Genomic DNA, 57,671 nt, shown 5'->3' on the forward strand with positions numbered 1-57,671 from the left:
TATGTTTGCGCGATACCATGGGACTGAGGTACTTTCAGCCCCAAAGATACGTTTGCCACACAGAAGAAGCCGGCTTGATGGTTTCCGCTATGCTGACAACAATGAGGTGAAACATTGCAGGGATTATAAACAAATATTTTTTTCATAAAATCACATTACAGAAGAAACATTTCATTATGCGATGAGGATCAAATAATCAGGTAAACACTGAAACTGTCATACCCACATTGACCCACTTAAAAAAGGATCATTTTAATACCTTGAAATAGACATGTAATTTATTGATATCTTTGGTTTATATTGATTTCCAATATCGACTAGTCCCCCCTAAGAAAACCATTAATAATTTGTACTATCTTTTGGCTTGGACTCTATTTCCGAGCGTTATACAAGGCTTTTAGCCCCGTCACATATTCGGGGTATAAATTTCATTTAACCTTGAGTTTGAAATATTTATTCCTCATACTAATTTCAGAAACGTCATTACAGTTCATTTCATTGGACATTGTCGGGGTTTTAAAAGAAGGAAATGGGGATGGGTACACAACACAAAGTGCTGGATGTCATATGTATCGGGCGAATTGCCGTCGATTTTTATGGACAACAGATTGGTTCCCGACTGGAAGATACCAGTACATTTGCCAAATATTTAGGCGGTTCATCAGGTAATGTTGCCTACGGCACGGCAATCCAAGGTTTGAATTCAGGGATGCTGGCACGTGTAGGTGATGAACATATGGGCCGCTTCCTGCGCGAGGAATTACAACGTGTTGGTGCTGATACCCGTTTTCTTATTACTGACAAACAGCGTCTAACCGCATTGGTTATTCTAGGGATTAAAGATCAAGAGACTTTCCCACTGATCTTTTACCGTGAAAACTGTGCGGATATGGCCCTCACGCAAGATGATATAGACGAGTCTTATATTGCATCATCCCGAGCATTGGCTATCACTGGCACACATCTTTCGCACCCCAATACACGCGATGCCGTACTGAAAGCATTGGAATATGCACATAAACATGGGCTACGAACCGCTTTGGATATTGATTATCGCCCAGTATTATGGGGTCTGACCTCACTTGGCGATGGTGAAACACGTTTCATTGAGTCGGAAAAAGTGACTCAGCAATTACAGGAAGTCCTACACCATTTCAATTTAATTGTCGGCACGGAAGAAGAGTTCCATATTGCCGGTGGCAGTACAGATACTCTGATAGCGCTACAAAATGTGCGTAAAGCAACCCAAGCGACGCTGGTCTGTAAACGCGGAGCACAAGGTTGTTCAGTGTTCGAAGGGGGAATTCCCACCCGTTGGGAATGGGTCAAACTCCATTCGGGTGTTCGCGTTGAAGTTCTCAATGTATTGGGAGCTGGTGATGCCTTTATGTCTGGCTTACTGCGCGGTTATCTTAATGACGAGAGCTGGGAACAAGCTTGCCGTTACGCCAATGCCTGCGGTGCACTGGTTGTTTCCCGTCATGGCTGTGCGCCTGCTATGCCAACCAAAATAGAATTAGATAATTACCTCAGCCGTGAACGCTCTATTCTACGCCCAGATCGTGATGCCCATCTTAACCACTTGCACCGGGTGACTAGCCGTAAACAGCAATGGCCGGAACTTTGTGTCTTCGCTTTTGATCACCGCAAACAACTGGTTGATATGGCTCGCGAGGCGGGGGTTAGTGAAGAACGTATCCCCCAGCTCAAGACATTATTGCTCCAAGCTGCGCAGCAAGCTGCTCAAGAATCTGAGCTAACACAGAAGAGCGGCATTTTGGCAGATACAACTTATGGCCAGGAAGCACTTAACACTATTACTGGCCAAGGGTGGTGGATAGGTCGCCCGATTGAGCAACCCAGCTCAAGGCCATTACGTCTGGAACACGGCAACATTGGCTCCCAACTTATTGATTGGCCGCTGGAACATGTTGTGAAGTGCCTGATTTTTTATCATCCTAAAGACAGCATAGAGCTACGCCAGCAACAGGATGAGTTGATTCTGGATGTTTACCGTGGATGCTGTAAATCAGGGCATGAATTGCTGTTGGAAGTCATTTTACCTGAAGATAATAAAGACAAAGATGAACGTTATTACATTGAAACTATGGCACATTTCTATGCGCTAGGTATTCAACCAGATTGGTGGAAACTACCACCACTAAGCGCAGAAAATTGGCAACACGTAGGTAATTTGATTGAAACTCAAGACCCCTATTGCCGAGGTGTATTGATTCTTGGGTTAGACTCTTCAGAAGCTATATTAAAAGCGGGTTTTGCCGCAGCGGCTCAAGCTCCTTGGGTTAAAGGTTTTGCTGTTGGCCGCACCATCTTCGGTCAAGCATCTCGCCATTGGCTACAAGGTGAGTTAAATGATGCAGAGTTGATCGCGCAAGTGAAACAAAATTATCAAACGCTGATAGGTTATTGGCGAGACTATCGGCCTGTCATCTGAATTTAATACAGCTTTACTGGCGCTGATGTGAAAAACGTCAGCGCCATTGTGCTGCCATCTGCACGATTTATTCCTTATTAGCCTGAAAAAATCCTGATTTTTGTCAAACTTGATAAAGTAATACCTTTTGCTTATAGCCGTTTCCTTTATTATGGCTTCGTGAACAGTTTGAATTCGCGATGAAATAAAAGTAAATGCGGATATCAGCAAATGAAATTTTCCAACCATCTGTTAGAATGCCTGACAGATAACCCCTGAATTTTCCTCTGCCGTGGGCCGAATGGATGAATAACCCTACTCAACTATCATTGTTACAAGACCAGATTCGTCATCGTTATGAGACGTTAAGCAAACGTTTAAAACAAGTTGCCCGTTATATCTTGGATAACAGTAACAGCATTGCATTTGATACAGTTGCTTCCATTGCGGCCCAAGCTAGTGTGCCTCCATCAACATTAATTCGGTTTGCAAATGCCTTTGGTTTCAGTGGGTTTAATGAAATGAAACAGGTATTCCGTCAACATCTGATGGAAGAAACCGTTAACTATACCGAGCGCGCACGGTTATTCCGTCAAACCTCAACTGATGGCAATACAGCACCAGAAAAACCTGCTGAAATACTGAATGTATTTACGATGGTCAATGCACAAGCCCTACAACAACTTGCAGTGCAAACCAGCGCAGAACAGTTGGATAAAGCAGTTGAGCTATTGAACAACGCTGAAAATATCTATGTGATTGGTTTGCGGCGCTCTTTCAGCGTTGCCTCATACCTGACCTATGCATTACGTCATTTGGAACGCCGAGCTTTTCTAATTGATGGGCTAGGGGGGATGTTCGCTGAACAATTGAGTATGGTGAAACCCAAAGACGTAGTTATTGCCATTAGCTATTCACCCTATGCACAAGAAGCATTAGAACTGGTCGAATTGGGTGCGAAAAGTGGTGCTCAACAGATTGCAATTACTGACAGCCAAGTCAGCCCATTAGCGGCTTTCAGTGATGTGTGTTTTGTGGTGCGAGAAGCACAAGTCGATGGATTCCGCTCACAAGTTGCTTCTATGTGTCTGGCGCAAACTTTAGCGGTTTCATTAGCACTGAACAACGCAAAAGAATAATCTATAAATCAGTATTATCAATAAACTACAAACCAAGTGTAAACTTTGGCAGATCAATAGAATGGGTAGAATCCCACCTACCCATCAATTCGTTTTTAACAAAAGCACTTTAGCTTTTTCCTGTCGGATATTGATCACTATTGATCCACGCATGATCTTTTTCCCAGGTAAACTTCCATAGCCGTACCGGCCCTGCCATGACATTCAAATAATAGCTGTTATAACCTGCCAATGTTGCCACGGGGTGGTAGCCCTTTGGTACTTTCACGACATCCCGGTTATAGACTGGCATACATTCATCCAGTGAACGATCGTCGGTATACACTCGCTGCAGGCAAAAACCTTGTTCTGGACTCAGCCGGTGATAATAGGTTTCCTCCAAATAGGTTTCATCTGTAACATTTTCCTGGTCATGTTTATGGCTTGGGTATGAACTGGTATTCCCTTCATCAGTATAAACCTCAACCACCAGCAAGCTATCGGCGGGTTGGTTGTCAGGTAAAATATTATGTACTAACCGCTGGTTACGCCCCTTACCTCGCCGTTCCACACCCACATCCGCCGGTGTAATCAGCCGGGAAGGTAAATAACCATTACCGGGGGCGCGGCAAACAGCCAATTCCAAGTCGGTCTCTGCCACAACTTTCACATGCTCATGATGTGGAACATAAACAGAATAAGGCGGTGTTCGTTCGAATGGACTCATGCGTTTGCCAATGTGCGGATATTCAGCCCGGCGTGTTGATACCGAGGCAATTCCAGCAACCAATACCAGGCAAAGTTCATTATCAGCACTGTCTAGAACCAACGTCTTTCCAGCCGTCAAGTGATAGACATCAAACCCGACAAAACGCCAGCCCGCGTTCTCTGGAGAAATATGCTGAATACGCCCATCCACATCCGGTAGCTGACATTTGGCAAGTAGTGTCGACATGATGACTCCCCTGTTGGCAACATGAAATTACTCTAACGAACACTCTCAAGCAGCATTAACCCAGTGTTGGCATACTGTATTCGGAAACAGTTTGCTGGCCGGTTGGCCAACGGGCCGTGGTTGTTTTCATACGGGTGTAAAAACGCACACCATCAGTGCCATGAACATTTAATGCACCGAATACAGAGCGCTTCCAACCACCAAAACTGTGAAATGCCATCGGCACAGGAACCGGGACATTAACGCCAACCATCCCTGCCTGGACTTCATGTACGAACTGTCGTGCATAATGACCACTACTGGTAAATATCGCACTCCCATTACCAAATTCATGGCTATTTACAGTATTAATTGCGGTTTGGTAATCAGGAACTCTGACAATCCCCAACACTGGGCCAAAGATTTCTTCCCGATAAATTTTCATATCCGGAGTGACATAATCAAACAGCGTGCCGCCAACATAATATCCTTGCTCATAGCCAGTGACATTATAGTTGCGACCATCTGTGACTAATGTCGCGCCTTCTTTAACACCTTGCTCAATATAACCAAGAACTTTTTTCTGATGGGCTGCTGAAATCAACGGCCCCATTTCATTTTCTTCCCCACCTTGCTGTAAACCTGGGCCGACACGCAAACGAGCAATAAGTGGTTTTAACTTTTCAATGAGCTTATCCGCCGTGCTATCACCGACGACAACGGCAATAGGCAACGCCATACAACGCTCACCGGCAGACCCAAATGCACCACCCATCAATGCATTAACTGTCGCATCCAAATCAGCATCTGGCATGATAATCGCTTGATTTTTTGCAGCACCAAAAGCCTGTACGCGCTTACCCTGTGCACTGGCAGTGGTGTAAATATGTTCAGCAACAGTAGAGGAACCCACAAAACTTACAGCTTGAATTCGTGAGTCGGTGCAGAGTTGCGCAGCATTTTCATTTGAACAGTGAATAACATTGAATACGCCATCAGGTAAGCCCGCCTCTGTCAGCAATTCAGCTAAACGAACCGATGCTGAAGGATCGAGCGCAGGGGGTTTCAGAATAAAGGTATTACCACACGTCAATGCAATGGGGAACATCCACATTGGAACCATCGCAGGAAAATTAAATGGGGTTATCCCGGCCACAACGCCCAAAGGTTGCATCATCGAGAAACTATCAACCCCGGTGCCCACATCTGCGGAATATTCGCCTTTCAATAAATGAGGGATACCACAGGCGAATTCGACCACCTCCAGACCGCGAGTGATTTCGCCCAACGCATCTGAATAGACCTTGCCGTGCTCACGAACAATCAACTCAGCCAATTCATCACGGTGTTGTTCAATTAATGTTTTAAAATTGAACATGATGCGAGCGCGGCGCAAAGGGGGAGTTCGTGACCAATCGACAAAAGCCTGATGAGCAACGCCAATAGCCTGATGAACTTCTTCAGCAGTGCTTTGTGTAACCTGACTTTCAACCTTGCCGGTGGCTGGGTTATGAATATCGACAGTCTGATTACTGGAACTCAAAGAATTCTTCCCGCCGATAAAGTTACTCACGATTTTCATGTCTCACCCTCTTCTTAAATAGCGGCTATCGCAAGGGTCATTGAAAATGGCTATATGCCAGACACCTAACGAACCATGCGCTTAATCAGTAAGAGTTATCTTGGATAAAGCCAATATAACCCACAAGGCGACCAACCGCCGGAAAGACGAAAAGCCAGCCGATATGCAGACTCTATGCTATTGAAAAAAAAGTTTCAAATAACTTTCTTTGAAAATTTTATTTTGTGCGATGCATCGCAAGTTCCTGCAAAGAGTTCGTGTCACTATCAAAATCCTCAGAGCATCAACGCAATACCCCATCCATCTGCAATATCTCACTTTTTATACTAATAAAAACTGCCAATGTAGAAAAAATATGTATGTTAACTTGGCAACACCTCACATTAAATGATTTCTATTCGACATTTTTCAGCTTAATATTTGAGCTAGATCGAAAAATTAATTTTTCGTTATTTAAGTTAAATGAAATAAATGTTTTCATGCTGAACAGTATGCAAGTGACTTTAATCTTCGTCCGCTGGAGACAGGTTGGCAGTCTCCAATGTCGTTATCGGCTGTATTTATCGGCAGTTTGGCCGTCGGGCTATCATTGCAGGAGCAAAGCTATGCCTATTGCACAAGATCGTTTCTGTATTAATCGCAAAATTGCCCCAAACTTAAGTATCGAAAGCTTTTTTTGTTTAGTTAAAAAATGTGGGTTAAATAAAGTTGAATTACGCAATGATATGCTGGGCGGGAAAGTGACGGATGAGTTGAGTTCAGCGCAACTCAATACTCTGGCTGATGAATATGGAATCGACATTATTACTATCAATGCGTTGCAATATTTTAATCTGCCAGAACACCGTCCAGCACTGCTGAAAGAAGCAGAAAACATGCTAAAACAAGCAAAAGCGATTAACTGCCGTGGGGTTATTTTATGCCCAAACTGTAGCACCAATGACCGCCGTTCAGCCGAGCAAAAAGAACAAGACACACTAGATGCTTTAGTGCTGTTAGCCCCGCTATTTAAAAAATATCAAGTAACCGGGCTGGTAGAACCTTTAGGCTTTGAAATCAGTTCATTACGTTCCCACCTGCTAACACAATCTATTATTCGCAAGTCAGCCGCGCCCTATAAAATGGTGTTGGATACTTTTCACTACTATCTGAGCGATGTTGCACAGGCCGAGTTCGATGCACATATCGATATCAATACTATCGGGCTAGTGCATCTTTCCGGCGTCGAAGAAATGCGGTTAAAGTCCGCACTGACTGATGAAAACAGAATTATGCTGAGTGAACAGGATAAACTGAACAGTAAGCAGCAAGTGGCTAACTTGGAACGACTGGGTTATCAGGGAATATATGCTTTTGAACCATTCTCATCACAATTGAATACTTGGTCAGAGGCTGATATTGAAAGAGAAATTCATCAAAGTATTGCCTGCCTACAAAACTAATATGCGGAACCGGTATCGTTCCGCCAAGTTGAAAGCATGAAAAGCCCCATCAAGAAATAATGAGGCTGATTGTCATACATCCGCAGGATGGCTCAAGTGAACATTTTGGCTTAACCAACCGCGGTTAGCTTTTCGGCGGTTTTTCCCGGCCACGAGAGCTGAAAACGCGGGGATCCATTTTTAGCCCGATTGGCCCTCACCCCAAATCTAGCAAACTATTAAGCTGGTCGATTTGTTGCCGCCACTCACGTTGTAATGTAATTTTTTGGTGTTTAGGTTTACGCGCCAAATCCTCGGCCAATTTAGCTTCCAGTTCCAGTAAGGTTGCCAGCAGGCATTCCTCCTCACTCTCCATTGGTGCGGTAATGGCCTCAGTTATAATGGCTGAAATCGGACTCGGTGCCATAAACGATTTATCGGCCAGAATGTCGTAAACCGGAGCCAGGTCGTGCCACTCCTCAAGCCGTTGTTGGTGAATTAACCAGAAGCGATTACAACTTTGCTCAATTAATGTGCGGTCATGGGACACTAATAATACCGCGCCACTGAACGTTTTTAGCGTTTCCGCAAGTTCCTCCTTACCCTCCATATCAAGGTGGTTGGTCGGCTCATCCAGTAGCAGCAACGAATAGTTTGCTAGTGTCAGGCCGATAAACAGCAGCCGCGAACGTTCACCACCGCTGAGGGTGCTGACCTTTTGCTGATGTCGCAGATAAGGGAAACCTGCGCCGATCAGCGCCATTTTTCGCTGATCTTCTGTCAATGGTGCGAAAGGTGCTAGCGCGTCACTGAGCGAATCATCATCATGTAATTGATGTAGGCTTTGATCGTAATAACCTATATGTACTTTGGGATGGAAAACCATGCCCACATCGGCGGTATCTGGTTGGTTGAATGCTTGCCATAAACTGTGTAATAACGAAGACTTACCGCAACCATTGCGCCCAATCAGCGCGATACGGTCACCGCTTTTTACCCTGACTTCACCCAGTTCGAATAAGACAAGCGCATCCGGCGCAGGGCGCACCTGCAAATCAGACAGCGCCAGCACGCGGTCAGCGGGCAATGCTTCGCCATTAAGCCGCAATTGCCACTGATTACCAGCCGTCAGCAAGGTTTGATCTTCCTTCATCCGGTCGACCTGTTTCTCCATCTGTTTGGCTTTACGTGCCAACTTTTCGTTGTCATACACGCTGCCCCAGATAGCCAGCCGTTTGGCGCTTTTCGCTACGCGGTCGATCTCCTTTTGTTCAGCTTGATGGCGATGGGCATCGGCGATATCTTTCTCCTCCAGCGCTTGTCGAGCTTGTATGCAGGGCAGACGAATAAATTGTAGAGTTTTATCGCGCAGGATCCAGGTGCTGTTGGTTACGCAATCCAGCAGGCTGCGGTCATGTGACACCAACACAAAGCTGCCGCCCCAGTTTTGCAGAAACTGTTCAAGCCAGAGCAGAGTCGGTAAATCCAGATGGTTACTGGGTTCATCCAACAGCAGTAAATCCGGTTGGCGGATCAGCGCCCGCGCCAATAACAGACGCGTATGCTGCCCGCCACTCAGGGTTCCAGCAGTCAATGACCATGCGTTTTCATCAAAACCCAGTGTGCCGAGCAGCACTTCAGCTTGCCAGCGCTCAGGTTGGTGCAGGCTGTCCGGCAGATGATTGAGTACCGCGTCTATCAGAGTGGCATCGTTCAATGCAGAGGGCAGATGTTGTTCCACCATTGCCATCAGACATTGGTTGGCGGTGGTGATGGTGCCGGAGGTCTCAGAAAGTGCGCCGCTGAGGATTTTCAGCAGGGTGCTTTTGCCACAGCCGTTATGGCCAATTAGACCAATGCGATCGCCTTTTTTCAGGCTAAAGGAGATCTCAACCAGCAATGGGCCGAAGGTGTTGTCGTAGCAGACAGATTGTGCGGAAAGTAATGTGCTCATGATGCTTATCCAGATTTTCAGGCATAAATATGCCTATCGTCGAAAATTGCTGACGATAACCGGTAAGCCGGAGGGAAGTTCTCAGATTGTTAGTTAGCTTCGCTCAAGCAGGTTATCGCAGCACGATACCGGTAATGCTTGAGCTATGACGATCGCTAAGGACAAGCGAAATTAAAAACATTTCACGGGTCAACATGGCAATCCTCCTTATATAACATTGGCGTATGAATAATATGATTATATTGAGTAGCTTGTCATTTAGTCTACTTTTTTTATAGCTCATTATTATTCCCGAGAACTTCAAGTTTTCTAGCTCTCCCCATAAGGCTTCCACTGCATTTAATATGGTTTAAATTTAGCCAAAAAATCTAACCGAATGATTTTATTAACCATGAGCCGCCGTGTGAGGCGAAAAAAGTCTGAACACTCGTTAAGATAAAGTTTGCACGCTAATATTTAGAAGCCTCAACCACTCGGTTCAGGCTCCTTTTGGACTACTGTTTAATACTTATCTATTGATAAGAGAATGTTATGCTGGCAAGCGCATTTGCAGTGCCCGGTTGTAAATTCCCCGTGCGGATATAACGCGCCTGGAAAGGCAGTGTCAGTGTTTGTGCCTGACCCGTGCTTTGAACAAAAAATTGATTGAGCGTTCCAGAAGCCGAACTGTCCGGGCCTAACATCAGCGGGCCATTACCGTTATAGAAAAACTCCACACCGACACCAGCGGCAGTTGAGTTACTGGTTAATGACACCACAGAGGAGCTGTTTGCCGGTTTAGCTTGATCTGTCATCACTGCGTTAACGGCAATATTTTCATCACAACTCAGGGCAATATCGAAATGACCAAAAGCAGATGTGCTACCAACCGAAGGTAGTGTGCGGACATCAATCACCCCAAGATCCACATTTGCAGCCTTGGTGTTAACAGTACACCCTGATGCTTGCACAGTGATACTGACAGGGTTGATGATCACTCGCGCAGTTTTCACCTCATTGTTGTAAGCCGTCAGCACTGCGGCATCAATAGAACTTGTCTGGTACACACCGGATGAGAGTGTATGACCCGTTTTGATAAACGTCACTTTCGCCGACCAGCCCAAATCCGGACTGGAGCCGCTATATGTCTGAGTCTCTCCATCCAGTAGCGGTATATAGACGGAGCTATTGAAATCTTTCAGCCCAATAATAAAACCCACGCCAGCCACCCCGGTTTCAAAAATAGCGTAATTAACGCCATCGACATTTACCGACATACCTGTTGGGATTGCACCGCTGCCCGGCATCATCGTGCTTTTATTGCAATGGAAGATATAGCCGCACCAAAATACTTGCTGCACTGATACAGTAGCACTCCAAGTGGAACCGATAATATTACCGGGCCTCACTGAATCAGCAGGGCCGACATAATTCATCGGCTGGGGCGATAACGTAATATTTGATTTCCAGTCCAAAGCATAAGCCTTACTTGCGCAGCAAAGCACAAAAATAATAGTGACAAATAATCGTATCATTGATACTCCAATACCCAAGTGGCTATGGCCGATACAGGGCCGGGGCTGACCGGAGAGCCGGTTGCAGTAAGGCGGGCGTAAAATTTCATCTGAACATTCTCCGCGCCAGGTGTTCCCAAAACTTCTGTTTGCATATTTAGCGCCAGAGGCTTTTCAGCTTTATTCAATAACTCAACAGCAACGCCCGTAGCACCACCGTCATCAATTTTAATCAGATCGGCCCCAGAGCCATCCGGCGTACCGACAAAGCGAACTTTGACTCCGGTAAATGTCGGCCCACACTCTTCCAGATTGATGAAAAAGGGGGTTTTAATATTGCTGATCCCGTGCCCAGCACCGAATTGTTGTGTGCCGATATTTCCTAAAGGAACAGTCTGCATTGTCGAATCAGTCGAAACTGTACAGGTGTTGCCAATCAGTTTTCCCGTCACTGAGACCAGCACATCGTAGGCCAGCACCGGCGCGGGTAAAAATGAAAGTGCCAGTATTGTCAGTAATGACTGCCTTAAAATTATTGACATACCAACTCCTGCGAATAGAGACCCGTATTAGGGTTATGATATTTCTTATCCAATTTGAAACGTGCAGTGCAGGTTTTATCATTGCCTGTTCCCCATACCGCCCGTAGCAGTCCTTGCTGAGGTAGCCCGGATAAATAAAGGCTCCCTTCATCACCAACGATACCGCTGTTAGTGCTTTTGTCATTCAGCGAGACAATCGTCCCAAATGGAAGAACGCCGTTTTTATGGCGAATAAAGAACATCGCTTTCATGCCAACCTTGGTCGAGATTGTTGCTCTTACCAGGGCACCTTCGGTCGGTGTTTTACTCACCATTGTATTGTCCAGCTCAACACTATCCCCTGCCGTCGTAACGTCCATTTCTACCCGGTTCATACGGTAAGGGGTCGCATAGGGGATAACTGCATAGCCGCGACTGTCGGTTCTAACACCTCGGTGGCTACGGATGGCAACATCACTTGCTCCCTCAGCTTTAATCAGAATGTTGGTGTTGCCCAATGGCTGGCTGAATGTCAGGCCATCTTCATGCAACACTACACCGCCACTCATACCGTAACTTAGGCTACGAGCGTTCTTCGAATAGCCGTAGCCAAGGTTGTAGTCACCCCTTGCCCCTTGGTAACGAAGGGCAAGATCACCACCAGACTGTTGCTGGTCACTGTAACGCTGGCTGGCGCTATAAAATAAATTTTCCTGCCCTGGCACGTAGCCATTAAGACCTATATTGTTAATAGAACCTGATGAATCAGAGTTCGTCAGCGCATAATTGGCACGAGTGGACAGCGCAGGATCGCCTAATGGCAATGAGAACGAAAAAGCGAAAATATTATCTTTTTTCCTGTCATACAGGCTGGTGCTACGCTGGTAGCTAACCCCGTAGGAAACTCGACCAAATGTGTTATTCCATGCAAATTGAGCGCTTTCAGCCGATTTATCTGATTTCCAGTAAGTTTGTTTATCCCACGACAGTGATAGCGCGCCAGCATCACCCATACTTTGTGACAAAACGACCTGGTTTCTGGATTTACGGGATAAAGCCAAATTGTAGACATTCTCATAATTAGTGCTGATAGAGCCATCAGCCTCCTTTATGAAATCCACATTTCCACCTTGCATCCGTTTGTAGGTGGTATCACTTAATTCATAGAAACCATCAGAGGAGAAGAACCATGAATTTAGATTAAACCTGGTTCCATAATTATTAACTAACTTGTTGTAACGCAGACGTAAAGCGTCACCACTGTAACGATTGCTATCGGCCAGCAGGCTTTGGGCATGAGTCACATCAATTGAATATGCACCCAAACGCCCAACGTTTTGTCCAATTCCCATCGCCAGGCCGGTGTAATTTTCTGAAAACTGAGCGCCACCGTAGAGCGTCAAACCATATTGCCAGCCCCAAAATGCTTCAGTTTGCATAATAAAAGGAGAGTCCTGGTTTTCATTCGAGCGGAAATACCCGACCCCAGCAGCATATTTAAATTGCCCCGGACGTACCAAATTCGGCACGCTGGCAAATGGAACTGTGTAATGCGATTCCGTACCATTGGCCTCTTGGATCGTCACGGATAAATCACCGCCGGAGGCCGTCGGATATAAGTCATTTAATATAAACTCACCAGGGGAGACGGAAGTCTGATAAATAATATTGCCATTCTGGCGTACAGTTACAGTGGCATTACTGCGAGCAATGCCACGGACTTCAGGAGCATAGCCCCTCAGGCTAGCTGGCAGCATATTATCGTCGGTATTCATTGCCACACCTCTGAGCCCCACAGAGTTAAAAATTTGTGCGGAGGTGTTGGTTTCACCCAAATAGAGCTGAGACTGTAATGGGGGTAAATCACGCTGCACCCACGTTTGAACATGCGTTAAGCCATCATCCGTATTTTTTGTCCATGTTGAATAATCGCGAAATCGCCACGGGCCAAAATTCATTCCGCTGTTCAAGCCAATAAACATCTGATTGTCTATTCCCCGACTTTCGTGACGATATTCATTACGAGCCCCATTGACGACGTAATTCAGCCAACCAGAATTAATACCATGCTCCCAACTTTTGGGATTAATATAGTCACGAGGCACATTTAACATATACCGCTGAGGCAGATTAAAATAAAGAGATAACTTATTTTGCTCAAAAGAGACTTTTGTGTCGGGGAAATAGTCCTCCAGAGAATAACACTGATCATCGGATAGAGAAAAATCACCCTTAGCCTGAATCACATCAATAAGCATTAATTTAATCTGCTCCAATGTCAGACATGGCTCAAGTGCGGAATTATTACTTTTCTGATTAACGTTAAATTTCACATCTGTAGTAAATGCGTAACTTTCGTTTACATAGATATTGACGTTATACACGCCTGAAGGTAATTCACCACCATCATTAACCCAAGATAGATCTGCAACGCTATCATTTTCGCCATTAAGAAATGCGGGATTAAAATGAATATCATTCTGTGCGTGAACTACGCCCGCCAATAAAAAATGGGATAGCAGAACGCAATTTATTTTAATTTTCACTCTGCACACTCTTATATATTCTGAATTATTTCATAATAAAAACAACTCAACGCATTGTTAACATTATAGAAATTTTCGGCGTCCAAGCACCATAATCATTGATTGCCTGATAACTAAGCTGACGAGCGTTGCTGAATGATTCTTCAAGCGTCACTGTATCTCTCGGCGGGATCATGACCGACGATACTGCTTTCCCATCCACTTTCATATTTATAGTCGTAATATAAAAAGGAGTCGGATTAGTAATATTTATTTTACCATTATGAAATTCGCCACTAAGACTTCCCCACACTTCATTATTGATTTTTTTTGTCAGCGCGTCTGGTCGATAAAACAACTTAATACGACTCGCCGAGGCAAACTGTAAAGTATTAGCATGACTTTCCTGCCCAGACTGAGGGATTGCTTTTACGGTTATCCAATAAAGCGTTTCACGGTCTTGAGGTAACTGTTGGCCATTAAACATGACCTTAACTGAATTTTCTATTTCTGGTTTAAGAACGAATAGAGGTGGTGTGATAACAAAATCACTAGAGCGTTGCCCTTCAGCATTTTCAACCCACGACTGAATAAGAAAAGATGATTCTTTATTTGTATTTCTGACGTCTAATAAAGATTGTGAGGTTGAACCTGAATAAACCATTCGGGTTACACCTAACCCAACACCTCCGGCATATACCGTAGATGTGCACAACGAAGTGACCAATAAAATAAATATCGTCAGAATACGCATGATAAATACCTGAATGTTGAAATAAAGTTTAAGGTCCGGCGATCCTTACCAGACCTATCAATTAAGAGTAAGTCAGGGTGTAAGTAGCAACAGTGCTTGCATCACCTGCAGTAGCTCCACCTTTAGGTGAATAGTATTTCGCACCAAAGATTAGCGTATTTAAACCATCGCGTAAGGCCACAGCGCTGGATGCCTCACCCAATTTAATGACCGTGCCCAGTTCGCTATAAAGACGAACAGCTACATTCTGCGCAGTACCCGTTCCACCATTTGAACCTACCGCCAAGCTAGTAGGATCATCATTGTTTGGTGTACCACTAAAGGTCACTGCAACATCTTTAGATACTGTGGAGTCACAATCTTCCAAAATAATAGAGAATTTCTTCATCGTTGATGCTTCACTGGCTGCTGCACTCAATGCAGCAGTTCTTACCTGCCCCATTTCCACGTTGATGTTAGCGCTATTGCTGCTCACAGCGCAGGCTGCGGTTACAACAGAACCATTGAAATTAATGGTGCCACCTGCAACTTCCGCAGCATATGATGAAGTCGCCAGCGGAATCAGTGCTAACAAACTGAACGGTAACATCCTCAGTGTTGAAAATTTATTATGTACTTTCATGTTAATGCCTTCTATATATTGACGTTGTGAAAATAAGATAAAGTTAGTCTTAAACAATACAGAGACCTGTTTTGCTTTTTGATCTATTTATATCATTGGTATGTATTTAAAATACACTGGGTTAAAAATCATGCACACAACTCTCGCGTATAGATGTGTGTAAACTTCAAAAGTTATCATCGCGCTAATAGATATATACTTAACCAGCTATGATAATTAACTCTCAATTTTATAACATCATTGTTATCTGGCTTAAAGTTACAACTAAATAGCATGATGAAAAACACTATTATGTATAATTTTTTGATAAAACGAGAATCTTGTAAGGAAAGTATCTCAGCCAACTGGAAATTTCATAACTTCTACAAAATTAGGCGGTAAAATAATGGTGTAATAGCATGGGATTTTAATGCATAACCCACCTTTCCAACATTAAAAATAAAATCCTGGTTCAATCCAATTGAGATTAATTTAAATCTTAATTCTCTTATCGTTTTCCATAATTGTTGGCTAGATGCAACGAGGTTGTGGTCTTCCCAGACTTCCTTGAGGAAAATTTCTTTCGAAACCGTCTGTTCCCCTTTAGCGACTCGAGTGAACAAGCACTTCAAAAATCTAACCATCACATCATTGAGAGCAACGGCACCCATAATCATTGAGCGCTCAGGATAAACTGCTGAGATTCTCGTTAATCTTTTATTAGCAATATCAAATTGAATATCATTATCAATGATGAAGCCAAAAAGTCCGTTTTCCATAAATCATAAAGCCTTATTCAAATGCATATATTTTATTTTTACTGCCGATTGATTGTTGATGATATAGGTTATCCTAATCTCAAAGCAATCATCTACACATAGCAAAGTATTTTATTACCAGATTGTAAATTTTAGTATTTTTTTACATCCCGCATTCATATGGCAGTTAATATGTTCATCTATGTATGCTTTATTAGTTTTTTCATCTTAAAAACTCACTATTTTTTTTGCTAGCATTAAAAGTTATTTTAATGCATATTTACAGATTTAAATTCCAGTGAATTTATTGTCATTATAATGTAAATACTATTCTGCGAACCCTAGAATTAGCCGATATAGCAAACAGTACCTTTGATACAATATATTTTATTCGACTGTGTTACCTATCCTATATCCTTCTGTCATAAACAATGTTCGTACTTGTTCTGTTGGGTGAGATAAATACTATTGAACAATCTCGAATTATCATAATTAACTTTGTTTATTTAATTTTATTTATGTTTATTTACTTAAGAAGTGCCCTACCGACAACGTATTGAAAAGATTGTTAAAACAATAGTGTAAGCCAGTCAGGCAAACCCACTTAAGCCATTGTTTTTATTGTATTAATTTACATTATTAAGAAAAAATATTTATTGTCATAAAATATTGAATTACACTTAAACGAATAAAGTAGCATTGACACACAAAAGAATGATCTATTTTTAATCAGGGTATTAAAAATGCACACTAAATTTATTATTAATGGACAGGTTTGCTTCTTTTCTGAAGAGCATCGATTGGAACCAATGGGACAGCAAGGGTCTGGCGTTTCCTTGAATGTGCCTGTTAGTCGATGTTTATTATTGCTACTGCAACGTAAGGGAAACGTTATCAGTCAGAGTGATTTTGTTTATGAAGTGTGGGAAAACAAAGGGCAGTTTGCTAATGCCAACACTTATTTTCAAAATATACATCTATTGCGTAAGGCGTTGGCAACTTCAGGTATTAAAGACAACATTATTAAAACCATTCCGAAGGAAGGGGTTCGATTTACAGGTACAGTGACATACCCCTGTGAAGAAAACGCTGAATCTAGTGCGGAGGCAACTCAGGATGCAACAAGTCACATCACCAACGAAGCATTGACTGATACACTTACCCCCGAAAAGATTAATGGAGAAATACAGCCACCACCCGAACCTTTTTTTTCCAATCGGATTACTTTATATATCAAGATTTTTCTTATATTCTGCCTATTAAGTTTGTTTATTTTTCTTTGGTTAAACTTCCATGAAGATACCAGTCAAAATGTAGATTTCTTTTCAAACTATCAGCAAATTGGGGAAACGAATCATTGTAAAGTATATGCCAGCAGTTCATCTATTTTGTGGCCACGTGACGAGTATCTAAATTTTATCCAAAAAAGAGACATTCATTGTCAACCCGGACAGGTAATCTACATCGCAATGAATATATTCCGAACACGCTCACTCATCCATATTTGTGATAAAAATGTGAACAATACTTCATCATGTTTAACGAAATTGTATATTGTAGAGCGTAAAAATGAACGGTAAAAAAACGCTTATCCTGTTCGTCTTTTTAACCATGCTCGCCTTTTCTCCCCTTATTGCAAAAGTAGTTCATCGCTATAATTCAGACCATTTTTCTTGTTTGGGGCGAATCAACATCATATCTAGCGAAACAAACTTCAATGCACAGGCTAAATACTCTTTTGACGGCGATCATGGTGAAGTCGCCGTAGTGGGAGAACTCAGTAAATTAGGAGAAAGAACCCAGAGAATATCGCAACAGTTATTATTTAATTATACTCGTAATGGTAATGAGATTATCATGTTATCGAAAAATTCAGCGTTGAGCGATAACCAGGCTAGAATGTTGGTTTCGTTAGTTCCTGATTTTTATCTTTTTAAAGATAGAGGATTACGGATCCGAATTTATCAGCAAGGTGATGGATATGTCTTTACTACTTTCAATATCCCTGTATTTATCTGCACTAAAATATAATGGAACATCATCATTCTATAACACGAATACTGTTGATAACTCATGGTGATTTCTATCAGCTAACTGAAAATCAGCCCGCTTTCTGGCTACCTTTTTGCTCTAGCAGCATTAGCTGCTGAGCACAGCATTGATGTTTTACTGTTTCACAGCCGCTGTGTTGGAAAAATAAAGTTTGTACATAAGTCCGACTCGGGATATTAAAGTTTGTACACTAATCGAGTGATTGGGAATTTTTGAGTTATTATTTTCTCGGATTTTCAAAAAAAGCAGGCTTGAAGAACACTGCTACCGCTTTCGCTACCTGTAACAGCCTGCATTTATAAATGGAAAAATCTGCAGTTATCGCGTTTTCCGGCTCACATTAACTGCAACTATCGGTAGATACAAACCCACAATATCTGCAAATGAACCTGCATTTTATGGGGCTGACCTGCATTCCATCTTCACGGGCCCACAATTACTGCAACTCTAAAATTTTAGACACCAGAGAAGCTCAAAGATAAGTTCTCGATATGGGATAGACAACTTCTGACATCAGATAAGCCTCATACGTCTACTTCCTGGTGCTGATTCGCCAAGGAAAACCTTTTAAATGGGTATCAGAAAAACAGCTATATCCCGTGCAACTTACTAAGGCTAAAAAAGGGCGTACAGAAAAATGAAACTAAAGGTTAGATAAAACAAACTCAATGCGCTTTTCAACTGTTGAAAGAAATAACTCAATCAAATTATAACCTTGGCGCCTGTAAGTAGTGACCATTGCTTAGCCTATAAATTCAACTCCACTAACTAACTGTTTCCATTTAGAATCCTGTAAAAAAAAAGCGCTCTCTAAGGCTGAGCGATAAATACTGTATCGGTATAGCTTTTACAAGATGGGCAGGCACAGATAAATCACACTAGTAAAGATAACCAGCGACGTCGGGATGTAGTGGCATAGTTAATTTGGCCACCTGAATAGAGGTGATATCATCGCCTCATAGTCAAAAAAGGTGACATTATGACCGGACGTAACAAACGCAATTTTAGCCCCGAGTTTCGCCTCGAAGCTGCCCAGCTTGTACTCGCTCAGCACTACACCGTTGCCGCCGCTGCCACGGCAATGAATGTCGGTAAATCCACGATGGATAAGTGGGTTCGGCAGTTGAAAGAAGAACGATGAGGGAAATCACCCGTAGCGTCACCCATGACACCTGAGCAGATTGAAATACGTGAACTGAAGAAGAGAATTCAACGTATTGAAATGGAAAGGGATATATTAAAAAAGGCTACCGGGCTCTTGATGTCAGACTCCCTGAACAGTTCTCATTAGTTGAGAAGCTCAGGGCGCGGTTTCCTGTTGCGGTTGTGTGCAACGTGTTTGGGGTTCATCGCAGCAGTTATAAATATTGGCGACAGCCAAAGAAGCCTGATGCCACACGCGTGGCATTACTCAGTCTTGTTCGTGAAAGCTATCGCGAAAGTAATGGCTCCGCAGGTGCACGTAATATTGCCGCAATGGTCACTACCAAAGGCGTAAAACTGAGCCGCTGGCGGGCAACAAGGCTAATGAAAGAACTTAATCTCATCAGCTGTCAGCAGCCTGGTCATCGATATAAAAAGGTGCCTAAGGAACACGTAGATATTCCCAATTATCTGGAACGCCAGTTTGCAGTAACAGAGCCTAATCAGGTCTGGTGCGGTGATGTGACTTATATCTGGGCGGGTAAACGCTGGGCTTATTTAGCCGTTGTGCTTGATCTGTTTTCCCGTAAACCAGTTGGCTGGGCGATGTCATTTTTCCCGGACTCTGCACTGACAGGTAAAGCGCTGTCCATGGCCAGGCTTCCGTTCGTCCAGCGCAGCCAATATTATCAAGATATTCTTTTGCAACTCTGATAAAAGTGCTTTCATCTGTTGACTGCCTAAAACAGGCAGCCAACTTTTGCTAACTCACCGACGTCAATACATGCGACAAAACTATTTTACCACAATGACCCTAATTCTGGATACATGGTACATACTCCAAATAAGCGCCATTACTTACTTTGTATGCAGTACCGTCTCCGGTCACTATATTTACCATATATCGATAACCCGGCATTGCCGAAGGCTGAGTATTACTCCAATACGCAGTATTGACGTCACCAGAAGACCAACTGGTTGGCTTCTGCCATTCAGACCATAACGAACCAATTCCACGTATATTAGCACCTTGAGTCAATTGATCCCGTGAAGGTATTACCATTCCGTTGGCCGAACAGTAATCTTCAGCATCAGAGAATTTTCGATAACTTCCCGAAATAAACCAGCTAGTAACCTTAAACTCATAACGATAAGCATTTATGTTATCTCTCGCTGTTATTTTGACCAGATTATTACGAACATTACTATCTATTAAAGTAACATTGCCTTCATTATCAACACTCGTAGAGGTGGTTTCGTTTGATGTCCAATCATAGTTTGTATTAGATGTTATATTCCCACTGGCGTTTATTTGGAATCTAGCATTTGGATATCCGGTCGTTGGGAACCCTTTATTAGATGTAAAAACATAACTACCTGGCGCGACGACACTATTCACTTCGCGTAATGTTAAGAAATTAACGAGTAATGAGTCATTTTCTGCGAGTCCTGAAATAGTGGCTGTTATCGTAGTTTTGCCGCCAGTAGAACCGCTTTTAGTTACTGAAGAAAATATCTCTCCGCTTGAATTAGTCATACCGCTGGCCGGTGTTAGTGTAATGTCAGATGAAGCGGTAAAGTCAACCATGACATTGGCAACTCCGTTGCCGTCTGGGCCTAAAACAGTGGCTTTGACAGTATTGTTCTCTTCTCCTGAAATTGCATTATCTTTTGTCGTTTCGATCCTAATATTTAGAGCTTGGGTAAAATTGATGTCTTTTGTTTGACTCATGCCGTTCACCGTGGCCTTCACTGTGGTAGTACCCGCAGTCATGTTGGTCACTGTCGCCGTAGCTACCCCATCGGCCCCGGTGGTGCCAATCACGGTGGTCACCACCGCCCCATTGTCAGCCTCGAAACTTACCGCGTGACCTGAGAGCGGATTATTACCTGCATCGGTCACCATGGCTTTAACCTCATTGGTCTCTGTGCCATTAGCGCTAGCGTTATCTCTCACGACCGTCAGGTTGGCTGCCGTAATTTGAGCGGTGCTGTCGTCCGGTTCAAACGTGGTCGGCACACTTTGGCTTACGCCGTTCACCGTGGCCTTCACTGTGGTAGTACCCGCAGTCATGTTGGTCACTGTCGCCGTAGCTACCCCATCGGCCCCGGTGGTGCCAATCACGGTGGTCACCACCGCCCCATTGTCAGCCTCGAAACTTACCGCGTGACCTGAGAGCGGATTATTACCTGCATCGGTCACCATGGCTTTAACCTCATTGGTCTCTGTGCCATTAGCGCTAGCGTTATCTCTCACGACCGTCAGGTTGGCTGCCGTAATTTGAGCGGTGCTGTCGTCCGGTTCAAACGTGGTCGGCACACTTTGGCTTACGCCGTTCACCGTGGCCTTCACTGTGGTAGTACCCGCAGTCATGTTGGTCACTGTCGCCGTAGCTACCCCATCGGCCCCGGTGGTGCCAATCACGGTGGTCACCACCGCCCCATTGTCAGCCTCGAAACTTACCGCGTGACCTGAGAGCGGATTATTACCTGCATCGGTCACCATGGCTTTAACCTCATTGGTCTCTGTGCCATTAGCGCTAGCGTTATCTCTCACGACCGTCAGGTTGGCTGCCGTAATTTGAGCGGTGCTGTCGTCCGGTTCAAACGTGGTCGGCACACTTTGGCTTACGCCGTTCACCGTGGCCTTCACTGTGGTAGTACCCGCAGTCATGTTGGTCACTGTCGCCGTAGCTACCCCATCGGCCCCGGTGGTGCCAATCACGGTGGTCACCACCGCCCCATTGTCAGCCTCGAAACTTACCGCGTGACCTGAGAGCGGATTATTACCTGCATCGGTCACCATGGCTTTAACCTCATTGGTCTCTGTGCCATTAGCGCTAGCGTTATCTCTCACGACCGTCAGGTTGGCTGCCGTAATTTGAGCGGTGCTGTCGTCCGGTTCAAACGTGGTCGGCACACTTTGGCTTACGCCGTTCACCGTGGCCTTCACTGTGGTAGTACCCGCAGTCATGTTGGTCACTGTCGCCGTAGCTACCCCATCGGCCCCGGTGGTGCCAATCACGGTGGTCACCACCGCCCCATTGTCAGCCTCGAAACTTACCGCGTGACCTGAGAGCGGATTATTACCTGCATCGGTCACCATGGCTTTAACCTCATTGGTCTCTGTGCCATTAGCGCTAGCGTTATCTCTCACGACCGTCAGGTTGGCTGCCGTAATTTGAGCGGTGCTGTCGTCCGGTTCAAACGTGGTCGGCACACTTTGGCTTACGCCGTTCACCGTGGCCTTCACTGTGGTAGTACCCGCAGTCATGTTGGTCACTGTCGCCGTAGCTACCCCATCGGCCCCGGTGGTGCCAATCACGGTGGTCACCACCGCCCCATTGTCAGCCTCGAAACTTACCGCGTGACCTGAGAGCGGATTATTACCTGCATCGGTCACCATGGCTTTAACCTCATTGGTCTCTGTGCCATTAGCGCTAGCGTTATCTCTCACGACCGTCAGGTTGGCTGCCGTAATTTGAGCGGTGCTGTCGTCCGGTTCAAACGTGGTCGGCACACTTTGGCTTACGCCGTTCACCGTGGCCTTCACTGTGGTAGTACCCGCAGTCATGTTGGTCACTGTCGCCGTAGCTACCCCATCGGCCCCGGTGGTGCCAATCACGGTGGTCACCACCGCCCCATTGTCAGCCTCGAAACTTACCGCGTGACCTGAGAGCGGATTATTACCTGCATCGGTCACCATGGCTTTAACCTCATTGGTCTCTGTGCCATTAGCGCTAGCGTTATCTCTCACGACCGTCAGGTTGGCTGCCGTAATTTGAGCGGTGCTGTCGTCCGGTTCAAACGTGGTCGGCACACTTTGGCTTACGCCGTTCACCGTGGCCTTCACTGTGGTAGTACCCGCAGTCATGTTGGTCACTGTCGCCGTAGCTACCCCATCGGCCCCGGTGGTGCCAATCACGGTGGTCACCACCGCCCCATTGTCAGCCTCGAAACTTACCGCGTGACCTGAGAGCGGATTATTACCTGCATCGGTCACCATGGCTTTAACCTCATTGGTCTCTGTGCCATTAGCGCTAGCGTTATCTCTCACGACCGTCAGGTTGGCTGCCGTAATTTGAGCGGTGCTGTCGTCCGGTTCAAACGTGGTCGGCACACTTTGGCTTACGCCGTTCACCGTGGCCTTCACTGTGGTAGTACCCGCAGTCATGTTGGTCACTGTCGCCGTAGCTACCCCATCGGCCCCGGTGGTGCCAATCACGGTGGTCACCACCGCCCCATTGTCAGCCTCGAAACTTACCGCGTGACCTGAGAGCGGATTATTACCTGCATCGGTCACCATGGCTTTAACCTCATTGGTCTCTGTGCCATTAGCGCTAGCGTTATCTCTCACGACCGTCAGGTTGGCTGCCGTAATTTGAGCGGTGCTGTCGTCCGGTTCAAACGTGGTCGGCACACTTTGGCTTACGCCGTTCACCGTGGCCTTCACTGTGGTAGTACCCGCAGTCATGTTGGTCACTGTCGCCGTAGCTACCCCATCGGCCCCGGTGGTGCCAATCACGGTGGTCACCACCGCCCCATTGTCAGCCTCGAAACTTACCGCGTGACCTGAGAGCGGATTATTACCTGCATCGGTCACCATGGCTTTAACCTCATTGGTCTCTGTGCCATTAGCGCTAGCGTTATCTCTCACGACCGTCAGGTTGGCTGCCGTAATTTGAGCGGTGCTGTCGTCCGGTTCAAACGTGGTCGGCACACTTTGGCTTACGCCGTTCACCGTGGCCTTCACTGTGGTAGTACCCGCAGTCATGTTGGTCACTGTCGCCGTAGCTACCCCATCGGCCCCGGTGGTGCCAATCACGGTGGTCACCACCGCCCCATTGTCAGCCTCGAAACTTACCGCGTGACCTGAGAGCGGATTATTACCTGCATCGGTCACCATGGCTTTAACCTCATTGGTCTCTGTGCCATTAGCGCTAGCGTTATCTCTCACGACCGTCAGGTTGGCTGCCGTAATTTGAGCGGTGCTGTCGTCCGGTTCAAACGTGGTCGGCACACTTTGGCTTACGCCGTTCACCGTGGCCTTCACTGTGGTAGTACCCGCAGTCATGTTGGTCACTGTCGCCGTAGCTACCCCATCGGCCCCGGTGGTGCCAATCACGGTGGTCACCACCGCCCCATTGTCAGCCTCGAAACTTACCGCGTGACCTGAGAGCGGATTATTACCTGCATCGGTCACCATGGCTTTAACCTCATTGGTCTCTGTGCCATTAGCGCTAGCGTTATCTCTCACGACCGTCAGGTTGGCTGCCGTAATTTGAGCGGTGCTCGGTATAACCACAATCTGCATCGTTGCCCGAGGGGATGCATTGCCTTGCTGGTCATGAGCCACCGCACTCAGGGTATGAGTATTGCTGCTTCGTGTTGATTGATAAGGCGGCAATGTGATGGATATCGTCTGAGGCGATACTTGCGTCACGCTTCCACCTGCTGCGATTAGCCCCGCGCTGTCCCAGTCAACTCTTTCCAGCCCGTATTTCGACACTACCTGCGCATTGACTATTGCCCTGGACAACGCTTCTCCTGTCACTGCATCGGGAAGAGTCAACTGCATCAGCGCCTGCTTCTGATAGTCGAGCACAATATTGTTATTACGTTCAACTAAGTCGTAGCGACTGCCCGCCAGTGTCCGGCTCGAGGCTACTGCAGAGGGACTGAGATGAGACTGCCAAGACTCACCCAATCGGTAGTTCAACTGGAAGTTGATACTACTGTCATTCTTGCCGCCTTTACCGGCCCGATGTTCTATTGCTACGGTTAATAACGGGATGGGCGTATAATTCACCCCGGCCGTTACCGCATACGGGTTCTTTTGGCGATTATCTTTACCGAACAAAGCCACTTCATCTCCGCGGTATTTTTCATACATCAACTTACCGCCCAGTTGCGGATAAGTAGGTAGATAAGCTTCGGCTCGAACATCGTAGCCGTTGGCCGGACGTTCATTGTAGTCGGCAAAATCACGCGACTGGTGCCAGTCGGTGGTGCCGAAATAACTGTTGGCAGACAGCTTGAGATAATCGGCCCAGGCTTCAGCTCCGATACCGACCCTGCGGTTTTTGCCCGTCATATCGTTATCAAAGAAGGTGTTGGCACCGTACATCCAGTTATTTTGGAATGTACGCACTCCAGCTCCGATATTGACGGTATTGCGGCTGTCTTGATTACGGGCACCCAATTGCGTGAATAATATCGATTTTTGATTATCATAGAGTGGGAGCAATACATCGACGGCACTGCCATCGAGCTTAAAGTCGTCATTCAGATTCATTTGTACGCGAGCGGTACCGAACTGACTCAGCCATTGTTGGGCCTGACTGTTGAATTCATTGTTGGCAACCGAGCGCGCCATGCGCTCGCCGGATTTGGCGGCATTACCGGTAGATAATGCCGCGGCGCCGGTTTGAGCATAACCTGCCAGTTTATTCTCCAGAGGAATATCAGTGTTTTTATTTTTTTGATTATCAATGGAGAACGGAGATGTTTTGCGGGGTATATCTATTTCATCCCCGGAGGCTAATTTATTAAAGGGTTTGGAGAAAGTTCGGTATATATTGATTCTTTTAAGTTCTTCGACAGTCATACCGTTTCTTTTAGCTACAATGTTTACATTTTCGCCGGCAGTAAGAATATAAGATTCGGTAGGGATATTGACTAAGGTTGCCTTTGATATTGGAACGGCAGCAATGGCAGGAGTGAAGGATAAACTTAAAGGAAACAGTAATTGGAACAGAATATTCACCCAAGCGATAACCCTGAACGTTCGCTGCTGTGCGCATGCGGCTGCAAACTTACGTCCCAAGGGTGTTTTGAATGATTTCGTCCAATAGAAATTATGCATTTATTACGTCCGATTAAGTGTCTGAGATATTTGGGCCGAACTGTATTGTGAATGCAATTAATACGCAATAAGACTTAACATACTTTACTGTAGGATATTTCCTACATTATAGCGTGACGAGGCTCGATTTGGTCTTTTGAAACTGCCGGCTGCTTTCACTAATTTTTTGATGGGGGGCATGGTCAGACTCGATCCGGTTGTTCAAGTATTTAACCTGCCTTGTTTAGCATCATCCCGCAGCTTTCCTTCGTTGATTAAACGAGTGATAGCGCGATAGAGATAAAACCATTTTCCATTGACTTTGATATAGGTTTCATCGAGTTGCCATGAGGAGTCGGTGTAAGTGAATTGATATCGGTTCAACTTCTTACGGAGTAGGGGTGCATATTCAATAAACCAACGGTAAATAGTAGAGCGATGAACGGAAATCCCACGCTCTGCCAGCATATCGCTGACATTGGCATAACTCATCGGTGTTGAACCGTAGCACCATAAGCACCACAGGATGATCTCGGGAGCAAAATGTTTCCATTTGAAATCGTTAGGGGTCATGTGGGGTTACTGAAGAAGGAATGAATAGCCTCAGTTTTCATGACAATTCCATTTTTTGCAACAAGCCCAAAAGAAGAGCCTAGTTGATCTGTGTGGAAGTAATCGTATTTACGATGGCATGATGAAAACCAGAGGAAAACGATATTGAGTAAGATATTGCGACCGAGAATGGGGCCATATTATTCTGTAGTGGTGTACAAAAACAAAACGAATTTGTAAGCTGGAATATCTGTGATTGGCTTTTTTCGGGGATAATATGAACTATTATGCAGAGGACCACTTCTAGGTATCGTCAATTAACCTGGAAGTGTTATGAAAAAACTGAAACAGCAGTACAAATACTCAGAGGAGTTCTCAGGAGTTCGTCGTAGTTGGGTTCATTATCCTCTACTTAGGAACTGGTTATATAAACGTTTTAGCACTCGGCAGGAAAAGAGTCATTACTACTTGCATTCTATTGAATATAAAGAGTATCCACTAAAACTGAGAGCTGCGCGTGGAAAGCAACTTGCAAACCCATGGGATGATTACCCATCTGATGTTTATCATATAGCCAGAAACTGGAAACACAACTCTAGAAGAAGACGGCAGTACTATCGTTGATGCCGAGTTAATCAGTCAAATGCAATAGGCTTGGAATACAGGCCTATTTTGATGTTTTCAATGGTCAAAACCGTGACTGCGTAAAATATGAGGTAAGAAAATGCCCAGAGTAAGTAGATTGGTCTTGGCCAATTTTAAAAAATTTGAATCTCTGACTCTGGATTTTGAGACCGACATGAATGTACTAATCGGTGATAATGAAGCAGGTAAAAGCAGCGTTCTTTTGGCTATGGATTTGGCGATGAGTGCCAGCCGAAACCGTGTCGAATCTTTGGGTGTGGAATCTCTGCTATCTCTTGCCGCTGTTAAGAAGTTTCAACAAGGCGATAGAAGTCCTGAATTACTTCCATGCATTACAGTCGATGTATTCCTGGAAGACGGCGAAAATCAGGAACTCAACGGCAATCAAAATGCCAAACATCGTCTCGCCGATGGTCTAAGGATGATTGTAGAACCGTTAATTCAGGAATATGGAGAAGATATCAACGCTCTGCTAGGGCAAAACCAAGAGAACTTCCCTTACGAATATTATGCGGTGAAATTTTATACATTTTCAGGAGCGCCTTACGCGAGTTTTAAGCGCTATATAAGGCACCTCATGCTTGATAACTCTCGTATCGACAGCAGTTACGCGGTTCGTGAATATATCCGCACCGTTTTCAATCTGCGAGTCCCTGTTGCGGAGCGGTACAAACTAGAAAACAGCTATCGTCAGGGGAAAAAAAAATTTCGAGAAGAGCATTTTACTACAATAAACGAGGCGATTGGTCCTTATCAGTTTGATCTCAGAACGACATCAGACTCAAATCTGGAAACTGACCTTGATCTCACACAAGGAGGAATATCCCTTCTGAACAGAGGTAAAGGCCAGCAGTGCTTCATCAAAACAGAATTTGCTCTTGGCAAGCAAAAATCCAAAGGTGATTTAGATGTTATGCTCCTTGAAGAACCAGAGAATCACCTAAGTTTCAATAATATGAAAAAACTGGTTAAGGAATTATCGGGGGCGGATAATACTCAGCTTTTCATTGCCACGCACAGTAGCCATATCTGCTCTAGATTAGATTTGCGGCATGCATTAATGCTTGGACCTGATCGTTCTGTATTGAATTTAAAAGGGCTTTCTCCAGAAACCGCTGACTTTTTCATGAAGGCCCCAGATAATAATATTCTTGAGTTTGCTCTATCAAAAAAGGTAATTTTGGTTGAGGGGGATGCTGAATTTATCTTGCTTGAAGCGCTTTATAGTACGCTTTCAGGAGGAATCTCACCTGAAAATGATGGTGTACATATCATCTCTATCGGCGGAACAAGTTTTAAACGCTACCTTGAACTTGCGAAATTGCTGGGTATCCGTGTGGCTGCAATTCGTGACAATGATAGCGATCACGAAAAAAATTGTGTTCTTAATTATCAAGAATATATCGGAGATGATGCGAAGATTTTTACTGATGACGATAATAGCCGCAGTACATTTGAAATATGTCTTTACCTAGATAATCAGGCGATATGTGAAGAGCTTTTCGCTGCGGGCAGGAAAACACTTACAGTACAGGAGTACATGCTGAGCAATAAAGCTGAAGCAGCTTTCGAATTGCTCAACAAGAAAGCAGCCGAACTGACGGCTCCTAAATATATTCGGGAGGCGGTTAAATGGATAAGGCTGTAATTTTTGCAGTGGCTGGTTCCGGAAAAACCACACTGATAATAAGCCAGCTTGAAGAAGGCCGGCGAGCATTGATTATTACTTATACTGACAATAATTATACCCACCTGCGTTTTCAGATAATTCGAAAGTTTGGCTATATGCCAGTCTTCATAACTTTAATGACTTACTTTGAGTTTTTGCATGGCTTTTGTTATAGGCCATTTAAGCAGTTGCAATTGCAAACTCGTGGGCTTAATTTCAAGATACCTCCAGACTTCACCTCGAAATTACCCCGCACGAATATTAAATATTACCGCGATGGTGAAGGCAGGCTTTATCACAACCGTCTGGCAAAGCTTATAGACCAATTTGACGTTATACCGCAGGTCCTCGATCGAATGGAACGATACTATGACGATATTTACGTCGATGAGGTTCAGGATTTTGCAGGACATGATTTTAATCTGCTGACCTCATTGTGTGCGGCTAAGACGCGGGTGCTGTTTGTTGGTGACTTCTTTCAGCATACTTTCGATACCAGTCGTGATGGCAATGTGAATAAAAACTTGCATGATGACATTGCAAAGTATGAGAAAAGGTTCAAATCCGCGGGACTCACGGTCGATAAAATAACGCTTGGACAAACGTGGCGCTGCTCGAAGACAGTTTGTGATTTTATAAAAAAAAATCTTTCAATTGATATAGATGCACAAGATGGCAGAACAACCGACATCATCAATGTTGAGTTAGAAGAACAGGCTAAAACAATATATTTAGATAATAATATTGTGAAGTTATTCTATAGTGAACATTATAAATATGATTGTTTTTCAATGAATTGGGGGGCTAGTAAGGGACTTGATCATTTCAAGGATGTCTGTATCGTAATGGGAAATAAGATCTGGAAGCAATATAGTGAGGAGAAACTCACCGAAGCTGTTCCTAGTACACGGAACAAGCTCTATGTAGCTTGCTCAAGAGCCAGAGGGGATATTTACTTCATGCCAGATAAACTCATCCGTAAGTTTAAGGCATAAAGTGAACAGAAGTTGAGGCTAAATTGGTGTAAGTGTGCGAAGTGAATTTACAACTACTTTTTCCTTCAACATCTATATTTAGCGATATATTGACCATAAAATAACACTAATGTTATATAGGTATATATTATGTTATTAGATGATGAATCACTCTATAGTTTTATGTTTCGAGCTCAGTTATTACATGGATTACGAGAACTTTCTAATCTTACTCACGTTACTGGGCGTTGGAAACGCTTACCTAAACCTCACCCTAAATTAGTCCCCTATTACAAAATATTTCCTAAAAAACACCTAGAGAAATTATTATATTCATCGGGATTAAAAATCGATAATCCCTTGATAGAAAACCATGAAAAACTGGGTCATGTCTCTATTGAAAATATTTTCTTCAATCCCTATCATAATATATACTCGTCTAGCATACCTATTCTTTATTGTCATGAATGTATTAAAGAAAGTATAGAAACATGTGGGATTGGATATTTTAAAAAATCATGGGTATATATGGATAAATGTAAAAAACATCAGAAATTACTTTCTTATTTAAAACCCACATCTAATCTAGAGTTTACTATTTTCAAAGTCATTAGTGGTGTTTTAATTTAACACTTTAGAATTAGGACATTCATTTCCCAAAAAAAATGAGCGAAACCAGCTCTCTAATCCTATAAGTAATAATATCCACTTGTCTTTTATTACTATATAGTTAAATGCCTTCCAGAATATATCTTTTGAGTTTAGATAAAGTATTAATGACCCGATTTTATTTTGTATCGACCAGGGGCCCTGAGTGCTTTAGGTAAGTTATCCTCTAGCCAGTTTTTATCTTGTCCATAAAGCCAAAAGAAAGCTGCATTACAGCGAGACTTTATTTCTTGTCGAATGGCCATCGGATGAAGTTTTCGATACCGCGCTATATCAGCTCGATATCTACGACGCCTGGACTCCCAACGACACTTCTTTCGATACTCGACTAAATCAGGTTGGCTAGAAATCACCTGTTCAACAGAACCAATACCTATTCCACATCGTTCCGATATAACTTTACGATGTATCCCAGCGTACGCCAATTGAATAATTCGTTGTGTAAGTATTGGAGTTAGAACTTTCGGCTTTAGCTGTAGAAGGATCCTATTTATGTGAGCAAGACGTTTCAAATAACAGCGGCTCTTGCCAGTGACACGATAAACCTCGGATAATGAATGCTTCTGTTGTAGCAATACTAAGCAATTTTGCTCACAGTTGTTACGTGTATTGAAGACAACAGAACGATTTATTTGTGGGGTAACTTTCTGAGAAATATTGATCTCAAATAACTCTTGGGCACTATTAAATAGCCAACTTGTAAATAGTAGGTGCCGAAACGGATGATGGCTGGATCTTTGCTCTAATAACTGAGTAATGTAACGATAATCTTTGGGATGGCGAAAGAATGGGGTATCAAGGCCAGTACGATACTGCCCAACGTCAGCAACAAACTCTCGCATCAAACTTTTACGTCGAACTCGACCAGAATAGGTGATATATCCCAACTCAGCTAAACGAGTTCGATAAACCATTGCTATATCTATTTGTGATGCTTGTTGGCGACTAATAAACTGAAGGAGTTCGAAACCAACATTAGCAACCTTAACCTCACTCTCCAATGCGGGTCTCAAGTAATCATTATGACCCGGCAGCAAACTCACCAAGACCCTTTGACGCTGTGTTAGCTCGTATCTATTAAGTAAATAATGATGAAAAAAACATGCTGTAACTCCCGGGATCTGATGGCTTCGATGCCAGTATGTGACACCGTACCTCAGCAAATCTTGTTGAGCACAGAGTGAGCACCACTTTAAACAAAGCGAGTTTCCGGCCCCAAATGAAGGTAGCTGACTTTCTCGCACAGCTCTGGCCGCTTGGTTAACCAGCAAAAATCTCTTAAGTTGATCTGCATGTAAGGGGACGAAGAAAAAAAATAGTGGGGCCAAAGTTTGCTGTATCAGTAGATCTCCAGCCGTTTCACCACTAGCCTTAGCTATCTGTTTAAGTCCTGACGTCAAAAATGGGTGAATAGAGCTCCTATCTGAACCAAAAATCATACGAAGTAGTTCAGTAACATCATCGCCTGATATCGTGATGTAACGAATCATACGACTTAGTAGCAGTTCATCCGGCAAACACTTAGGTAGAAGCATGTGTTTCCCCCATAATTAAGCTAGCTAAAGATTTTCAATGGGTCTATACAGACTATCCCTGAATTCAGTAACGAATTTAATGGATGACCATCTCTTGAAGCTCGTTGAAATAAGTCTGGATCTGCTATCTGTTTATATAAGTCATCAACATACTGAAGAGTGGAGAGTGCGTGCGCAAACTCAGGATGGTGTGGACGGCTCAAATCCCCTGGGATAATAACAATTCTTGTTCCAACATTAACCATGGTGTCTTGCTTTATTTTTGTCGATGTTTGTAAGCTTTCAACCCTTTTTTCTATTCGCTTGAATCTAGTCAGACGTTCACGTTTTATTTCATCGACGACTACTTTTGAAGCTTTAATGGCGATACTTGCGGCATGGTTCAATGTATCGACAGAGAGCTTCTCATCTTGTGAACCAATAACCAGACGTTGGGATTCGCGATAAATCCTTACAGCTAAATCCATATTTCCAATAGATAGTTCATATAACTTATCACTTAGATCTTTTGTTAATGGTGTTTCAACATTAGTCCATTGAAGCCCCCATAATTCATCAATAAATAGGTCCCATTCTTCATCGTTGTTCATTAACTTGACATCAAAATACCCATTACTCTCAGCTCTTCTAGCTGCTTTTAAGGTTTTGCTAAGCAGCTCATTGAACGGTGGGTTAGCACAGAAAAGTATTGGGATCCCTAAATTGTTTACCAGATTATGTAGGAATCCGAGTAGACGATCTGCTCCACCAGTTTTGGCTAAATTTAGGTTCTGCATCTCGTCGATCACCAAAATTCCGAGAAAACTTGATTTAATCCGTGCTTCAATTTGGTCAAGCAGAAGTGGGATCGTTCCTGCTGGTTTGGTTGGTGCAAGAGCAAGCTTCCGATCTAATTCAGTTAGAATTTTGTGACATAGTGCTCTCACACTTGAGTCATCGGGGCAATCAACTTTTACCCACACTACCTGTTTTAAAGGCAGTGCCTTCCCCTGATAACTAGAATGTTCGATAGTGTCATCGAAACAACTTAATATCTGCTCCAGCATACTGGTTTTGCCGACACCACTTTCACCTATAATAGTGATACCACTCCCTCTTGGTTGAAAGAAACCTGTTCGAGGCGCGATGTTGGGACGTCTATCTATTGGATAATGCAGATAATTCATAGTGGTTGGCGAGAAAGGGTTCTTCGTAGAATACCCTTCCTTAATGGCCATCTCAACGGCTCGGAAACAGTCAATATAAATTGGTAATGGTTGCCGAAGCTCTTTAAGGCGCGTTAAATACTCAACCCGTTCAAAGGCATTCAACTTAGTTTCGTCCCTAGTCCTCGTAGGATAAAAGCTCAATTTTTCAATGAGCTTTTCATCATTCAATTTCTCTGGCAACCCTTCAATAAGTGGATTTCCTCTGTGCTCTGGTAGAATCGCCATACGGTATTTCGCCGATGTGATTTTCATTTATTGCAACCCTTCTTACGTTTAAGAAGCGAAATCACTTTACTCGTTCGTTGCGTAACCAACTCCTTCAAATTTGAGAGTTCAACTGAATGTTCCGTTACTACAAAATCATCCCCCGTTATTCTGGCATCCAAAATTGCCTCTTTTCTACGCTCTTTCATACCATTGATACGCTCAGCTTTTGTCGCTAAGGGCATTGTATTTTTGACTTCGTTTTGGGCATGTTTACTAATGGATTTTCTTCGATTATGCCTCTCGATGGACTTACATGTTGGCTTGACGCGCCTTTTCTCAACCGCCTTCCAATCTTTAAAAAATAGTACGTCAGCCATATGTCGTTCATTGAAATTAGAAGAAAAATTCATTAAAGAACATCGGGTGAACCCCTCTCTTTCCTGCAAGCGCACATATATAAATGATGAATTATCTTGGTCTAGTCGGGCTTCCAGTTTCCAATTTTTGCTGGAGCGCGCAATTATCTTCCAGTCTTCAAATTCTCGCCTATCGCACTCATAGTACATCTCATCATTGAGTCGGACCCCTCTACTTGTCATCGACACATGCTCTATTGGTAATAATCTTGCCCGGACCTCACCTTCATCAGCCTTACTCAAAGCATGTCGATGCTTTTTACAATGAATATTCCAATAATTAAGCGGGGTTGGTGCTATCCCTGCTTCAATAAGCAATGTCGTTTGCCCAGCTAACCCATCGAAGATATGGCTGTTGTGATCTAAAACTGCATCAATAAGAAGTTTTGTTACTTCAGCCAAGGTAAGACAAGCATCGAGACGTGGATCACGATCACCTCGAATATACTGACGGCCTCTGGTCGTCCCCACCAGTTCGTGGACTAACTTTTCATTAAGTATCTGGAACCGATGCTCCACAATCCCTTTTAAATCGGCACGGTAGGGAGGGGCAATACTCAAATGTCCAATTAATGGGACAGCGAGTTTCTCTGCTTGATTACAAATAAACTCTCCTCTATCGCATAGAAGTCGCTGTGGAATGTGATTACAAGGCCAGTCTTCATCTTCAATTTCTATTCCAAACCGAGCACAATAATCTTTCTTTGAGGTGAAACTATTTACTAGAGCCTGACGACCCGCTCGCCATGAGGCATACTCCATAGATACATGGATCCCAACAATCATTCTGCTTTCTTTATCAACAACACAGTAAACCGTTGGCCGTCCAAGCACATGGTTACGTTTGAACTCAGATACGATATGGACATCCAGAACTGTTGCATCTAATTCAAAACAACTCCCTGGAACTTCGGTATGATCAGTCGCTTTTCCTCGTAAAGCTCTTCGATTACGCTCAAAATCACCAAGTGTCGTTTGTTTACGAATTAATTCGTTTTTTGGAATGAGTTTCTTGCACCAGTAAATAAAAGTCCGGTAACTCGGAATATTAGGTTCACGATTTTCATTTTCGGCAAGCATTAACTCATTGGCATAAAATTCCTTGAGCATCTGGTCATACATACGGCTAAAACTTATTTTCCTACCTTTAAAACCGTATTTTTTCATAGCTTTAATAAATATGCTCTTATCTACTTCCCTTGTATTAACGCCAGAAAATACCAACATACTGGGTGTTGATAACTGAATTGGCCTACCGCGCTTAACCTCTCCAGAAAATCGTTGTTTTCCTGCGCCGCCAGAGTATTTATAAGCAGGTAACAAAGCGTTTTTTTCTTGCCCGTATTTCCAATAAAGATTTAGTAAACGATAAATATTTTGAACGTATGTACCATTCAGTTTCGCGTAGCTAACCACAATCTTACTTCTAAGATTTAAAGTTACTTCAAGTAAAAAGTTAGGGGCATTAACTAAATTTATAATCAACTCAAAACGTTTATCTCTTAACGCAATATATTCTGTAGAAATTTCTTCTTCAGATACAAGCTGATAGAAAGGAATAGGGAAAGTTGAACTTATTATTTGTCCACGTTTGAAAGAGTTAGCAAACAAGGAATGAGTAACAATAATTGGGCGTTCTAAGCCATTACCATGGGACAATCGAAATAACACCAGATGAGTCCCATCGGGAGAATGCTCTAAGACTCTATATATCCCGTCCAGAACACCATCTGTTTGCATTATTTGCCAGATACTATTTCGCTCAATTAGCATAATTTTGTACCATCTGATGATTTGATATCTTAAGGATTTCTAAGATACCCGTGTCTGCAATAGGTTTGTTAAGGTCAACCTCAATTAGTTTATGTACCATCAATGATTTTAACAAGACGAGTGCATCATCATGTTCTATCCCCATTTCACTGATATAATCATTACAGATATCTTCAACTAATGCAGTACCGACATGAACAAATAAAAGAGCATGATTCAATAATTCTTCTGGAAATCTGCGTCCCTGTCGGAATTGTGCCGTAAACCATTGGATATTTTTCGATTGAATCTTGTTCTCGTCAGTCATGACAAAAAGTTGAAAACGAATCCCCTGTAGTTGCCACCAGATGCGTTCAATATCCAATTTCTCAGCAATACGCTTATCTTTTAATTGGTCAGTTGGTTTTACAGTTATAGCTTCATACCACGTTCTGGTTCCGTCTGAACATGTCAATACAAAATCGGTTGTCATGACATTAGGTATTTTTGTGTTTGGAACAGTCGGGTGCTTAATATTCAAGGTTTTTGAGATTTTGACGGAAAGATCTAAAGGGAGGAGAGGGAATTGCTCCCTGATATCAATTACTGTGTCACAAAATTCGACAAGATAAAAAAAACAACTCTCATGCTCAGAAAGAGTGTGATGCTCTCGATGAGATTTAATACCTTGTATTTTACCGCTATTACCTCGTGAGCTAACATCCTGTACTCGAAGCCAGGGCTTGTAGGTATCACCCTCTCCAAGCCCATACTTATTCTTCAGGGCCCGCAAGAAGTCAGGTTGAGTATCTAATTTACGCCTCGCCAAGATCCTTCATCTCCACCAGACTTGATGGATCAACTATAGCTTAGTGTACAAACTTTATTATTCTATAATGAGCTTATGTACAAACTATTTTGTTAGTGTACAAACTTTATTATTCCAGAACAGCCGCCAATGCCTGCGCACAGGCCCAAGCTGAGCTCCAGGCCCATTGGAAGTTATAGCCCCCTAACCAGCCGGTGACATCAACAACCTCGCCAATAAAGTATAGCCCCGGTACTTTATGGGCCTCCATCGTCTTGGAGGAGAGTTCTTGAGTATCTACACCGCCAATTGTAACTTCAGCAGTACGATAACCTTCCGTTCCATTAGGCTGCACGCGCCATTGTTGCAAATTGGCCACTAACGCGGCCTGCTGCGGCGCATTTAATTGTTTCAAGGTGACATCCGGCAGCTGATCCAAGGTCTGGAGACATTCTACTAACCGCTTAGGGAGCAACTGAGCCAATGTATTTTTTAAGGTCTGATTGGGGTGTGCTTGCCGCTCATTATTGAGGAAAGTATCTAAGTCAGTGTCAGGAAGTAAGTTAATGCTCACATACTCGCCAGCTTGCCAATAGCTTGAAAGTTGTAAAATGGCCGGGCCAGAAAGGCCACGATGGGTAAATAAAATGCTCTCACGGAAACTGACACCATTCTCTGCCGTCACTACCGCCGGTACTGAAACACCGGAAAGTGTTTGCAAGTGCTCCAACAAAGGCTTATGCAAAGTGAATGGGACCAAAGCCGCGCGCATCGGCAAAACTTTCAAGCCAAACTGTTCTGCCAGTTTATAGCCAAATGGAGAGGCTCCTAATCCCGGCATAGACAGCCCACCTGAAGCCACCACCAGTGAGTGAGCGCTCACTTTCACATCATTAATCTGCAATAAGAAACCGGCATCGTTTTTTTCAACTGACAGAATATCACTGCGTAGTCGAATCGTAACTTGCCCCAATTCGCACTCTTTCAGCAAAAGCTCGACCACTTGTTGAGCAGAATCATCACAAAACAGTTGCCCCAGTGTTTTCTCATGCCAGGCAATATTGTAGCGATTCATCAAATCAATGAAATCCCATTGGGTGTAGCGCGCCAAAGCAGATTTACAAAAATGAGGGTTTTGTGAGAGATAGGCTGCGGGTTCGACAAACATATTGGTAAAATTACAACGGCCACCGCCGGACATCAGTATCTTGCGCCCTGCTTTTTTACCATTATCAACCAACAATACCCGGCACCCAGCTTGCCCGGCCTGAGCCGCACAAAATAAGCCCGCAGCACCTGCGCCTATCACTACCACATCAAACTGTTCCACACTGGGCCTCACTGAGTAAAATCATCATCACTGCAAAATTGTTCGCTTTATCGCCAATACGCATACTGTTTATTCATTCAACTGATAAATTAGCGGCGGGAGATTGTAAGTCGCCCGCTGACAGGAAGCTATAGTAAGAAAATGTCTCATACGGTAAAACTAAGTAACCTGCTGATATAACATGCATATGTTGCTCAAAAAGACGAATTCATATGCGGTCATGTCAAAAAAAGGTCATATTTTCCTTTTCCCCACCCCCATTGTCACTGATAATGCGCCGCGTTCATGTCCACAAACTGGCGTAACGCTTATGCTGCATCTTTTCGCTGGCCTGGATTTCCATACCGGCCTAATGTTAGTTCTTGCTTTGTTGTTTGTGCTGTTTTACGAAGCCATCAATGGTTTTCATGACACAGCCAATGCGGTTGCAACCGTAATTTATACCCGCGCCATGCGTTCACAGGTGGCTGTCGTGATGGCAGGGGTGTTTAACTTCCTCGGCGTGATGCTGGGCGGTTTGAGCGTGGCTTATGCCATTGTTCACTTATTGCCTACTGATCTGCTGTTAAATGTCAGTTCAGCACATGGGTTGGCGATGGTCTTCTCTATGCTGCTGGCGGCGATCATCTGGAATTTGGGCACGTGGTATTTCGGTATCCCCGCCTCCAGTTCGCATACGCTGATTGGTGCAATCATCGGTATTGGTTTAACCAATGCATTAATGACCAGCACATCTGTTGTTGATGCGCTGAACGTTCCTAAGATGATTCAAATCTTCCTGTCATTAATCTTATCCCCGATTGTGGGTTTGGTTATTGCCGGTTTGATGGTGTTCCTGTTACGTCGTTACTGGAACGGAACCAAAAAGCAGCAACGTATTCACCTGACACCTGCGGAACGTGAAAAGAAAGACGGTAAACGTAAACCGCCATTCTGGACCCGTACAGCACTGATCATATCGGCTATTGGCGTGAGTTTCTCTCACGGCGCTAACGATGGTCAGAAAGGGATCGGCTTGATCATGCTGGTATTAATTGGCGTGGCTCCGGCAGGCTTTATTGTGAATATGAATGCAACCGGTTATGACATTGCCCGCACCCGCGATGCAGTGACTAACCTGCAACAATATTATCAGCAACATGTTGAGGTATTGCCGCATGCCGTCGCACTGAAACCCTTGGTGCCTGAGCCAGATACATTGCCGGGTACACCAGCGCAGTTCCATTGTGACAACTCACGCGCCATGATAGCGATTGACCGCGCACAAACACTGCTGGCCAATTTGCAAAGCTATAGCGACCTAACGGTCGACCAACGTGGCCAAATGCGTCGCTTGTTGATGTGTGTTGCAGAAACCGCAGGAACTGTTGCCAAACTGCCAGAAACCAGTGCTGAAGACCGCCGTTTCCTCAATAATCTGCGTACAGATTTGTTAGAAACTGTGGAATATGCACCCACCTGGATTATCGTTGCCGTCGCTCTGGCCCTGTCTTTGGGTACCATGGTTGGCTGGAGACGTGTGGCAGTGACTATCGGTGAAAAAATCGGTAAGAAAGGCATGACCTACGCACAAGGGGTTTCTGCCCAGATGACTGCAGCGGTCTCCATCGGTATTGCAAGTTATACCGGTATGCCAGTATCGACAACTCAAGTGCTCTCTTCAGCTGTTGCCGGCACCATGTTAGTGGATGGTGGTGGTGTGCAGAGTAAGACGGTGAAGAACATTATGTTGGCGTGGGTATTAACCTTGCCAATCTCTATTCTTCTTTCCGGTGGCTTGTACTGGATAGCGTTGAAGTTTATCTAAATCCAGCGAAACAGTTATACTCGAATTTGGGTAAAGTAAAGGCGGCCTTTTCAGGTCGCCTTTTTACTTATTTTTATGCCAAAATTTCATACTAATACCACAACATTAAGCCCACCAGACTGACCACGACCAAACCACATAATGCGCTGGTCAGGATAAATTGCCCACGCAACCTATCACAACGACGAATAAACTCCGGATCGTGATGGTCCAGATAACGTTGAGCGAAGATATAGCCGACTAATCTAATCTGCTTACTCGGCTGACCGTGGGAGGTAAAAAATCCACCGCCATCAACATACTGATACAACAACGGGTCGCAACCCCGTAATACCACTAATAAAGCACGCAATGATGAATAATAACGCGCCATATTAATCACACATACCACACACAAAGCCCAAAAAAGCGCGACGGTACTGATCATAATCATCCTCCCAGCGATATTACCCGCATTAGGTCAGTTCCCCTGAGCCTGTGCGCCATCGCTCACTCTAGCTGATACAAACACCCCCAGGGCTTCAAAAGCCACCCCCTATCGTTCGCTTTCTGATTGTGGCTCGATGCATTATTCCCTCGACACACTATCCGAACGTGTTGGACTCCCTTTATGAGTGTAGGAAATGAAATGAAAAATAGCCTGATAATCTCTAAATTAAGCCTATTTTGGCGTTTATTAAGTATCGATTAGTATTAACTTATAACAAACTTTTCTGGTACGAAAATGCTGTTATCCCCTCCTAAAGCTGGCTAAATATTAAACTTTCTTAACTAAATTACATTAATTCAATCGCCATTTCTTATAGGTTATGTTTGCGCAGAAAATATGGAATTACGTCAATCACAATGTCTAATCCGCGCTATACTTAGGGTAATGAACTGCTTTAAATTCAATCAATATGACCTTATATTAGGGCAATGCGCGGTAGAGATTGATGGGACATTGGTGTAAAAAGACATACGCTAATTTTAGTGATCATCATCAAAACAGTGTGTTGTGATCCGTGAAACACTTCAGTTAGGGGTCATAATGGTACTATGTCGATATCGCGTTAGCACCCGTTCAACGGTTGAATGTTTGCTTACCCATTAATTAACATTATGGAAGGAGTTTACTTATGGCTTACAAACACATTCTGATTGCGGTTGACCTATCTCCGGAAAGTAAGGTGTTGGTGGAAAAAGCGGTCTCTATGGCCAAGCCGTACAATGCCAAAGTTTCCCTGATCCATGTTGATGTTAACTATTCAGACCTTTATACCGGCCTGATCGACGTTAATCTTGGCGATATGCAGAAACGCATTTCTGAAGAAACGCACAATGCATTGACCGAACTTTCTCAAAATGCCGGTTATCCCATTGAACAAACACTGAGTGGCAGTGGTGATTTGGGTCAGGTCTTGGTTGATGCCATTAAGAAATACGATATGGACTTGGTATTATGCGGCCATCATCAGGATTTCTGGAGCAAGTTGATGTCTTCAGCACGCCAGTTGATCAATACCGTTCATGTCGATATGCTCATCGTACCACTGCGCGATGATGAGAATGGTGAAGACGATTAAGCTGCTGAGTCTCATTAGCTTAGCATCAATCACCTTTGACGCCCGCCTTTAGCGGGCGTTTTTTATGCTGAATCCCACACCCACCCTATATCTCCACACATTAATAACCCTACTAAGTTTTTGTCAAAATCCCTTGCGGCATGAATATAAACCAGTGATATAGTCGAAGATGCACAACATCGTCTCCTCACTATTTTGGATAATAATAATAGACCGCAAAAAATCTGTTAGGAGAGTCTCAATGGGTACAAGGAATTATTAGTGATGAATTGTTTAAACTCTCTGGAGTCATTTTTAGAATCTTTACAACAACGTGATGCCAACCAACCAGAATATCTCCAAGCTGTACGTGAAGTTTTCACCTCACTTTGGCCCTTTCTGGAGCAAAACCCTCACTACCGTGAACAAGGCTTATTGGAACGTTTAGTCGAGCCAGAGCGAGTCATTCAGTTCCGTGTTGCCTGGACTGACGACCAAGGTAAAGTTCAGGTTAACCGCGCATGGCGTGTTCAGTTTAGCTCAGCGATTGGCCCTTATAAGGGCGGGATGCGCTTCCACCCGTCAGTAAACTTATCCATTCTTAAGTTTCTGGGTTTTGAACAGACCTTTAAAAATGCCCTAACAACACTGCCAATGGGTGGCGGTAAAGGCGGTTCTGATTTTAATCCGAAAGGGAAAAGTCAGGCGGAAGTTATGCGTTTTTGTCAGGCATTGATGACCGAGCTTTATCGTCATCTCGGCCCGGATACTGATGTTCCTGCGGGTGACATTGGTGTTGGCGGCCGCGAAGTTGCCTTTATGTCCGGCATGATGAAGAAACTGTCCAATAACACCGCCTGTGTTTTCACCGGCAAAGGGCTTTCTTTCGGCGGCAGCCTTATTCGCCCGGAAGCCACGGGTTACGGCTTAGTTTATTTCACCGACGCCATGCTCAAGCGCCACGGTTTAGGTTTTGAAGGTAGAAGAGTCTCTGTTTCTGGCGCAGGTAACGTGGCTCAATACACTATTGAAAAAGCTATGGAACTGGGCGCTCGAGTCATTACCGCCTCTGACTCCTGTGGCACTGTGGTTGATGAAGAAGGCTTTACGCCGGAGAAATTGGCCCATTTGGCTGAGATTAAAAACAAGCGTTACGGCAGCATCGAAGATTATGCCCGTGAACGTAATCTGGTCTATTTAGCGGGCCAACAGCCGTGGAGTGTCCCGGTTGATATCGCCTTACCTTGTGCAACACAGAACGAGCTGGATTTACCTGCCGCCCGTCAGTTGATTGCCAATGGGGTTAAAGCCGTCGCTGAAGGCGCTAATATGCCGACCACCATTCAGGCCACTGATGCTTTCTTGGATGCCGGCGTTCTGTTTGCACCGGGTAAAGCGGCCAATGCCGGTGGCGTTGCGACCTCAGGTCTGGAAATGGCCCAGAATGCAGCTCGCCTGAGCTGGAAGTCAGAGAAAGTTGACGTTCGTTTGCACCACATCATGCTGGATATTCACCAATCCTGTGTCGAGTATGGCGGTGACGGTAAGCAAACCCACTATGTTCATGGTGCTAATATTGCGGCCTTTGTCAAAGTGGCAGATGCCATGCTGGCCCAAGGTGTGCTGTAAATAATAAAACATCCATATTCTTTGAGATAAGCATTGATAAGAATATGGGATGTTTCTACCCAATGGCATTCAACCCTCGTATTTATATAAGCCAACGTATTCATATTAAAATTTCTCTTTAAGATTTCGCTTATTTAAAATAAGAACCTAATCAGTGACATTCCCTTCTCGGATTAATAGATATTAAAATAATTCATTTTTAATGATTAAGGAATGGGAATGTTAAAGGAATATTTAAAAACTCACACTGACGTTATAAATAGCAATGAAAAAATAAGTATTAATAATATGTCAAACAATATAGAACTCTCAGAAATAGTCTATGAATACAAATGGGGAAATAAAGATAATCACAACATGATCGCTGTGACTTATTCATTTAAGCAGAGTATTTCTCAAGAGTATCATTATTATCGACTCAAGAATGACGGCCCGATTTCTGCGCTTAATCAGTGGCAAATATCGCAGACAAGAATCGCGATGCAGAGCATATCCGATGTGGCAAACATCAGATTCATTGAAGTTAATGAAAGTGTTAACGCTAATATTCCCATTGTCAATGTCCACCCCGAGCAACCTATCAGTGCCGCAGGTTATGCACGTCTCCCTGGTGGTGCAGATAATCTCAGCCCGGTGTGTATTAATGCCGATTTCTCTGAGAATCTTACCCCCACCCAGTCAAACCATGGTGGTCGCGTTATTGTCCATGAAATCATGCATGCTGTTGGCCTGAAACACACTCATGACACTGTTGGGCTGACACAACAAGAAAGCGTCATGAGTTATGCCTCTGAGTGGAACTCAGGTGGAAACTATGCTGGATATAACGCATCCACACCACAAATGTACGATATCGCCGCACTCCAATATCTTTATGGCCCGAATATGAGCACCCGAACCGGGAATAATATTTATACCTATTCCAGCCATGCCCCCATACTTTGTATATGGGATGCCGACGGTATTGATACTCTTGATTTTTCTCATCAAACCCAAGATCAGGTCATTAACCTTGCCGCAGGCAGCTTCTCTCATATCGGGGGACTAAAAGGCAACATCTCCATTGCCTATGGCGTGGTGATAGAAAATGCTATTGGCGGTAGTGGTAATGATCAATTATGGGGTAATAAGGAAATTAATGTCCTGGCGGGTGGGGATGGCGATGATAGTTTATCAGGTGGCAACGGGGCCGATCATCTTTGGGGAGGTAAGGGAAATAATACTTTTATCTACCACCATGTTAAAGATTCTTTAACAACCTCCGCTGACACTATTCATGATTTTAACGCAGGTGACGATAAAATAGATTTATCTCCACTTATATATGGTAATGAAGATATTGCTCTAGTCGACAAATTCAGTTTTAGTGGTCAGACAGAAATAATGCAGAAATATGATGAAGTCAGGGACATAACTTATTTAATGGTTGATTTTGATAATAAGGTGCATGAAGCCGACATGATGATCAAGCTCACCGGCAAGCATCAACTTACATTAAATAACTTTATCATCAGCCCGCTGCTCACTGCCTAATATTGAATGTTTAAAATCAAAAGCGACAGCAATAGTTTGCCGCCGCTTTTTTAACACTGACCAACCCCGCGTCAAGGAAGATCGGTATTACCCAAAGTCATTGGCGTTGCAGTAAGGCAGCAAACAAACGCATCCCGATGAGCTGACACAAGTCAGTGATTCGGGTAAGTGAGTGCCGCTAACACCACTGCGGCGTCAAGGAAGATGGGTATATAAATCGAAACGGTGGCTTTTAGTGGTCACTGCGCCCTGCGCAGCAATCCCCGCCAGAGGTTCTGCATAGTCCGGGCGCTTAACCACCACGCGTTTGGTTGCCAATGCCCGCGCTGGTGCTAATAGCCCATCGGCATCTTCATCAGCGCCCACTAGCGATTGGAACACCCGCATTTCCTTCTTAACCAACGCACTTTTTTGCCGGTGCGGATACATTGGATCGAGATAAACCACTTCGGGCCGAGGTTCAATATCCGCCAACGCGGTTAAACTGGACGCATGCAACAATGTTAGCCGCTCGCGTAACCACGGGCCAATCTCGGCATCCTGATAACCACGGCGCAAACCATCATCCAGCAAGGCGGCGACCACCGGATTGCGTTCCAACATTTGCACATGGCAGCCCAGTGCCGCCAATACAAAAGCATCCCGCCCAAGGCCGGCGGTGGCATCCACCACGCGCGGAAGATACCCTTTTTTGATACCAACCGCTTTGGCAACCGCCTCACCGCGCCCGCCACCGAATTTACGGCGATGGGCGAGTGTGCCGTCGACGAAATCAACATAAATTCCGCCGAGTTTCGGCTCATCGCGCTTGCGCAGCTCAAGGCGCTCAGGGGTTAGCACCAGCGCCATAATGGACTGTTCGTCAGACACCAAACCCCAGCGTTCCGCCAGAATAGACAAAGCGCCGGGTTCGGCGCCTGTTTCAGACAATAAACAAATACTTACCTGTGACACATTCTAGCCCTTAATACCGTAATGGCGCAGCATAGCATCCAACTGCGGCTCACGGCCACGGAAGCGCTTGAACAGGGTCATTGGCTCTTCGGAACCGCCACGGGACAGAATATTGTCGAGGAATGACTGCCCAGTTGCCGCATTGAAAATCCCTTCTTCTTCAAAGCGCGAGAAAGCATCTGCCGAGAGCACTTCCGCCCACAAGTAGCTGTAATAACCCGCAGCATAGCCACCGGCAAAGATATGGCTAAAGGCATGTGGGAAGCGGCCCCAAGTTGGCGATGGCACCACCGCCACCTGTTTTTTCACTTCATACAGAACAGGCAAAATCTGCGCGCCGGTCAGCGGATCAAACTCATAATGCATGCGGAAATCAAACAAGCCGAACTCCAGTTGGCGTAGGATAAACAGCGCCGCCTGATAATTTTTCGCCGCCAGCAGTTTATCCAGCATCTCTTGTGGCAATGGCTCATGGGTTTCGTAATGGCCGGAAATAAACGCCAGCGCCTCCGGCTCCCAGCACCAGTTTTCCATAAACTGGCTTGGCAGTTCGACCGCATCCCACGGCACACCATTGATGCCGGAAACACCCGCTGTATCAATCTTGGTCAGCATATGATGTAAACCATGGCCGAACTCATGGAACAAGGTGGTCACTTCATTATGAGTAAACAGCGCCGGTTTGCCGCCAACTGGCCCATTAAAGTTACAGGTCAGATAAGCGACCGGCTTTTGTAATTGGCCATTTGCCAACCGCAGGCTGCCGACACAATCATCCATCCAGGCCCCGCCGCGCTTGTGTTCACGGGCATATAAGTCCAGATAGAAGCTACCGCGCAGTTCACCGCTGGCATCATAAAGTTCGAAGAAACGCACATCTGGATGCCAAGTGTCGACATCATGACGCTCTTTGGCGGTAATGCCGTAAATACGTTTCACCACCTCAAATAGCCCTTCAACCACGCGCTGTTCTGGGAAGTAAGGCCGCAATTGCTCGTCACTGATGGAGAACAAATGCTGTTTTTGTTTTTCGGAATAATAAGTGATATCCCAGGCGGCTAACTCACTGACACCGTAATGTTTTTCAGCAAAAGCACGTAACTGCGCCAGTTCTTCTTCTGCTTGTGGGCGCGCGCGTTTTGCCAAATCATTTAAGAAACCCAGCACTTGCTGTGGATTTTCGGCCATTTTGGTTGCCAGCGATTTATCCGCATAGCTGCTAAAGCCCAACAATTGGGCTAATTCATGGCGCAAGGTCAGAATTTCGGCCATGATTTCGCTGTTATCCCATTTGCCCGCATTCGGCCCCTGATCAGAAGCACGGGTGGCAAAGGCGCGGTACATTTCTTCGCGCAGTTCAGCATTGTCGGCGTAAGTCAGCACCGGCAAGTAGCTCGGCATATCTAGCGTCAGTAACCAGCCATCCTGCTCTTTGGCTTCGGCCATGGCTTTAGCGGCGGCCAATGCACTTTCCGGCAAGCCTTTCAGTTGCTCGACATCAGTAATCAATTTGCTCCAGCCCATGGTGGCATCGAGCACGTTATTGCTGTAAGTCGAGCCCAACTCAGACAAGCGGGCCACGATTTCGCCATAACGTTTTTGTTGTTCTGGTTCCAGACCAATGCCAGATAACTGGAAATCACGCAGCGCGTTTTCTACCGCTTTGCGCTGTGGCGCACTTAAAGCAGCAAACCCCGGCCCTTCTTTCAAGCTGACATAGGCCTGATACAAACCTTTGTGCTGCCCGACCCAAGTGCCGTATTCCGACAGTAGCGGCAAGCTTTGTTCATAAGCCGCGCGCAATTCCGGGCTGTTTTTAACTGAATTTAAATGCCCAACGGGCGACCAAATGCGCGATAAGCGGTCATCGGACTCCGCCAATGGCTGGCACAGATTTTCCCAGGTAAAAGGGCCTGGCTGGGCGACGACCTGCTCCACCGCTTGACGGCATTCATCCAGAGCGGATTTCACCGCCGGCACGATATCTTCAGGGCGAATAGCAGAAAATGGCGGCAGGGAGAACGGGGTCAACAGCGGATTTGTCATAGGGTTGTCCTGATTATTTTTTTGAATATCAGCGCCAGAAGCAGTCCAGCGACGAATAATAGATTATGTATGAATCTATGGATGAACAAATAACATGAGGTCTGCCAGCATGAAAATCAATGGCTGGCGGCTTAACTGCCATGATTATATCCATTGTGTCGAGGGCGGTCGTCACCACAAATTAATGCTTTTCACTTTTTATCCACCAGACAGTTTATACTAGTTGCCATAATGTGTTGGCTGCGGTTTCTGACGGCGATGCTTTGTCGCATCCACCGAGAAAGGCCGCAAGAAACACTGCCGCAATGTGCTAAATATCAATTGGTTAAAATAAAATGCTCAGTTACCGCCATAGTTTTCACGCTGGCAACCATGCCGACGTTCTTAAACATACTGTTCAAAGTCTGATTATTGAGTCTTTGAAAGAAAAAGAAAAACCGTTCCTTTACCTGGATACCCACGCCGGTGCTGGCCGCTATCAATTAAGCGGCGAGCATGCTGAACGCACCGGTGAATACCTGGAGGGTATCGGCCAACTGTGGCAACGCGATGACTTACCCGCTGATTTAGCACCTTATATGAGTGCAATCAATTACTTTAACCGTGGTGAGAAATTGCGTTATTACCCCGGCTCACCGTTGATTGCCCGCCATTTACTGCGTGAATATGACAAAATCCATCTGACTGAGCTGCACCCGAGTGATTACCCGCTGTTGCGCAATGAATTTGCCAAAGATGAGCGCGCTAAAGTCCAGCGAGCTGATGGTTATCAGCAACTTAAATCACAGTTGCCGCCGCAATCACGCCGTGGTTTGATTCTTATCGATCCACCGTATGAAATGAAAACTGATTATCAGGATGTGGTGAAAGGTATTCAGGAGGGTTATAAACGCTTCGCAACGGGCACCTATGCGTTATGGTATCCAGTGGTTTTACGCCAGCAAGTCAAACGGTTATTGCGGGATCTGGAAGCCACGGGCATCCGCCGTATTCTGCAAATTGAATTGGCCGTCCGCCCAGACAGTGATCAACACGGCATGACCGCCTCTGGCATGATTGTGATTAACCCGCCATGGAAGCTGGAACAGCAAATGAATACGCTACTGCCGTGGCTGCACAAAATATTGGTGCCGTCTGGCCATGGCCATACGCTGGTGAAATGGGTCGTGCCGGAATAATACTTCAAGCTGCACGTGCGTTGGCTGCTTTCGCTCACCCCAGTCACTTACTTGTGTAAGCTCTTGGGGATTTACTCAGTTGCCGCCTTCCTGCAACTCGAATTATTTTGGGTATAGATATCACTGGAATAATTTTTTTCTGAACGAATAGCCTATCAGAGCCATTGATGCACAAAACACTTTCAAACGCTAAACTGTAAGGCAATTTTTTAAACGACTCTCATGGGAAATCCTGATGACCAAACATTACGACTATCTGGCAATTGGCGGTGGCAGTGGCGGGATCGCGTCTATCAACCGGGCAGCCATGTATGGCAAAAAATGCGCGCTAATTGAAGCTAAACAGCTCGGTGGCACCTGTGTAAACGTCGGTTGTGTACCGAAGAAAGTGATGTGGCATGCAGCCCAAATTGCAGAAGCAATTAAATTGTATGGCCCGGATTACGGATTCGACACCACCGTGAATCATTTCGATTGGAAAACGCTGATTGCCAATCGTACTGCTTACATAGATCGTATCCATCAGTCTTATGACCGTGGTTTAAGTAATAATAAAGTTGATGTTATTCATGGTTTTGCGCGTTTTCTTGATGCGCATACCGTGGAAGTTAACGGTGAGAAGATTACTGCCGATCACATTCTGATCGCCACCGGCGGCCGCCCAAGTCACCCGGATATTCCAGGGGCTGAGTATGGTATCGATTCCGATGGTTTCTTCGAATTAGACGAGATGCCAAAACGGGTTGCTGTGGTGGGTGCCGGTTATATCGCGGTCGAAATCGCGGGCGTTCTCAATGGCTTAGGCACAGAAACGCATTTATTTGTGCGCAAGCACGCGCCACTGCGTACTTTTGATCCGTTGATTGTTGAAACCCTGCTGGAAGTGATGAACACCGAAGGGCCGAAGCTGCATACTGAAGCAGTACCGAAAGCTGTAATTAAAAATGCAGATGGCAGCCTGACACTGCAACTGGAAAACGGCACTGAAGTGACTGTCGACCATCTGATTTGGGCCATTGGCCGTGAACCAGCAACAGATAACCTGAATCTGGCCGCCAGCGGTGTTAAAACCAATGAAAAAGGCTATATCGAGGTTGATAAGTTCCAGAATACTAACGTTAAAGGCATCTACGCCGTCGGCGATAATACCGGTGCCGTTGAGCTAACCCCGGTGGCGGTTGCTGCGGGTCGCCGTTTGTCCGAGCGCCTGTTCAATAACAAGCCGGACGAGCATCTGGATTACAGCAATATTCCGACCGTGGTGTTCAGCCACCCGCCAATCGGGACTATTGGCCTGACTGAGCCGCAAGCGCGTGAGAAGTTTGGCGACGACCAAGTGAAAGTGTACAAATCGTCCTTCACCGCAATGTACAGCGCCGTCACTCAGCACCGCCAGCCATGCCGGATGAAACTGGTGTGCGCAGGGCCGGAAGAGAAGATTGTCGGTATTCATGGTATCGGCTTTGGTATGGATGAAATCCTGCAAGGGTTCGCGGTCGCCGTGAAGATGGGCGCAACCAAGAAAGATTTCGACAACACGGTCGCTATCCACCCGACGGCCGCCGAAGAGTTTGTTACTATGCGCTAAGGTTTATTAAAAAACCTTAAAAGGCTATAAACCGCAGGGTTTGTAGCCTTTTTTATTGTCTTGAATATTATCCTCAAGAATATTTTTTACTTTCGCGCAGGCGTCCGCCATTGGCTCGTGAGGTTGTGATAGACCTCGACTCTGCTATCATCAACAGATTAGCGGCTATTTTATATCATATTCTTTAGCATAATCATCTGCATAAAGCATGGATTAACATACTCAAGGAGAATTATGCCGAACGCACCGCGAGACAACCCAGCACCGCTGACTGCTGGAATTGAAACGGGTAAAAAAGCAATTTCCTTTATGGCACGGGAAGTTGACCTATGATGAAAATAATTGACCGTGTGAAAGCTTACCCCCCTGTTGCCCATATTATCCGCGCCACAGACCGCTTCAATGACCGGCTGGGCAGCCAGTTTGGCGCTGCTATTACTTATTTTTCATTTTTATCACTGATCCCTATTTTGATGGTCTCTTTTGCCACAGTGGGTTTTGTGCTGGCCTCTAACCCCGACTTATTGGCTGAATTAATTAACAAAATTGTTAATACCATCAGTGACCCAAGTCTGGCGGCCACCCTTAAAAACACGGTGAATACCGCTATTCAGCAACGCACTACCGTCGGGTTAACCGGTTTGGCGATTGCGCTTTATTCCGGTATTAGTTGGATGGGAAATCTGCGCGAAGCCATTCGTGCCCAGTCGCGCGATGTCTGGGAGCGCAATCCACAGGATCAGGAAAAATTCTATTACCGCTATGCCCGTGATTTTATGTCACTCACTGGCTTAGTTATCGCGCTCATTATTACTCTTTCGCTGACATCTATCGCCGGAGCGGCGCAATCCGCTATTGTTAATGCATTAGGATTAGGGGGGATCGAGTGGTTGCGGCCCGTGATGACACTGATTGCTCTGTCTATCTCTATAGCTGCCAACTATCTATTATTTTTATGGATATTTTGGATTCTTCCGCGACATAAACCGAAGAAAAAAGCGCTATTGCGGGGCACCCTGATTGCGGCAATTGGCTTTGAAATCATAAAATTTATCATGACCATGATGCTGCCGCGCCTTGCCAGCTCCCCCTCAGGGGCGGCCTTTGGTTCAGTGATTGGTTTAATGGCCTTTTTCTACTTTTTCGCCCGTCTGACCTTATTTTGCGCCGCCTGGATAGCGACCGCCCGCTATGCCGAAGACGGCACTCTGCCCTCAGAACCGGGCAATAAAAACCCACAATAGCCCTACATTCCGGTTTAAGGTCAACACCCCATAATGATAAATAAGCATTATGGGGTTTGCCCGCCCCACGGATATCTCACTACACTAGTGGCTCATCATGGAAAGTGAAAGGAAGCCAATGTTTCGTTATCTAAAAAAGCCGTGGTTTTTACTGATATTGCTGGTCATTATCCTGCTGGGCATTGGCTATAAATTGCGCTTCAGCAATGCGGATGCGCTGTGGAAGATTGTGAGTCAGCAATGTGTTCCCCATATGGAAACGGCACATAATCCGCAACCTTGTGCAGAGGTTGATACCCTCGCCGGGTTCGTGGTGTACAAAGATATTCACGGGCCATTACAGTATTTGTTGATGCCGACGGCAAAAATCAGCGGCATAGAAAGCCCGCAGTTATTAGCTACCAGCAGCCCCAACTACTTCCTTGATGCCTGGCAAGCCCGCCACTTTATGGCGGATAAATACGGCGCACCCATTGATGATGCGGATATTTCGCTAACCATCAATTCAAAATATGGCCGCAGTCAGGACCATTTACATATTCATATTTCTTGCCTAAAACCAGCAGTCAAAACCGCTTTGGCGGCACAGGAAGCCGATTTTCACCAACAATGGCAGCCCCTACCCGGCGGTTTATTGGGGCATGATTATCTGGTGCGGCGGACGACGGCGGCAGAATTACAGCAATCAGGGGCATTTCGCTTGTTAGCGGATGAAGTGCCGGGCGCGAAAGATGACATGGGCCGCTATGGTCTCGCCATGACGGCATTGCCCGATGGGCAATTTTTATTGCTCGCCAGTAAAGCCCGGCTGATAACGCTACATCGGGCATCGGTGGAGGAGCTGCAAGATCACCGTTGCCAACGGCTGTCCCAACCACCGATACATTAACGCGCTATTTCTTTTGCTTCATTTTTTGCAGCAATGGCGTGCACTGATTTTTTTCAGCTTCACTGGGGGAAATCAGTGCCAGTAATGCGGCGGCAGGAGTGAAGGCCACACCTAACACCGCAGCAATCGCGCCACGGGCCAACAAAGGCCCGGCTTTGACTCCCGCATCTGGGCGTTTAAATGTGCCTTTCACATACAGCGGTGAGCGCAGGGTTAAAATTCGCAGCCCTTTGCTTTCCGGATCAATAGATAAATCCAGCCGCTCGGTAGCAAAATTGATATTTCCGCTAATATTGATAATGGCATTCTCAGTATCAATCACAAACAGCCGTGGCGTCGCCAAACCATTGCGTAACTGAACATCAGCCACCGCGCAGTTAATTTTGACCTCATCGTCACCAAACAGCTTCGCTACCAAGTAGTTACCGACATTCAGGCCGAGTAACTCCATCAAGCTGCGGCTGATTAGCCCCTGATTGAGTAACAAACGCAGATGACCATTACTGGTTGCCAACAGAGCTGCAACCGAGTTGCCGCTGGCGGTAAATGATGCATCGCCATTCAATTGCCCCAAGCTGTTGCGCATCGCCTGCACCTGCGGCAATAGCTCTTTTAGTTGCAAGCGGCGGGCATGTAAATCAACCTTACCTTGCATGGGGTTTTTATTGCCATTCAGCCGCAGAATGGCATTGAGATTCCCCCCTGCCATGCCAAATCGCAGCGGGTCGAGCAGCAACTCACCATTATTGAGCACTACGTGAGTCGACAGGTCGGTTAATGGCAATGATTTATCCCGATCGATACGTTTAGCTGCATAGGTGACATCGGCATCCATCACGCCCCAGCTTTTAGTATCAAATTTTTCAGTCGGCAACACCTTATTACTGGGTTGTCGGCTGCGCTCACCGCGATTGGCTTTTTCCTGATTGGAATCCGCCCCGATCAACGGCGCTAAGTCAGCAAAACGTAATTTTTCCGATGACATGTTGCCGGTTAATTTTGGCCGTGGTTGGCTGGCGGTATAGGCCAAGTTGCCATGAATATCACTGTCGCCGATTTTGCCGTTAAAGTTTTCGTAGCGATAAACCGCCCCACCGACCTGCTTGAGACTCGCGATTAAACGGCCATCAGTGTTGTAAGGGGGGGTGGCCGGCAATAACACGCCCAGCAGTGGATAGAGATTACCCAAACTGGCACCGGATAATTTCAATTGCAGATCCAACCCCGCCAGATTGCCGGGGTCCGTTAATGTGCCCGCCACCACCACTCGGGTAGTACCAGAACGGATATCCGCCTGCAAGGGGAAAGGGGTGCTGGCATCATTCATCGACAACATGCCGCCAATTTTGCCACTGCCGGTTAAAGGCTGGCCCTGATACTTACCGTCAACTTTCCAACCAAAGATAAAATCAGGCGCATTATTCTTTGCCTTTTCAGCCGGTTGCTTATCTTTTTTCTCATTACGTGCGCCCGTCACTTCAGCAAACGGTAACGGCTTGCCCAGCGGGTCAATCACCGCCTCCAAGTCTGCTTTCAGCACCGCATCTTTCAGGTTTATCTGGCCGCGATCAAAGACAATATCATCAATATTAACCGACCAATCAGAAGCGGCGCTCTTATCATCCGCAGAGCTATTCGCCAGATTAAATGTCCAGTTATTCTCGCCATTCGCCAGCCGCAGCAGGTGGGCATCCGGTTGGGTCAGCCAGATACGCGGTATCCAAACTTCTTTCGCCAGTAATGCCAACGGCGCAATGCTGGCATCGACCCGTTTTAAAGTGATCATTTCCCCGGCAGGGAATGCGGTAGATTCCGCGGTGCCCGCAGTGGCATTAGCTTTATCCGCGGTTTTCTCACTGACTAAATTTGACGGGTTACCCAGCACCAAGTCTTCAGCGTGGATATTCGGCCACGGCACCCAGCCCCGCCAACCCGGTTCATCACTTTTGCGTGACCAGTCCACCCCGAGATTGCCTCGGATGGCGAAAGGCCGTTGCAACTCAGTCGAGACTTTTTCATTAATAGTTGGCTTTAGGCGATTCCAGTCGAAAGTCATAATAAACACGATGGCGGCGACCAGCAGCAGCACAATACCCCCGCCAATGCCCGTCAGCACTTTTCCGGTTTTGGTCATAACAGCTCCATGCCAATACTCATGATCTTAAATTAAAAAACCACTTTAACCATAGTCGAGAATAGCGAAGGAAGGCGGGTTAGAGGAGGGGGATGGGCATTTATTAACCCTAAAGATTAGCCACAGAACAGCATTGGGAGGGACTGTAAACGGTCAAATGACGTCGGTCGGGAGAGATAATAACCTTGCGCGGCAACGGCGTCAGACTGCTGCACCATCGCCCATTCTTGTGAGGTTTCCACCCCTTCAACAATCACCCCTTTGCTATAGCTGCCCATTAAGGTCACCAGTTTGAAAAATAGCTGATTCCCGACATCACTTTCTTGCAGCACGATAAATAAGTCTCGGGCAACTTTGATGTACTCATAGCGCCAACTAATGAATGATGTGAAATTCGCTAGCCCGCTGCCAAAATCATCCAGCCATAACCGGTCTGCCTCGGCAATACGTGCAAAAGGGGTATCAAGAGAGGTGTCGACATGCTCCAGCAATTCAAAACGAATGTAAGGCATAGCATCAATTAACGCCTTAGCCTGCTGATCATCCTGCATTGCCATTAGCGCCTGACCATCAATGTTGATTGAGACCAACACCGAGTGATGTACAAATATCTCATGCCACTGCTTAACCATACTCAACTGCTCGAGCACCACATCCAAACGGGCACGGATACTAATGGCACTAAAATAATCCTCCGGATTCAAACGGGTATCCGGTGATGAGGGATGAAAAACCGCCGTAAGCAACTCGATAGCCAGCAGCGCACCAGAGGTACGATAGATAGGTTGAAAAGTATACCGACGCTGACATTGCCGCCAGAAGCTCTGTCCTTTATTTCGATCAATAGCGGCAAAGGATGGCGCAAGCAAACCTGATATTTTATTGGTCATCATCAGTTTAGTCGCCATATTTTAGGGCATCAAACAGCTACGGCAATAGGGATTGCCAACAACTGGGGGCACCCGGTGATAAACGGTTTTTCTTCTGTAGATGTTATCGACTCAGGCGACCAGAACTTTATATAGCGGCATGATAGATTATTCCTCCTAAGCGAGCTGGTGCGGCACATTTAAGCCATCTATAGTTGTTAATCAATGCCATACCCAATAACTTAATGGAGATGAACATGCCTTACGTCAATATTAAAATTACGCGCGAAGGGGCGACGGCGGAGCAGAAAAAACAGCTGATCGCCGGTGTCACCCAGCTATTAGTCGACACTCTGGGTAAAAACCCGGCCACTACCGTGGTGGTGATTGATGAAGTCGATACCGATAACTGGGGGATTGGCGGCCATAGTGTGACCGACCTGAGAAAGTCATCCTAATTGTTTTTAGAATACTTATTTTCAGCATCATTGTTTTTAGAGTGAAGGTTTTCAGGGCCATAAATGTGTTCAGAATAACGGGAAACTTGTCAGTTTCCCGACTTACATCATAAAAAATTTAAAACATCGTTTTAATACTATTGACTCAGACTAAGCCAGCAGTGAGACTAACCTTATCTTCATTATTGACTCACAGGCCAGCTTTCCATGACCAGCAAAAATATTGCCGTTATCGGCGAATGCATGATTGAACTGTCACAAAAAGGTACCGACCTTAGCCGGGGCTTTGGCGGCGATACGCTGAATACTGCGGTGTATGTTGCCCGTCAGGTATCCAAGCAGGACTTGAATGTACATTACGTCACGGCGCTGGGGACTGACAATTTCAGTAACGAGATGCTGGCCGCCTGGCAGCAAGAGAACATCGACACCTCTCTCATTCAGCGTCTGGATAATAAATTGCCGGGGCTGTATGTCATTGAAACTGATAGCACCGGTGAGCGCACTTTCTATTATTGGCGTAATGATGCCGCCGCACGTTTTTGGTTGACCAGCCCACAGGCGGATGAAATCTGCCAACGCCTTGAAAAATTTAATTATCTGTATCTCAGCGGCATCAGCCTGGCGATCCTCGACAGTGCTTCTCGCCAGCGTTTGCTGACATTGCTGCGCGCCTGTCGGGCTAACGGGGGCAAAGTTATCTTTGATAACAATTACCGCCCTCGCCTGTGGCAGAGCAAAGAAGAGACACAAGAAGCCTATCGCGACATGTTGGCCTGCACGGATATCGCTTTCCTGACATTGGACGATGAAGATATGCTGTGGGGCGAGACGCCAATAGAGCAAGTGATTGAACGCACTCAGGATTTAGGCGTAAGCGAAATTGTTATCAAGCGCGGCGCAGATTCCTGCATCGTCTGGGTGAAAGAGGGCTTTGAAGCCCACCAGTATGATGTTCCGGCGGTTAAACTGCCGAAAGAGAAAGTGGTGGATACCACGGCGGCTGGGGATTCGTTCAGTGCCGGTTATCTGGCAGTTCGCCTGACCGGTGGCAGTGCGCATGACGCCGCTGTGCGCGGACATTTAACCGCCAGCACCGTGATTCAATATCGTGGGGCAATCATCCCACTGGCGGCAATGCCAGCGGTGTGATTCAGCATTCAGTCCGACGGATTTATCGCACCTAGGGGCGCTTCCCCTTCTTTCAGGACAACACCAATAAGCCCGGTACATAGTGTCCGGGCTTATTCATAACGACTCAATATTTTACTTATTGAGCTGTTGTGGGTGTCGGCGGTGCCGTCTCCGCAGCAGCCACTGTAGGCGCAGCATCTTCTGGCACCACTGTGTGTGGTGTCATAATTGCGTTATATGCATCCTGCAATACTTTTACATTCACTTCTGGCTCGCCTTTTGGCTGCGTCAGAATCAGCGTGGTATCTTGTGATAATTGCTGCTTCAATTCCTGATTCAGTACCGTCAAAGTCAGACCTGACAAGAAAGCCTGTCGTAGCTTCTGGTACTGCTCCGGGGCGATATCCACCACACCACTTTGTTGTGAACGCAGACGTTGGCTCATCAAAATATCAGTATCTGTGCGGGCATAGGTGGCAAACAACTTACTGAGCTGATCGTTTTTCTGCGCCATCAAAGCATCAAACTCTGCCTGACTCAGGCCATTGGCGCGCAAGCTCGCCAGTTCACGAGCAATGAAATTCATACCCGATGTCAGATTTTCTGCCGGTGTATTCAAATGAATGGCACATTGAGCGCGCTGATATTGCACCCGGCAATCAAAGCCCAATTTCAGGTTTTTCTGATCACTTTTTTCCAGCACTTGCTGAACATGCCAGAACAATGCCTCACGGGCTAAATCACTGCGCCAGTAACGGCTTAACG

At 45.3% G+C, this 57,671-nt stretch carries 38 protein-coding genes and 3 pseudogenes (1 of these 41 cut by a window edge); 19 read left to right on the forward strand and 22 right to left on the reverse strand.

Translation table 11 applies throughout. The annotated features are described in order from the left end of the window. Positions 1-535: 535 nt before the first annotated feature. Both DXZ79_RS19610 and DXZ79_RS19615 read left to right on the forward strand, forming a co-directional pair. Positions 536-2,455, forward strand: coding sequence for a bifunctional 5-dehydro-2-deoxygluconokinase/5-dehydro-2-deoxyphosphogluconate aldolase (locus DXZ79_RS19610; RefSeq protein ID WP_162928762.1), 1,920 nt, complete (start codon positions 536-538; stop codon positions 2,453-2,455). 284 nt (positions 2,456-2,739) lie between these two features. Continuing rightward, a complete protein-coding gene (locus DXZ79_RS19615; protein WP_004388956.1) occupies positions 2,740-3,573 on the forward strand; it encodes a MurR/RpiR family transcriptional regulator in 834 nt (277 codons plus the stop codon). A gap of 109 nt (positions 3,574-3,682) precedes the next feature. Here DXZ79_RS19615 and iolB read toward each other — a convergent pair whose 3' ends face one another. Beyond that, a complete protein-coding gene (gene iolB, locus DXZ79_RS19620; RefSeq protein ID WP_038637384.1) occupies positions 3,683-4,507 on the reverse strand; it encodes a 5-deoxy-glucuronate isomerase in 825 nt (274 codons plus the stop codon). A gap of 55 nt (positions 4,508-4,562) precedes the next feature. Beyond that, positions 4,563-6,068: a CoA-acylating methylmalonate-semialdehyde dehydrogenase gene (locus DXZ79_RS19625; RefSeq protein ID WP_038637387.1), complete on the reverse strand. Its 1,506-nt coding sequence runs from the start codon at positions 6,066-6,068 to the stop codon at positions 4,563-4,565. A gap of 605 nt (positions 6,069-6,673) precedes the next feature. Between DXZ79_RS19625 and DXZ79_RS19630 the strand changes: the two genes are divergently transcribed. Then, positions 6,674-7,510, forward strand: a complete 837-nt coding sequence (locus DXZ79_RS19630) for a TIM barrel protein (protein WP_050291849.1) — start codon at positions 6,674-6,676, stop codon at positions 7,508-7,510. Positions 7,511-7,706: 196 nt separating this feature from the next. Here the strand turns inward: DXZ79_RS19630 and DXZ79_RS19635 are convergent, their stop codons facing one another. From DXZ79_RS19635 to DXZ79_RS19665, 7 genes are all read right to left on the reverse strand, one after another. Then, positions 7,707-9,443, reverse strand: coding sequence for an ABC-F family ATP-binding cassette domain-containing protein (locus DXZ79_RS19635; RefSeq protein ID WP_050291850.1), 1,737 nt, complete (start codon positions 9,441-9,443; stop codon positions 7,707-7,709). Between the two features lie 512 nt (positions 9,444-9,955). Then, the gene (locus DXZ79_RS19640) at positions 9,956-10,957 is read right to left on the reverse strand and encodes a fimbrial protein (protein WP_038637392.1); all 1,002 of its coding nucleotides are present in this window, start codon (positions 10,955-10,957) and stop codon (positions 9,956-9,958) included. Further along, positions 10,954-11,478: a fimbrial protein gene (locus tag DXZ79_RS19645; RefSeq protein ID WP_038637394.1), complete on the reverse strand. Its 525-nt coding sequence runs from the start codon at positions 11,476-11,478 to the stop codon at positions 10,954-10,956. The genes DXZ79_RS19640 and DXZ79_RS19645 overlap by 4 nt, the downstream gene beginning before the upstream one ends. Beyond that, on the reverse strand, positions 11,469-14,003 hold the full coding sequence (locus tag DXZ79_RS19650; protein ID WP_050291854.1) for a fimbria/pilus outer membrane usher protein: 2,535 nt from the start codon (positions 14,001-14,003) through the stop codon (positions 11,469-11,471). Before DXZ79_RS19650 ends, DXZ79_RS19645 begins: the two co-directional genes overlap by 10 nt. A gap of 46 nt (positions 14,004-14,049) precedes the next feature. Beyond that, complete coding sequence (locus DXZ79_RS19655; protein WP_050291856.1) at positions 14,050-14,736, reverse strand: fimbrial biogenesis chaperone; 687 nt, start codon at positions 14,734-14,736, stop codon at positions 14,050-14,052. A gap of 61 nt (positions 14,737-14,797) precedes the next feature. Next, positions 14,798-15,358, reverse strand: coding sequence for a fimbrial protein (locus DXZ79_RS19660; RefSeq protein ID WP_050291858.1), 561 nt, complete (start codon positions 15,356-15,358; stop codon positions 14,798-14,800). A 362-nt stretch (positions 15,359-15,720) separates the two neighbouring features. Next, positions 15,721-16,116: a winged helix-turn-helix domain-containing protein gene (locus tag DXZ79_RS19665; protein ID WP_038637405.1), complete on the reverse strand. Its 396-nt coding sequence runs from the start codon at positions 16,114-16,116 to the stop codon at positions 15,721-15,723. A gap of 722 nt (positions 16,117-16,838) precedes the next feature. Here DXZ79_RS19665 and DXZ79_RS19670 point away from each other — a divergent pair. The 3 genes and pseudogenes from DXZ79_RS19670 to DXZ79_RS19680 all read left to right on the forward strand — a co-directional run. Further along, positions 16,839-17,675 (forward strand): winged helix-turn-helix domain-containing protein, encoded by an 837-nt coding sequence (locus DXZ79_RS19670; RefSeq protein ID WP_050291860.1) that lies wholly within the window; start codon positions 16,839-16,841, stop codon positions 17,673-17,675. After that, entirely contained in the window at positions 17,665-18,126 is a 462-nt protein-coding gene (locus DXZ79_RS19675; RefSeq protein ID WP_038637412.1) for a hypothetical protein, read from the forward strand. The genes DXZ79_RS19670 and DXZ79_RS19675 overlap by 11 nt, the downstream gene beginning before the upstream one ends. Before the next feature lie 1,000 nt (positions 18,127-19,126). After that, a pseudogene (locus tag DXZ79_RS19680) lies at positions 19,127-19,947 on the forward strand (IS3 family transposase); the annotation flags it as partial. A 157-nt stretch (positions 19,948-20,104) separates the two neighbouring features. On the opposite strand, the gene yrIlm reads toward DXZ79_RS19680, so the two are convergent. Next, positions 20,105-26,155: a YrIlm family inverse autotransporter adhesin gene (gene yrIlm, locus DXZ79_RS19685; RefSeq protein ID WP_120011558.1), complete on the reverse strand. Its 6,051-nt coding sequence runs from the start codon at positions 26,153-26,155 to the stop codon at positions 20,105-20,107. A gap of 114 nt (positions 26,156-26,269) precedes the next feature. Then, positions 26,270-26,707: pseudogene (locus tag DXZ79_RS19690) on the reverse strand (IS6 family transposase); the annotation flags it as partial. 703 nt (positions 26,708-27,410) lie between these two features. Here DXZ79_RS19690 and DXZ79_RS19700 point away from each other — a divergent pair. The 3 genes from DXZ79_RS19700 to DXZ79_RS20745 all read left to right on the forward strand — a co-directional run bounded on the left by DXZ79_RS19700 (position 27,411) and on the right by DXZ79_RS20745 (position 30,604). Then, positions 27,411-28,979, forward strand: a complete 1,569-nt coding sequence (locus DXZ79_RS19700; protein ID WP_050879337.1) for an ATP-dependent nuclease — start codon at positions 27,411-27,413, stop codon at positions 28,977-28,979. Beyond that, a complete protein-coding gene (locus DXZ79_RS19705) occupies positions 28,964-29,995 on the forward strand; it encodes a DEAD/DEAH box helicase (protein WP_057651083.1) in 1,032 nt (343 codons plus the stop codon). Before DXZ79_RS19700 ends, DXZ79_RS19705 begins: the two co-directional genes overlap by 16 nt. Positions 29,996-30,124: 129 nt before the next feature. Further along, complete coding sequence (locus DXZ79_RS20745; RefSeq protein ID WP_144432696.1) at positions 30,125-30,604, forward strand: TniQ family protein; 480 nt, start codon at positions 30,125-30,127, stop codon at positions 30,602-30,604. A gap of 143 nt (positions 30,605-30,747) precedes the next feature. On the opposite strand, the gene DXZ79_RS19710 is transcribed toward DXZ79_RS20745, so the two are convergent. The 5 genes from DXZ79_RS19710 to DXZ79_RS19730 form a co-directional block, all read right to left on the reverse strand. Further along, complete coding sequence (locus DXZ79_RS19710) at positions 30,748-32,178, reverse strand: TnsD family Tn7-like transposition protein (RefSeq protein WP_057651080.1); 1,431 nt, start codon at positions 32,176-32,178, stop codon at positions 30,748-30,750. Positions 32,179-32,198: 20 nt separating this feature from the next. Next, a complete protein-coding gene (locus tag DXZ79_RS19715; RefSeq protein WP_057651078.1) occupies positions 32,199-33,638 on the reverse strand; it encodes an ATP-binding protein in 1,440 nt (479 codons plus the stop codon). Then, positions 33,635-35,782, reverse strand: coding sequence for a DDE-type integrase/transposase/recombinase (locus DXZ79_RS19720; protein ID WP_057651076.1), 2,148 nt, complete (start codon positions 35,780-35,782; stop codon positions 33,635-33,637). The genes DXZ79_RS19715 and DXZ79_RS19720 overlap by 4 nt, the downstream gene beginning before the upstream one ends. Next, on the reverse strand, positions 35,772-36,590 hold the full coding sequence (locus DXZ79_RS19725; protein ID WP_057651074.1) for a TnsA endonuclease N-terminal domain-containing protein: 819 nt from the start codon (positions 36,588-36,590) through the stop codon (positions 35,772-35,774). Before DXZ79_RS19725 ends, DXZ79_RS19720 begins: the two co-directional genes overlap by 11 nt. Before the next feature lie 109 nt (positions 36,591-36,699). Beyond that, positions 36,700-37,899, reverse strand: coding sequence for a BaiN/RdsA family NAD(P)/FAD-dependent oxidoreductase (locus DXZ79_RS19730; protein ID WP_120011559.1), 1,200 nt, complete (start codon positions 37,897-37,899; stop codon positions 36,700-36,702). A 310-nt stretch (positions 37,900-38,209) separates the two neighbouring features. Between DXZ79_RS19730 and pitA the strand changes: the two genes are divergently transcribed. After that, on the forward strand, positions 38,210-39,706 hold the full coding sequence (gene pitA, locus DXZ79_RS19735; protein ID WP_038639922.1) for an inorganic phosphate transporter PitA: 1,497 nt from the start codon (positions 38,210-38,212) through the stop codon (positions 39,704-39,706). A gap of 91 nt (positions 39,707-39,797) precedes the next feature. Here pitA and uspB read toward each other — a convergent pair whose 3' ends face one another. Beyond that, positions 39,798-40,133, reverse strand: a complete 336-nt coding sequence (uspB, locus tag DXZ79_RS19740) for a universal stress protein UspB (protein ID WP_038639924.1) — start codon at positions 40,131-40,133, stop codon at positions 39,798-39,800. A 691-nt stretch (positions 40,134-40,824) separates the two neighbouring features. On the opposite strand from uspB, the gene uspA reads away from it, so the two are divergent. The 3 genes from uspA to DXZ79_RS19755 all read left to right on the forward strand — a co-directional run bounded on the left by uspA (position 40,825) and on the right by DXZ79_RS19755 (position 44,412). Then, positions 40,825-41,271, forward strand: a complete 447-nt coding sequence (gene uspA, locus DXZ79_RS19745; protein WP_004874931.1) for a universal stress protein UspA — start codon at positions 40,825-40,827, stop codon at positions 41,269-41,271. A 264-nt stretch (positions 41,272-41,535) separates the two neighbouring features. Beyond that, positions 41,536-42,879, forward strand: a complete 1,344-nt coding sequence (gene gdhA, locus DXZ79_RS19750; protein ID WP_004388942.1) for an NADP-specific glutamate dehydrogenase — start codon at positions 41,536-41,538, stop codon at positions 42,877-42,879. Positions 42,880-43,098: 219 nt separating this feature from the next. Continuing rightward, positions 43,099-44,412 (forward strand): M10 family metallopeptidase, encoded by a 1,314-nt coding sequence (locus DXZ79_RS19755; RefSeq protein ID WP_072089156.1) that lies wholly within the window; start codon positions 43,099-43,101, stop codon positions 44,410-44,412. 195 nt (positions 44,413-44,607) lie between these two features. On the opposite strand, the gene rsmJ is transcribed toward DXZ79_RS19755, so the two are convergent. Then, positions 44,608-45,366 (reverse strand): 16S rRNA (guanine(1516)-N(2))-methyltransferase RsmJ, encoded by a 759-nt coding sequence (rsmJ, locus tag DXZ79_RS19760; protein WP_038637419.1) that lies wholly within the window; start codon positions 45,364-45,366, stop codon positions 44,608-44,610. 3 nt (positions 45,367-45,369) lie between these two features. Then, the gene (prlC, locus tag DXZ79_RS19765; RefSeq protein WP_038637423.1) at positions 45,370-47,412 is read right to left on the reverse strand and encodes an oligopeptidase A; all 2,043 of its coding nucleotides are present in this window, start codon (positions 47,410-47,412) and stop codon (positions 45,370-45,372) included. A 335-nt stretch (positions 47,413-47,747) separates the two neighbouring features. Between prlC and DXZ79_RS19770 the strand changes: the two genes are divergently transcribed. The 4 genes and pseudogenes from DXZ79_RS19770 to DXZ79_RS19785 all read left to right on the forward strand — a co-directional run bounded on the left by DXZ79_RS19770 (position 47,748) and on the right by DXZ79_RS19785 (position 52,311). Beyond that, positions 47,748-48,590, forward strand: a complete 843-nt coding sequence (locus DXZ79_RS19770) for a 23S rRNA (adenine(2030)-N(6))-methyltransferase RlmJ (RefSeq protein WP_038637426.1) — start codon at positions 47,748-47,750, stop codon at positions 48,588-48,590. Positions 48,591-48,825: 235 nt separating this feature from the next. After that, on the forward strand, positions 48,826-50,178 hold the full coding sequence (gorA, locus tag DXZ79_RS19775) for a glutathione-disulfide reductase (protein ID WP_038637429.1): 1,353 nt from the start codon (positions 48,826-48,828) through the stop codon (positions 50,176-50,178). A gap of 234 nt (positions 50,179-50,412) precedes the next feature. Beyond that, positions 50,413-51,422 (forward strand): annotated as a pseudogene (yhjD, locus tag DXZ79_RS19780) (inner membrane protein YhjD). Positions 51,423-51,519: 97 nt separating this feature from the next. Beyond that, a complete protein-coding gene (locus DXZ79_RS19785; RefSeq protein WP_172667616.1) occupies positions 51,520-52,311 on the forward strand; it encodes a CDP-diacylglycerol diphosphatase in 792 nt (263 codons plus the stop codon). 4 nt (positions 52,312-52,315) lie between these two features. On the opposite strand, the gene DXZ79_RS19790 is transcribed toward DXZ79_RS19785, so the two are convergent. Both DXZ79_RS19790 and pdeH read right to left on the reverse strand, forming a co-directional pair. Next, on the reverse strand, positions 52,316-54,445 hold the full coding sequence (locus DXZ79_RS19790) for an AsmA family protein (protein WP_120011560.1): 2,130 nt from the start codon (positions 54,443-54,445) through the stop codon (positions 52,316-52,318). A 116-nt stretch (positions 54,446-54,561) separates the two neighbouring features. Then, complete coding sequence (gene pdeH, locus DXZ79_RS19795) at positions 54,562-55,353, reverse strand: cyclic-guanylate-specific phosphodiesterase (protein WP_038637436.1); 792 nt, start codon at positions 55,351-55,353, stop codon at positions 54,562-54,564. A 218-nt stretch (positions 55,354-55,571) separates the two neighbouring features. On the opposite strand from pdeH, the gene DXZ79_RS19800 reads away from it, so the two are divergent. Both DXZ79_RS19800 and kdgK read left to right on the forward strand, forming a co-directional pair. After that, positions 55,572-55,772: a 2-hydroxymuconate tautomerase family protein gene (locus tag DXZ79_RS19800; RefSeq protein ID WP_004388926.1), complete on the forward strand. Its 201-nt coding sequence runs from the start codon at positions 55,572-55,574 to the stop codon at positions 55,770-55,772. Positions 55,773-55,979: 207 nt separating this feature from the next. Next, positions 55,980-56,924, forward strand: coding sequence for a 2-dehydro-3-deoxygluconokinase (gene kdgK / locus DXZ79_RS19805; RefSeq protein ID WP_038637439.1), 945 nt, complete (start codon positions 55,980-55,982; stop codon positions 56,922-56,924). A 118-nt stretch (positions 56,925-57,042) separates the two neighbouring features. Here the strand turns inward: kdgK and DXZ79_RS19810 are convergent, their stop codons facing one another. Beyond that, positions 57,043-57,671, reverse strand: the end of a protein-coding gene (locus tag DXZ79_RS19810) for a M16 family metallopeptidase (RefSeq protein WP_120011561.1). It continues 874 nt past the right edge of the window; the window shows 629 of its 1,503 coding nt (coding positions 875-1,503); its start codon lies beyond the right edge, outside the window; its stop codon occupies positions 57,043-57,045.

Origin of the sequence: Yersinia rochesterensis, assembly GCF_003600645.1 — a bacterium.
Lineage (GTDB): Bacteria > Pseudomonadota > Gammaproteobacteria > Enterobacterales > Enterobacteriaceae > Yersinia > Yersinia rochesterensis.

Bases quoted from the DNA above. Each gene is read 5' to 3' on its own strand.
- DXZ79_RS19675 (WP_038637412.1), top strand. From the start codon at position 17,665: ATGAACGGTAAAAAAACGCTTATCCTGTTCGTCTTTTTAACCATGCTC.
- DXZ79_RS19630 (WP_050291849.1), top strand. From the start codon at position 6,674: ATGCCTATTGCACAAGATCGTTTCTGTATTAATCGCAAAATTGCCCCA.
- DXZ79_RS19615 (WP_004388956.1), top strand. From the start codon at position 2,740: ATGAATAACCCTACTCAACTATCATTGTTACAAGACCAGATTCGTCAT.
- gdhA (WP_004388942.1), top strand. From the start codon at position 41,536: ATGAATTGTTTAAACTCTCTGGAGTCATTTTTAGAATCTTTACAACAA.
- pitA (WP_038639922.1), top strand. From the start codon at position 38,210: ATGCTGCATCTTTTCGCTGGCCTGGATTTCCATACCGGCCTAATGTTA.
- uspA (WP_004874931.1), top strand. From the start codon at position 40,825: ATGGCTTACAAACACATTCTGATTGCGGTTGACCTATCTCCGGAAAGT.
- pdeH (WP_038637436.1), bottom strand. From the start codon at position 55,353: ATGGCGACTAAACTGATGATGACCAATAAAATATCAGGTTTGCTTGCG.
- yrIlm (WP_120011558.1), bottom strand. From the start codon at position 26,155: ATGCATAATTTCTATTGGACGAAATCATTCAAAACACCCTTGGGACGT.
- uspB (WP_038639924.1), bottom strand. From the start codon at position 40,133: ATGATCAGTACCGTCGCGCTTTTTTGGGCTTTGTGTGTGGTATGTGTG.
- DXZ79_RS19770 (WP_038637426.1), top strand. From the start codon at position 47,748: ATGCTCAGTTACCGCCATAGTTTTCACGCTGGCAACCATGCCGACGTT.
- DXZ79_RS19635 (WP_050291850.1), bottom strand. From the start codon at position 9,443: ATGAGCACATTACTTTCCGCACAATCTGTCTGCTACGACAACACCTTC.
- DXZ79_RS19640 (WP_038637392.1), bottom strand. From the start codon at position 10,957: ATGATACGATTATTTGTCACTATTATTTTTGTGCTTTGCTGCGCAAGT.
- kdgK (WP_038637439.1), top strand. From the start codon at position 55,980: ATGACCAGCAAAAATATTGCCGTTATCGGCGAATGCATGATTGAACTG.
- DXZ79_RS19660 (WP_050291858.1), bottom strand. From the start codon at position 15,358: ATGAAAGTACATAATAAATTTTCAACACTGAGGATGTTACCGTTCAGT.
- iolB (WP_038637384.1), bottom strand. From the start codon at position 4,507: ATGTCGACACTACTTGCCAAATGTCAGCTACCGGATGTGGATGGGCGT.
- DXZ79_RS19710 (WP_057651080.1), bottom strand. From the start codon at position 32,178: ATGCTTCTACCTAAGTGTTTGCCGGATGAACTGCTACTAAGTCGTATG.
- DXZ79_RS19670 (WP_050291860.1), top strand. From the start codon at position 16,839: ATGCACACTAAATTTATTATTAATGGACAGGTTTGCTTCTTTTCTGAA.
- DXZ79_RS19800 (WP_004388926.1), top strand. From the start codon at position 55,572: ATGCCTTACGTCAATATTAAAATTACGCGCGAAGGGGCGACGGCGGAG.
- DXZ79_RS19720 (WP_057651076.1), bottom strand. From the start codon at position 35,782: ATGCTAATTGAGCGAAATAGTATCTGGCAAATAATGCAAACAGATGGT.
- DXZ79_RS19645 (WP_038637394.1), bottom strand. From the start codon at position 11,478: ATGTCAATAATTTTAAGGCAGTCATTACTGACAATACTGGCACTTTCA.
- DXZ79_RS19655 (WP_050291856.1), bottom strand. From the start codon at position 14,736: ATGCGTATTCTGACGATATTTATTTTATTGGTCACTTCGTTGTGCACA.
- DXZ79_RS19610 (WP_162928762.1), top strand. From the start codon at position 536: ATGGGTACACAACACAAAGTGCTGGATGTCATATGTATCGGGCGAATT.
- DXZ79_RS20745 (WP_144432696.1), top strand. From the start codon at position 30,125: ATGTTATTAGATGATGAATCACTCTATAGTTTTATGTTTCGAGCTCAG.
- DXZ79_RS19755 (WP_072089156.1), top strand. From the start codon at position 43,099: ATGTTAAAGGAATATTTAAAAACTCACACTGACGTTATAAATAGCAAT.
- DXZ79_RS19705 (WP_057651083.1), top strand. From the start codon at position 28,964: ATGGATAAGGCTGTAATTTTTGCAGTGGCTGGTTCCGGAAAAACCACA.
- DXZ79_RS19785 (WP_172667616.1), top strand. From the start codon at position 51,520: ATGGAAAGTGAAAGGAAGCCAATGTTTCGTTATCTAAAAAAGCCGTGG.
- prlC (WP_038637423.1), bottom strand. From the start codon at position 47,412: ATGACAAATCCGCTGTTGACCCCGTTCTCCCTGCCGCCATTTTCTGCT.
- DXZ79_RS19715 (WP_057651078.1), bottom strand. From the start codon at position 33,638: ATGAAAATCACATCGGCGAAATACCGTATGGCGATTCTACCAGAGCAC.
- DXZ79_RS19700 (WP_050879337.1), top strand. From the start codon at position 27,411: ATGCCCAGAGTAAGTAGATTGGTCTTGGCCAATTTTAAAAAATTTGAA.
- gorA (WP_038637429.1), top strand. From the start codon at position 48,826: ATGACCAAACATTACGACTATCTGGCAATTGGCGGTGGCAGTGGCGGG.
- DXZ79_RS19625 (WP_038637387.1), bottom strand. From the start codon at position 6,068: ATGAAAATCGTGAGTAACTTTATCGGCGGGAAGAATTCTTTGAGTTCC.
- DXZ79_RS19790 (WP_120011560.1), bottom strand. From the start codon at position 54,445: ATGACCAAAACCGGAAAAGTGCTGACGGGCATTGGCGGGGGTATTGTG.
- DXZ79_RS19665 (WP_038637405.1), bottom strand. From the start codon at position 16,116: ATGGAAAACGGACTTTTTGGCTTCATCATTGATAATGATATTCAATTT.